General features: G+C 44.3%; 52 protein-coding genes, 2 tRNA genes and 1 rRNA gene (1 of these 55 running past the window's edge). 42 read left to right on the forward strand and 13 right to left on the reverse strand.

The features are described 5' to 3' along the window. Window positions 1-163 precede the first annotated feature (163 nt). The 5 genes from rrf to AACR09_RS00025 all read left to right on the forward strand — a co-directional run bounded on the left by rrf (window position 164) and on the right by AACR09_RS00025 (window position 2,402). Window positions 164-279, forward strand: a 5S ribosomal RNA gene (gene rrf, locus AACR09_RS00005). 67 nt (window positions 280-346) lie between these two features. Continuing rightward, window positions 347-423: transfer RNA gene (locus tag AACR09_RS00010), tRNA-Asp, on the forward strand. 34 nt (window positions 424-457) lie between these two features. Then, window positions 458-534 (forward strand) — tRNA-Trp (locus AACR09_RS00015). A 445-nt stretch (window positions 535-979) separates the two neighbouring features. Further along, window positions 980-1,819: a penicillin-insensitive murein endopeptidase gene (gene mepA / locus AACR09_RS00020; protein ID WP_108162626.1), complete on the forward strand. Its 840-nt coding sequence runs from the start codon at window positions 980-982 to the stop codon at window positions 1,817-1,819. Window positions 1,820-2,093: 274 nt separating this feature from the next. After that, the gene (locus AACR09_RS00025; RefSeq protein ID WP_004735060.1) at window positions 2,094-2,402 is read left to right on the forward strand and encodes a hypothetical protein; all 309 of its coding nucleotides are present in this window, start codon (window positions 2,094-2,096) and stop codon (window positions 2,400-2,402) included. A 42-nt stretch (window positions 2,403-2,444) separates the two neighbouring features. On the opposite strand, the gene AACR09_RS00030 is transcribed toward AACR09_RS00025, so the two are convergent. The 3 genes from AACR09_RS00030 to rdgC all read right to left on the reverse strand — a co-directional run bounded on the left by AACR09_RS00030 (window position 2,445) and on the right by rdgC (window position 5,271). Further along, a complete protein-coding gene (locus AACR09_RS00030) occupies window positions 2,445-2,699 on the reverse strand; it encodes a YfhL family 4Fe-4S dicluster ferredoxin (RefSeq protein ID WP_004735061.1) in 255 nt (84 codons plus the stop codon). A 32-nt stretch (window positions 2,700-2,731) separates the two neighbouring features. Beyond that, on the reverse strand, window positions 2,732-4,150 hold the full coding sequence (gene trhP, locus AACR09_RS00035) for a prephenate-dependent tRNA uridine(34) hydroxylase TrhP (RefSeq protein ID WP_017090971.1): 1,419 nt from the start codon (window positions 4,148-4,150) through the stop codon (window positions 2,732-2,734). Between the two features lie 206 nt (window positions 4,151-4,356). Then, a complete protein-coding gene (rdgC, locus tag AACR09_RS00040; RefSeq protein ID WP_004735063.1) occupies window positions 4,357-5,271 on the reverse strand; it encodes a recombination-associated protein RdgC in 915 nt (304 codons plus the stop codon). 193 nt (window positions 5,272-5,464) lie between these two features. Here rdgC and phoB point away from each other — a divergent pair, with 193 nt between their 5' ends. From phoB to AACR09_RS00055, 3 genes are read left to right on the forward strand one after another with little or no spacing between them, the layout of a single operon-like run. Continuing rightward, window positions 5,465-6,154, forward strand: coding sequence for a phosphate regulon transcriptional regulator PhoB (gene phoB / locus AACR09_RS00045; RefSeq protein WP_004735064.1), 690 nt, complete (start codon window positions 5,465-5,467; stop codon window positions 6,152-6,154). Between the two features lie 33 nt (window positions 6,155-6,187). After that, entirely contained in the window at window positions 6,188-7,486 is a 1,299-nt protein-coding gene (phoR, locus tag AACR09_RS00050) for a phosphate regulon sensor histidine kinase PhoR (protein ID WP_004735065.1), read from the forward strand. Beyond that, complete coding sequence (locus tag AACR09_RS00055; protein ID WP_193835841.1) at window positions 7,483-8,460, forward strand: PstS family phosphate ABC transporter substrate-binding protein; 978 nt, start codon at window positions 7,483-7,485, stop codon at window positions 8,458-8,460. Before phoR ends, AACR09_RS00055 begins: the two co-directional genes overlap by 4 nt. Window positions 8,461-8,549: 89 nt before the next feature. On the opposite strand, the gene ppx is transcribed toward AACR09_RS00055, so the two are convergent. Both ppx and ppk1 read right to left on the reverse strand, forming a co-directional pair. Next, the gene (gene ppx, locus AACR09_RS00060) at window positions 8,550-10,061 is read right to left on the reverse strand and encodes an exopolyphosphatase (protein ID WP_193835842.1); all 1,512 of its coding nucleotides are present in this window, start codon (window positions 10,059-10,061) and stop codon (window positions 8,550-8,552) included. Beyond that, window positions 10,052-12,148 carry a polyphosphate kinase 1 gene (gene ppk1 / locus AACR09_RS00065; protein ID WP_193835843.1) on the reverse strand — a complete coding sequence of 699 codons (2,097 nt, stop codon included), beginning with the start codon at window positions 12,146-12,148 and terminating at the stop codon, window positions 10,052-10,054. The genes ppx and ppk1 overlap by 10 nt, the downstream gene beginning before the upstream one ends. Before the next feature lie 200 nt (window positions 12,149-12,348). Between ppk1 and AACR09_RS00070 the strand changes: the two genes are divergently transcribed. The 4 genes from AACR09_RS00070 (at window position 12,349) to phoU (ending at window position 17,978) form a co-directional block, all read left to right on the forward strand. Beyond that, the gene (locus AACR09_RS00070) at window positions 12,349-14,565 is read left to right on the forward strand and encodes an ABC transporter permease subunit (RefSeq protein ID WP_017087860.1); all 2,217 of its coding nucleotides are present in this window, start codon (window positions 12,349-12,351) and stop codon (window positions 14,563-14,565) included. A gap of 111 nt (window positions 14,566-14,676) precedes the next feature. Continuing rightward, on the forward strand, window positions 14,677-16,386 hold the full coding sequence (gene pstA / locus AACR09_RS00075) for a phosphate ABC transporter permease PstA (protein ID WP_004735070.1): 1,710 nt from the start codon (window positions 14,677-14,679) through the stop codon (window positions 16,384-16,386). After that, the gene (gene pstB, locus AACR09_RS00080; RefSeq protein ID WP_004735071.1) at window positions 16,387-17,205 is read left to right on the forward strand and encodes a phosphate ABC transporter ATP-binding protein PstB; all 819 of its coding nucleotides are present in this window, start codon (window positions 16,387-16,389) and stop codon (window positions 17,203-17,205) included. Between the two features lie 74 nt (window positions 17,206-17,279). Then, window positions 17,280-17,978, forward strand: a complete 699-nt coding sequence (gene phoU / locus AACR09_RS00085) for a phosphate signaling complex protein PhoU (protein WP_004735072.1) — start codon at window positions 17,280-17,282, stop codon at window positions 17,976-17,978. Between the two features lie 9 nt (window positions 17,979-17,987). On the opposite strand, the gene AACR09_RS00090 is transcribed toward phoU, so the two are convergent. From AACR09_RS00090 to AACR09_RS00110, 5 genes are all read right to left on the reverse strand, one after another. Continuing rightward, window positions 17,988-18,479: a hypothetical protein gene (locus AACR09_RS00090; RefSeq protein WP_017090962.1), complete on the reverse strand. Its 492-nt coding sequence runs from the start codon at window positions 18,477-18,479 to the stop codon at window positions 17,988-17,990. Window positions 18,480-18,627: 148 nt separating this feature from the next. Beyond that, window positions 18,628-19,179, reverse strand: a complete 552-nt coding sequence (locus tag AACR09_RS00095) for a porin family protein (RefSeq protein WP_102537829.1) — start codon at window positions 19,177-19,179, stop codon at window positions 18,628-18,630. Between the two features lie 128 nt (window positions 19,180-19,307). Continuing rightward, the gene (locus AACR09_RS00100) at window positions 19,308-20,237 is read right to left on the reverse strand and encodes a LysR family transcriptional regulator (protein ID WP_193835844.1); all 930 of its coding nucleotides are present in this window, start codon (window positions 20,235-20,237) and stop codon (window positions 19,308-19,310) included. Between the two features lie 99 nt (window positions 20,238-20,336). Continuing rightward, entirely contained in the window at window positions 20,337-21,080 is a 744-nt protein-coding gene (locus AACR09_RS00105) for a copper homeostasis protein CutC (RefSeq protein WP_193835893.1), read from the reverse strand. 319 nt (window positions 21,081-21,399) lie between these two features. After that, entirely contained in the window at window positions 21,400-22,008 is a 609-nt protein-coding gene (locus tag AACR09_RS00110) for a peroxiredoxin C (RefSeq protein WP_004735077.1), read from the reverse strand. A 209-nt stretch (window positions 22,009-22,217) separates the two neighbouring features. Here AACR09_RS00110 and AACR09_RS00115 point away from each other — a divergent pair, with 209 nt between their 5' ends. Continuing rightward, window positions 22,218-23,123, forward strand: a complete 906-nt coding sequence (locus AACR09_RS00115; RefSeq protein ID WP_004735078.1) for a hydrogen peroxide-inducible genes activator — start codon at window positions 22,218-22,220, stop codon at window positions 23,121-23,123. A 108-nt stretch (window positions 23,124-23,231) separates the two neighbouring features. Here AACR09_RS00115 and AACR09_RS00120 read toward each other — a convergent pair whose 3' ends face one another. Both AACR09_RS00120 and AACR09_RS00125 read right to left on the reverse strand, forming a co-directional pair. Continuing rightward, window positions 23,232-25,172, reverse strand: coding sequence for a HAMP domain-containing methyl-accepting chemotaxis protein (locus tag AACR09_RS00120; protein ID WP_102534622.1), 1,941 nt, complete (start codon window positions 25,170-25,172; stop codon window positions 23,232-23,234). 275 nt (window positions 25,173-25,447) lie between these two features. Then, complete coding sequence (locus AACR09_RS00125) at window positions 25,448-25,891, reverse strand: CBS domain-containing protein (protein WP_017095409.1); 444 nt, start codon at window positions 25,889-25,891, stop codon at window positions 25,448-25,450. 334 nt (window positions 25,892-26,225) lie between these two features. Between AACR09_RS00125 and queA the strand changes: the two genes are divergently transcribed. The 5 genes from queA to secF all read left to right on the forward strand — a co-directional run bounded on the left by queA (window position 26,226) and on the right by secF (window position 31,888). Further along, entirely contained in the window at window positions 26,226-27,278 is a 1,053-nt protein-coding gene (gene queA / locus AACR09_RS00130) for a tRNA preQ1(34) S-adenosylmethionine ribosyltransferase-isomerase QueA (RefSeq protein ID WP_017092445.1), read from the forward strand. A 194-nt stretch (window positions 27,279-27,472) separates the two neighbouring features. After that, window positions 27,473-28,609 (forward strand): tRNA guanosine(34) transglycosylase Tgt, encoded by a 1,137-nt coding sequence (gene tgt / locus AACR09_RS00135; RefSeq protein WP_004735086.1) that lies wholly within the window; start codon window positions 27,473-27,475, stop codon window positions 28,607-28,609. Window positions 28,610-28,719: 110 nt separating this feature from the next. After that, a complete protein-coding gene (yajC, locus tag AACR09_RS00140; protein ID WP_004735087.1) occupies window positions 28,720-29,049 on the forward strand; it encodes a preprotein translocase subunit YajC in 330 nt (109 codons plus the stop codon). A gap of 20 nt (window positions 29,050-29,069) precedes the next feature. Continuing rightward, window positions 29,070-30,926: a protein translocase subunit SecD gene (gene secD, locus AACR09_RS00145; RefSeq protein ID WP_004735088.1), complete on the forward strand. Its 1,857-nt coding sequence runs from the start codon at window positions 29,070-29,072 to the stop codon at window positions 30,924-30,926. Window positions 30,927-30,940: 14 nt separating this feature from the next. Then, on the forward strand, window positions 30,941-31,888 hold the full coding sequence (gene secF / locus AACR09_RS00150) for a protein translocase subunit SecF (protein WP_004735089.1): 948 nt from the start codon (window positions 30,941-30,943) through the stop codon (window positions 31,886-31,888). Between the two features lie 250 nt (window positions 31,889-32,138). Here secF and suhB read toward each other — a convergent pair whose 3' ends face one another. Further along, window positions 32,139-32,942 carry an inositol-1-monophosphatase gene (gene suhB, locus AACR09_RS00155; RefSeq protein WP_004735090.1) on the reverse strand — a complete coding sequence of 268 codons (804 nt, stop codon included), beginning with the start codon at window positions 32,940-32,942 and terminating at the stop codon, window positions 32,139-32,141. Between the two features lie 180 nt (window positions 32,943-33,122). Between suhB and trmJ the strand changes: the two genes are divergently transcribed. The 24 genes from trmJ to urtC all read left to right on the forward strand — a co-directional run. Next, entirely contained in the window at window positions 33,123-33,869 is a 747-nt protein-coding gene (gene trmJ / locus AACR09_RS00160) for a tRNA (cytosine(32)/uridine(32)-2'-O)-methyltransferase TrmJ (protein WP_193835845.1), read from the forward strand. A 98-nt stretch (window positions 33,870-33,967) separates the two neighbouring features. Next, entirely contained in the window at window positions 33,968-34,489 is a 522-nt protein-coding gene (gene iscR, locus AACR09_RS00165) for a Fe-S cluster assembly transcriptional regulator IscR (protein ID WP_017079865.1), read from the forward strand. Between the two features lie 27 nt (window positions 34,490-34,516). Further along, complete coding sequence (locus tag AACR09_RS00170) at window positions 34,517-35,731, forward strand: IscS subfamily cysteine desulfurase (RefSeq protein WP_004735093.1); 1,215 nt, start codon at window positions 34,517-34,519, stop codon at window positions 35,729-35,731. 33 nt (window positions 35,732-35,764) lie between these two features. Next, entirely contained in the window at window positions 35,765-36,142 is a 378-nt protein-coding gene (gene iscU, locus AACR09_RS00175) for a Fe-S cluster assembly scaffold IscU (RefSeq protein ID WP_004735094.1), read from the forward strand. A 103-nt stretch (window positions 36,143-36,245) separates the two neighbouring features. After that, a complete protein-coding gene (iscA, locus tag AACR09_RS00180) occupies window positions 36,246-36,569 on the forward strand; it encodes an iron-sulfur cluster assembly protein IscA (protein WP_004735095.1) in 324 nt (107 codons plus the stop codon). An 80-nt stretch (window positions 36,570-36,649) separates the two neighbouring features. Then, complete coding sequence (gene hscB, locus AACR09_RS00185; RefSeq protein WP_009848288.1) at window positions 36,650-37,165, forward strand: co-chaperone HscB; 516 nt, start codon at window positions 36,650-36,652, stop codon at window positions 37,163-37,165. 22 nt (window positions 37,166-37,187) lie between these two features. Next, window positions 37,188-39,038: a Fe-S protein assembly chaperone HscA gene (gene hscA / locus AACR09_RS00190; protein WP_193835846.1), complete on the forward strand. Its 1,851-nt coding sequence runs from the start codon at window positions 37,188-37,190 to the stop codon at window positions 39,036-39,038. 20 nt (window positions 39,039-39,058) lie between these two features. Continuing rightward, complete coding sequence (fdx, locus tag AACR09_RS00195; RefSeq protein WP_004735098.1) at window positions 39,059-39,397, forward strand: ISC system 2Fe-2S type ferredoxin; 339 nt, start codon at window positions 39,059-39,061, stop codon at window positions 39,395-39,397. A gap of 92 nt (window positions 39,398-39,489) precedes the next feature. Further along, complete coding sequence (gene iscX, locus AACR09_RS00200) at window positions 39,490-39,690, forward strand: Fe-S cluster assembly protein IscX (RefSeq protein WP_004735099.1); 201 nt, start codon at window positions 39,490-39,492, stop codon at window positions 39,688-39,690. 206 nt (window positions 39,691-39,896) lie between these two features. Beyond that, the gene (gene pepB, locus AACR09_RS00205) at window positions 39,897-41,192 is read left to right on the forward strand and encodes an aminopeptidase PepB (RefSeq protein WP_017079868.1); all 1,296 of its coding nucleotides are present in this window, start codon (window positions 39,897-39,899) and stop codon (window positions 41,190-41,192) included. 106 nt (window positions 41,193-41,298) lie between these two features. Next, window positions 41,299-41,733, forward strand: a complete 435-nt coding sequence (gene ndk, locus AACR09_RS00210; protein WP_004735101.1) for a nucleoside-diphosphate kinase — start codon at window positions 41,299-41,301, stop codon at window positions 41,731-41,733. A gap of 656 nt (window positions 41,734-42,389) precedes the next feature. Continuing rightward, window positions 42,390-43,532, forward strand: a complete 1,143-nt coding sequence (locus AACR09_RS00215) for a bifunctional tRNA (adenosine(37)-C2)-methyltransferase TrmG/ribosomal RNA large subunit methyltransferase RlmN (RefSeq protein ID WP_004735102.1) — start codon at window positions 42,390-42,392, stop codon at window positions 43,530-43,532. A gap of 440 nt (window positions 43,533-43,972) precedes the next feature. After that, entirely contained in the window at window positions 43,973-44,908 is a 936-nt protein-coding gene (rodZ, locus tag AACR09_RS00220; RefSeq protein ID WP_017084407.1) for a cytoskeleton protein RodZ, read from the forward strand. Between the two features lie 7 nt (window positions 44,909-44,915). Next, complete coding sequence (ispG, locus tag AACR09_RS00225; protein WP_004735104.1) at window positions 44,916-46,037, forward strand: flavodoxin-dependent (E)-4-hydroxy-3-methylbut-2-enyl-diphosphate synthase; 1,122 nt, start codon at window positions 44,916-44,918, stop codon at window positions 46,035-46,037. A gap of 70 nt (window positions 46,038-46,107) precedes the next feature. Beyond that, window positions 46,108-47,376, forward strand: a complete 1,269-nt coding sequence (gene hisS / locus AACR09_RS00230) for a histidine--tRNA ligase (RefSeq protein ID WP_054548098.1) — start codon at window positions 46,108-46,110, stop codon at window positions 47,374-47,376. A 79-nt stretch (window positions 47,377-47,455) separates the two neighbouring features. Next, entirely contained in the window at window positions 47,456-48,070 is a 615-nt protein-coding gene (locus AACR09_RS00235; RefSeq protein WP_004735106.1) for a YfgM family protein, read from the forward strand. A gap of 10 nt (window positions 48,071-48,080) precedes the next feature. After that, a complete protein-coding gene (gene bamB / locus AACR09_RS00240) occupies window positions 48,081-49,241 on the forward strand; it encodes an outer membrane protein assembly factor BamB (protein WP_017084409.1) in 1,161 nt (386 codons plus the stop codon). 158 nt (window positions 49,242-49,399) lie between these two features. After that, window positions 49,400-50,881: a ribosome biogenesis GTPase Der gene (gene der / locus AACR09_RS00245; RefSeq protein WP_004735108.1), complete on the forward strand. Its 1,482-nt coding sequence runs from the start codon at window positions 49,400-49,402 to the stop codon at window positions 50,879-50,881. Window positions 50,882-51,014: 133 nt separating this feature from the next. Then, on the forward strand, window positions 51,015-51,935 hold the full coding sequence (locus AACR09_RS00250; protein ID WP_193835847.1) for an alanyl-tRNA editing protein: 921 nt from the start codon (window positions 51,015-51,017) through the stop codon (window positions 51,933-51,935). Between the two features lie 289 nt (window positions 51,936-52,224). Further along, window positions 52,225-53,226 (forward strand): GGDEF domain-containing protein, encoded by a 1,002-nt coding sequence (locus AACR09_RS00255; RefSeq protein ID WP_017090950.1) that lies wholly within the window; start codon window positions 52,225-52,227, stop codon window positions 53,224-53,226. Between the two features lie 36 nt (window positions 53,227-53,262). After that, window positions 53,263-53,490 carry a zinc ribbon domain-containing protein gene (locus tag AACR09_RS00260; RefSeq protein WP_017056199.1) on the forward strand — a complete coding sequence of 76 codons (228 nt, stop codon included), beginning with the start codon at window positions 53,263-53,265 and terminating at the stop codon, window positions 53,488-53,490. 294 nt (window positions 53,491-53,784) lie between these two features. After that, entirely contained in the window at window positions 53,785-55,071 is a 1,287-nt protein-coding gene (gene urtA / locus AACR09_RS00265) for an urea ABC transporter substrate-binding protein (RefSeq protein WP_054542220.1), read from the forward strand. Window positions 55,072-55,231: 160 nt separating this feature from the next. After that, window positions 55,232-56,860 carry an urea ABC transporter permease subunit UrtB gene (urtB, locus tag AACR09_RS00270; protein WP_193835848.1) on the forward strand — a complete coding sequence of 543 codons (1,629 nt, stop codon included), beginning with the start codon at window positions 55,232-55,234 and terminating at the stop codon, window positions 56,858-56,860. Window positions 56,861-56,870: 10 nt separating this feature from the next. Beyond that, window positions 56,871-57,671 carry the 5' portion of an urea ABC transporter permease subunit UrtC gene (urtC, locus tag AACR09_RS00275; protein WP_193835849.1) on the forward strand. The gene runs 372 nt beyond the window's last position, so 801 of the gene's 1,173 nt are visible here — the first part of the coding sequence; it begins with the start codon at window positions 56,871-56,873; the stop codon falls past the right edge of the window.

Here is a 57,671-nt window from a genome sequence, read left to right on the forward strand (position 1 = left end):
GCTGCGAGGCATTGAGCTAACCTGTACTAATTGCCCGTGAGGCTTAACCATACAACACCCAAGGGGTTTTGTGGACTCAGATGTACAGACCTTGAATGCGTTTGAAGAGATACTTTTACAGCTCTATTAAATAGAGAAGCAGCTTTCCGAATTTTAAAATTTGCTTGGCGACCATAGCATTGTGGACCCACCTGATTCCATGCCGAACTCAGAAGTGAAACACAATAGCGCCGATGGTAGTGTGGGGTTTCCCCATGTGAGAGTAGGACATCGCCAGGCTTTAAATTAAATCTTTAGGTTGACCAACCTGGGGATATGGACGCTCACTAAGTGAGTTGACCACTGCGGAGTGGTAGTTCAGTTGGTTAGAATACCGGCCTGTCACGCCGGGGGTCGCGGGTTCGAGTCCCGTCCACTCCGCCACTTATTCAGAGGTTCAGCTCTTTAAAACTGAAATAGGGGTGTAGCTCCAATTGGCAGAGCAGCGGATTCCAAATCCGCGTGTTGGGAGTTCGAATCTCTCCACCCCTGCCATATTTAAGGCTCTAGCAGATATGCTAGAGCCTTTTTGCTTTTTGAATCTAATATACATACGCCATTAGCAGAGCAGCGGATTCCCCGACTTACCAAAACAGCGCGTGTTGGGAGTTCGAATCTCTCCACCCCTGCCATATACGAAGCCTCAGCAGAAATGCTGGGGCTTTTTTGCGTCTGTTGCTTCTTCGAAGTAATGTTGTGAGCTAGATCGCCAGCCCGGTCTAATCTCCGGAGTGCCGGCTCAGTCCACCCCTGCCATATTTAAGGCTCTAGACTGCGCGTCCCGGCAGAAATGCTAGAGCCTTTTTGCTTTCTATTATTTGGATGTTAACCCTCTCTCCAAATGAAAATTCCTCTTTATCTTCAAAATATCATCCTCGATATGCACCTATTTCCTAATGACGACTAGTATGAAAATAGAGATCATTTATTTGGAATTGTTATGAGGTTATTTTGTACATCAGCTCTTATCTTTTGTTCGTTTTACGTATCGGCAACCCCATGGGAAAAAGAAAAGAGCCCGACAAGAAATTCAACCTCATCTATCGGTAGTTACGCTAATGGCTGTCTAGACGGTGCGCAGGCTTTGCCAATTGACGGTCAAGGTTACCAAGTGATTCGTCCTCAGAGAGAGCGCTACTATGGACATACAGAGGCCATTCAGTTTATTGAAAGGCTAGGTGTGACCGCGAGCGAACAGCTCAACACTAATTTATTGGTTGGTGATATTTCTCTACCTCGAGGAGGGCGCTTTTCGTCTGGTCATTCAAGTCACCAGACTGGCTTGGATATTGATATATGGTTAAGGCTCACTGATAAGAGGCTGTCCGAAAATGAACTCGCTGTTCCTAAGCCAATCAGCGTTGTCGATCTTACCAACTACAAATTGCGCAAATCGAATTGGACTGATGATCACTTCCAAGTCATTCGCTATGCCGCGAAAGATGAAAAAGTGGTGCGTATTTTTGTCCATCCAGTGATTAAACAAGCCCTTTGTGAACAAGAAGATCCTGATGACAATGATAGAACCTGGTTAGGCAAAATCAGGCCTTGGTGGGGTCATCATTCCCATTTTCATGTTCGCTTAAAATGCCCTAAAGGCAGTTCTAACTGTATCGCTCAAGCAAATCCGCCTAAAGGTGATGGTTGTGGCGATGAACTTGCAAGTTGGGCTCCGCAGACCATTCCAGTTCCTCCACCTAAAAAAGTGGCTAAAACTAAGAAAAAAAAGAAAGTTAAAGTGATGCCGAGTCAGTGTTTGGCCTTGATATCGAATAGGTAATGTATTTATCGAGGTGTTTTACAGTGGTAATGCCACTGGTTTTCGCGATTCTAAAACTGGAGAAATGTCACACTTTTGTCTAGAGTTTATAAACACGTAATTAAGAACATCGTTTGATATCAAAACAAACGAATAACGACAAGAGCAAAAATAACGATGAATTTGATAATGCTTGGTCAGGGATGGCGTGTTTCTTGGGTGAAAGATGCGGCTTATGTGAAGTATATGAAAATCAGAGTCTGATACCCGTCTATAAAAATTCAAGGATAAGACAATGACTATGATTTGCGCGAGGGAATTCTCTAAATGGTTAAGACATAGGTTCAATAGTGAGAAGACTGGTATTTCAATTTCTAGAGAAGATATAAACCAGCTAACCGGTCGACAGCGGTTAGATCCTAGTTTTGTTAATGATGTTCATTATGAACTGATGCAGTATGGAATGGCGTTTGTCACTGATACCAGTCGGGAGAGTTTTTATTTGGTACCTGTATCCCAAACTAAAAATTGGCGAGAACAACTTGAATACCAATTTGAGAAAGAGATGTTCTGCAACATATATCCCATTGAAAAATCGGGTTAAAAAAAAGGTTCAACTTGATGATTAAGTTGAACCTTTTATCTTTTAGGTCAAGCCTTGAATAATGACAAACTTTTCTAATAATTCGTCGTCAGTTTCAATATGGTTTGGGTCAGTGATTATGCACTTTGTAATAGGGCACACTGACTGACATGTTGGCTTCTCATAGTGACCTTTACACTCAGTACATAAATCAGGATCGATTTCGAAGATACTGTCACCCATCGTGATTGCGCCATTTGGGCATTCTGGGTCACACATATCGCAGTTTATGCACTTGTCAGTTATTAACAGAGCCATTGCTTTCTTCTCAGTAGAGTTTCTAGGTAAAGTTATTTACCTGAAGCGTTACGTGTATCTTGGCCTGCGCTCAAGTTACGCATTAACAAACCAAATTCTAGGTCAAGATCAGCCGGTACTGGAATAAATACAAAGTGACCGTTACCTTTTGCGTCATCTACTGGCTGAGATTTACGGTTCTCCATAACTTCTAATTTGAAAACGATGTTACCTTTTGGTGTCATCATTTCTAAGCTATCGCCAACTAGGAACTTGTTCTTCACTTCGACTTCCGCTAAGTCACCACGGCGGTTGCCAGTGAATTCGCCTACGAATTGTTGAGTATCTGATATTGAGTAACCGTACTCGTAGTTTTGGTATGTGTCGTGAGTGTGACGACGCAAGAAACCTTCAGTGTAGCCACGGTGAGCTAGGCTCTCTAGCGTACCCATAAGGCTCTCATCAAATGGTTTGCCTGCAACAGCATCGTCGATAGCTTTACGGTAAACCTGTGCTGTACGTGCACAGTAGTAGAAAGACTTAGTACGACCTTCGATTTTCAGAGAGTGAACGCCCATCTTCGTTAGGCGTTCAACGTGTTGGATTGCGCGAAGATCTTTTGAGTTCATGATGTAAGTACCATGCTCATCTTCAAACGCTGCCATTTTCTCTTCTGGTTTGTGTGACTCAGAAAGCAACACGACTTCGTCAGTTGGTTTACCAAGGCCTAGCGTGTTATCTGGACGTTCATTTTGAACTTCAACTTCTTGCGCTTCTACTTCTTGAATAGCTACACCAGTTGGATTAGCTTCAACGATTTGACCGTTTTCGTCTTCTTTCGCAGCTTCTGTTTTGTATTCCCAACGGCAAGCGTTAGTGCAAGTACCTTGGTTCGGGTCACGTTTATTCATGTAACCTGAAAGTAGGCAACGACCAGAATAAGCCATGCATAGAGCACCGTGAACAAAGATTTCTAGCTCTGTTTCTGGGCAGTGCTCGCGAATCTCTTCGATCTCTTCAAGTGATAGTTCACGAGACAGAATTACACGTTCAACACCTTGGGTAGACCAGAATTTTACAGTCGCCCAGTTTACAGCGTTTGCTTGAACTGAAAGGTGGATCGGCATTTCAGGGAACGATTCACGTACCATCATGATAAGACCAGGATCTGACATGATAAGAGCGTCAGGGCCCATCTCAACAACTGGCTTAAGGTCGCGAATGAATGTTTTTAATTTAGAGTTGTGTGGCTGAATGTTACATACAACATATAACTTTTTGCCTTGAGCATGAGCTTCATCGATACCGATTTGTAGGTTTTCGTGATTGAACTCGTTGTTACGAACACGAAGGCTGTAACGTGGCTGGCCTGCGTATACTGCATCTGCGCCATAGGCGAATGCGTAACGCATGTTTTTAAGGCTTCCTGCCGGTGATAATAGTTCAGGTACAAATGGTTTCTGTGTAGTCATTGCTTCGTTCTCTAATCTGATCTCAAGTCAGGTTGATACCACCAAGTGATATCAAAGGGGCGCAAATTTTACGCTAAAATGAGTTTGGTTGATAGCCCTAAAGATAACAATGGTATTAAGAAGCGAGTCGATAGGTATTGATAAGCGGGAGTAGGAAAGAAAATAAGCTCAGGTATCGTCGATACCTGAGCATCAAATCGGAACAATTAAGCGTTAGGTTGAGTTAACCCGCCTAATGATTCAAATAAGTTTGGAAGGAAAACACTGAACTCACCACAAAGTAGAGAGAAATCTGCATCAAAACGCGCAGCTTGATCTTCGCGAGGAATGTCGTCGTTTTCGTCTTTTAGTTCATCACTGAATTTCAGGCGCTTGATGCTGCCATCTTCTGCAAGAATGAACTCAATGCGATCTTGCCAGTTGATCAGAAGCTTAGTCACAACTTTGTTGGCTTCGATGTGGTTTTTAATCTCATCAGCTTCTAGTTCTTGTTTCTTAACTCGAACAATACCGCCGTCTTCTTGGATTGATTTAAGCTCGGCTTCATCGAGCATGGTGATACCTTGAGGCGTATCACCTGATTTCACCCACTCTGTCAGAGTCGTTTCAATCGCTTGCTCTGGAATAGCGGGTACTACTGGCAGGCTACCCATAGTTTTACGTAGTAATGCCAATACATCTTCAGCTTTTTTGTAGCTGCTAGCATCAACCACAATAAAGCCTTCTTTCGGCATGATCAGTGCGTAAGTGAAGTTACTGCGGCTGAAAGCACGAGGAAGAAGATCGATGATGATGTCTTCTTTTAGGCTGTCTTTCTCTTTCTTTTTTAGAGGAGTACCAGACTCTGCCTCAAGCGTTTCTACTTTTGCATTCAATGAATCTTTGATAACAGAAGCTGGAAGCATTTTCTCTTCTTTCTTAGCACAGATGAGAATGCGGTTTTCTGATACATGCGTCATCATATCGCCGTGTCTACCCATCGCATTTACCCAACCAAACTTCTGTTTGTCTTGGCTACCACAAGGGGTAAAACGGAACTCTTCAAGTTGTTTCTCTAGCTGATCTGCGTTGAAGTCTATATCACGATTAAAGCGATAGACGAGGCAATTCTTAAACCACATAAATATTTCTCATACCTTTATCTGAAGACGCTCATCATAGGAGATTTCGATCCATTTGTCTTATACCTGCAATAAAAATTAAAAGTGAAATGTTTGAGACAGTTATATGAAAATTTGTTTTCAAAGGTCACAAAAGTGTCATAATTAAACCAGATAATGCAATGCGTTGATTAAATACTAAGGCTATTCAATTATGTCGAGAAGGATTCTGGTCGTTGAAGATGAAGCACCTATTCGTGAGATGCTGTGTTTTGTACTTGAACAAAAAGGCTACCAAGCAGTAGAGGCTGAAGATTACGATACAGCGGTAAACAAGCTATGTGAACCTTTCCCAGATCTAGTATTACTAGATTGGATGCTACCTGGTGGTAGTGGGATAAACTTTATCAAGCACATGAAGCGTGAAGAGTTAACTCGCAACATCCCAGTGGTGATGCTGACGGCTCGTGGCGAAGAAGAAGATAAGGTGCGTGGTTTAGAAGTGGGCGCTGATGATTACATCACCAAGCCATTTTCACCAAAAGAGCTCGTTGCTCGCCTGAAAGCGGTTATCCGCCGTGTAACGCCTACTGCACTAGAAGATGTGATTGATGTACAAGGTCTTAAGCTAGACCCAGTATCTCATCGTGTTACCGCAAGCGAAGGTCCAGTTGATATGGGACCAACAGAGTTCAAAATGCTGCATTTCTTTATGACTCACCAAGAGCGAGTGTACAGTCGAGAGCAACTACTGAACAACGTTTGGGGTACCAACGTTTACGTTGAAGATCGCACTGTTGATGTACATATTCGACGCCTGCGTAAAGCACTTGAATCTGCAGGTCACGATAAGCTAATCCAAACGGTTCGCGGCGCGGGCTACCGTTTTTCTACAAAGGCTTAATGTGGCTTCGCTACCCAGTTTACGGAGTCCTGAATGGTTGAAAAGTTAACCTGGAAAAAGCTGGCTTGGGAGCTGGCTTTTTTTTACGCACCTTGGGTTTTAGTCGGTTGGATATTCGGCTACTTACCTTGGTTACTGCTGGCTGCTACGGTATTGCAGCTCGGCTGGCATCTACATTATCAAATGCGTTTATCCGCTTGGTTATGGGATGAAAAGCGTTTAACACCACCGTCAGGTTCTGGAAACTGGGAATCTCTGTTTAACGGTATTTATCGTATGCAGCAGAGGCAGCGTCGCAAACGCAAAGAACTGACTAACCTGATCCGCCGTTTCAGGAATGGTGCTGAATCCTTACCCGATGCCGTTGTGGTGTTTCGTGGTGAAGGAAACATCGTTTGGTGTAACAAGCTTGCTCAATATTTACTGGGCTTTCGCTGGCCAGACGATTCTGGGCAACCTATCTCCAACTTGATCCGCACGCCGGACTTCATCAAGTACCTTAATAAACAAGATTTCTCAGAGCCGTTAGAGATGCCGTCGCCACTTAATGTGGAGCGTATGCTCGAGCTTCGTATCGTGCCGTATACCGAGGGCGAACACCTCATGGTAGTACGTGATGTTACTCAGCTAAAACAGCTAGAAGGCATGCGTCGTAACTTTTTCGCTAACGTTTCTCACGAGCTACGCACTCCAATGACCGTACTTCAGGGCTATCTTGAAATGACGGAAGATCCAGACATGGTCGTTGGGCCTATGTGGCCTAAGGCTCATGGTGTGATGACCGAGCAGTTGAATCGCATGAACAGCCTAGTGAATCAGCTTTTAACACTTTCAAAAATCGAAGCTGCACCGATGCATGAGCTCGATGAAGTGGTGAATGTTCCGGCTATGCTTGAGGTTCTTGAAAAAGAAGCCGCAAGCCTAAGTGGTGATCGAGAACATAAGCTTGAATTTGATATCGACAAGAGTCTACGAGTTCTAGCTGATGAAGATCAGCTGAGAAGTGCGATATCGAATCTGGTTTATAATGCAGTTAAATACACACCACCGGGCGCAACGGTTAAGGTGCGTTGGTACCAAACCAGTCAAGGCGCGTGTTTGGACGTGTCAGACACCGGAGACGGTATTGAACCACAGCATTTACATCGACTTACAGAGCGTTTCTACCGTGTTGATAAAGCGCGTTCACGCGATACTGGTGGTAGTGGTCTTGGGTTAGCGATTGTGAAGCATGCTCTTAGTCATCATGACTCACATTTAGAAATTCAAAGCGAAGTTGGCGTTGGTAGCCGATTCCATTTCACGCTACCTAATCGATTGACCGTGTCATGAGTTTTTTGACTCGCAGGATGCGTTTACCCGTCAGCTTATTGTTAACATTTGCTTTGGTTAACCCAGTTCATGCCGAGCAGGGTGTCGACTCACTTCCTGATTACGCTAAAGTTCCGGGTATTTCAGGGAGCCTATTGTCTGTTGGTTCGGATACCTTGGCGGGTATGACGACATTATGGATGGAAGAGTTCAAGTCTTACTACCCGAATGTGAACGCTCAAGTTCAAGCTTCTGGTTCTTCTACTGCCCCTCCTGCGTTAACGGAAGGCACTGCTCACCTTGGACCAATGAGTCGTCCAATGCGCCTACGAGAGGTCGAAGCGTTTGAAAGAGAGCATGGCTATAAGCCGACAGCCCTGAGAGTTGCTATCGATGCGATTGGACTTTTTGTGCATCGTGATAACCCTATTGAAGGGCTCAACTTTCACCAGATTGACAGTATATTCTCAGAGACATTGCGCTGCGGCGCGACTAAGCCACTAAATAATTGGCAAGATTTGGGCATTGACCAGCCGTGGGCAAAACATCGATTCCAACTGTTTGGTCGTAATTCCGTTTCGGGAACCTACGGCTATTTCAAACAAAATGCACTGTGCGGCGGTGATTTTAAGAACCGAGTTAATGAGCAGCCAGGTTCTGCATCGGTTGTACAGTCGGTTGCTTCATCAATCAGCGGGATAGGGTACTCAGGTATTGGTTATCGAGTGGCCGGTGTTAAGTTAATTCCTATCGCAGAGTATGGTTCTGATTATGTAGAGCCGACTCGAACGAATACCTTGAGCGGTGATTACCCTCTATCTCGCTTTCTTTATGTGTACGTGAATAAGCACCCAGATAAACCACTTTCTCCTGTTGAAAGAGAGTTCCTCACTTTTGTGTTCTCAAAGCAAGGGCAAGAACTGGTAGAGAAAGATGGCTATTTAGCGATACCGTCAGAGTTCGCTGAGCAAGAATTGGCAAAAATCGGACTCTGATTTAGGTACTATGAACGTAGAAACTTAACGTAGAAACCTAACGTATGAACAGCTTGCTAGCCGCAGGCTGTTTTTATTTTGTCGGCGCATCATTCAAGCTTCAACGACCAACCAGCATCTTGCCAGCGTCGTTGTTCTTCTTTGAGTTCATAATCAATCAGTTGATTTTCAGCTAACCAGTCGATGGTATCTTCTTCTAAATACCAACTCTCATCTTGCTCAATGGTTAATTTTACATTCGGTATTGGCGATTGGCTTCGCTGTCGATTGAGCAGGATTGCTATCCTCAGTATTCGAATTAACAACGCTATCTGCGCTGTATTGAATAGCGTGAGGTCCGGTAAGTCACTAAGCTTAATCGCTTTTCTTTGATAGCGAACTAATGCTGAGATCAAACGTTGCTGCTCAGTATTGAAACCGGGCATAGTCGTATGTTTAAGCAGATAAGCTGAATGACGGTGATAGCCTTGGAATGCGATGCTTTGTCCCACTTCATGAAGCAATGCAGCCCATCCAATCAGATCATAAAGTTCATTATTTACCGCAGTACTCACCTGAGGTTGCGCTTGTTTCAGTAATGAAAGGGCGAGTGCTTTGACTTTCTGGCCATGAACTACGTCAACATGGTATCGAGAGACAAGTGTTTCGGCGGTTCTTGTTCGAACATCAATATCTTTAAACCGATCTTCCATGTCATAAAGCACCCCTTCTCTTAAGGCACTATCGGAGAAATGCAATTCATTGATGTTTAGCATATCCATAGCTGCTGAAAGAATCGTGACGCCAGCGGCAAACACCGGCTTTCTTTCATCGCTTAAACCTGAAAGGTCTAATCCCTTAGAAGATGGAAATTCACATAAGTGGTTCTTCAAATAGGATAGGCGTTGCGGCGTAATGAGACCATCGGTGAACCCTAAGCCAATGAGTACCTCTTTTATTGATTTGGCGGTACCTGATGAGCCAAAGGCAACTTCCCAAGAGATTTGTTTGTATTCTTCAATTAATGGCATCAACTGGCGAGTAGCAGAGACATAAGCATCGGAGAAGTGCTGTGATGTCAGCCCTCCATCGGCAAAGAAACGCTGAGTAAAACTGACGCATCCCATCGGTAAGCTACGCATTATTTGGGGTGTAAAGCCTTGTCCTGCGACGATTTCGGTACTCCCGCCACCTATATCAATAACTAATTTAGATTCGGAAGCGGCTTGAGTGTGCTCTACGCCGTTATAGATAATTCGAGCTTCTTCTTGACCTGAGATGATCTCTATTGGAAAAGGAAACAATGGTTTAGCTTGCTCTAAGAAGTCTTTGGTATTTTTAGCCTTTCTTAGGGTATGAGTCGCGACGACTCTGACATCATCAAGTTCAAAATCCGCTAGTCGTTCTGCGAATACCTTGAGGCACTCTAAACCTCGCTCGATAGCGCTTTCGGATAAGAAGTTATGCTCATCCAACCCATCGCCTAATCTCACTTTCTGTTTATGTCTGCTGACTAATTGCAGGTGTTGATCGAATACTCGGGCAACCACCATATGAAAGCTGTTCGAACCTAAATCGATAGCGGCAATACATCGAGAATGTTTGTTATCAATTAGCGGCATGATTTCTTCTCTTGTTTGTACTTCTTGCGAGCAAGTTTCTCCATACGTTTAATATAGTGGTAAGTGGAGAGTTGTGATGTCGGGTAATCGAGTTGGGTTGCTGGCGCTTCTATGTAAGGGTTGCTCATCGATTGGTCTAGCACTCGAGCTTTTTTGCTGTCATCGAAATGAAACTCGGTGATATCGATAATGGTTTGCTTGATATTTGGATCTAAAATTGGAGTGGCGACTTCGATCCGATGATCGAAGTTTCGCGTCATCCAGTCAGCTGAGGATATATAGACTTTCGGCTTTCCAGCGTTACCAAAGATCATCACTCTTGGGTGTTCGAGAAAACGATCGACCACACTGACAATCTCAATATGGTCACTGATGTTGGGTATGCCAGGGACAAGAGAGCACATGCCACGAATGACCATTCTCACTTTTACATTGACTTGGCTGGCCTGATAGAGCTTCTCAATGATCTCTCGGTCGACCAAATTGTTGAGTTTTAGAGTGATGCTTGCAGGCTTGTTCTCCATCGCGTTTTGTATTTCATTATCTATCAACTGATACAGACGTTTTCTTGTATTCTTCGGTGACACAATCAGTTGTTTGAACTGTGATTTTTGATAAGGGTTTTCAATATATTTAAAGACTTGTCTCACCTCTTGGGTCAAATCTTCATTCGCAGTGAGCAGAGAAAAATCGGTATACACGCGCGCTGTTACTTCATGAAAGTTACCGGTGCCAATATGGGCGTAATGCGCCGTATGCTTGCCTTCTTTCCGTTTAATGAGCAGCAGTTTGGAGTGGACTTTCAAACTTGGGATGCCATGGATGACTTTTATACCGGCTTCTTGAAGTTTCTTTGTCCACTGAATATTGGCTTGTTCATCAAAGCGAGCTTGCAGCTCGACAACCACTATGACCTTTTTTCCATTGTGTGCCGCATCGATGATTGAGCTAAGGAGTTTGGAGCCTTCTGCAACACGGTAAACGTTTATTTTGATGGAGGTTACTTTCGGGTCAAAGGAAGCCTGCCTCACGAGCTCAGTGATGTGATTAAAGGTGTGATAAGGGTAATGCAACAAGATGTCACGAGCTTTGATCGCTTCAAAATAGTTTGGATGGTGGCTCAAATGGGCGCACTTAATCGCGGGTAATGGGCGATTAACTAAATCACGTCGGTTAAGGCTTGGGAACTCAGAGAAATGTTTGAAGTTGTGGTAGCGACCTCCGGCGATAACACTGTCGTAGTCAGACAGTTTTAGTCTGACTTGTAAGAAACTGAGCATTTCAGCTGGCATTTCTGACTCATAGATAAGACGTATCGGTAGTGCCGTTAAGCGCTGTTCTAAACCTAAAGACATCGATTCTAATAGGCTGCTTTCATTGTTCTCTTGAAGGTCATAATCGGCGTCACGAGTCATTTTTATAGCAAAGCAACGCACTGAGTCATACTCAAAGAACCCTTTAAGTAAGTCATCTAAACAAAATCGAACTATATTATCTAATAAGATCAAAGTAGTACGCTGAGAACCCGAGGTGTCTGGTAATTTAACAAATCGAGGGAGTGCTTCTGATGGGATTTCGAGTAATACGTATTGAGAAGATGCCTCACGCTCGATGTCGATGGCTAAGTAACTTTGCTCGTCTTTCATAATATTGAGCAACTGGCGATCTTCGTTCAAGAGAAACGGAGTTAAATGTGGCAGCACTTTTTTCTTAAAGTACTTTTTGATCCACTCACTTTGCTCTTCGCTGATTTGCTGTTCGTTGACCAAAAAAATACGATTGCGCGCCAGTGCCAACAATAGGTCGTTATACAACTCATGGAATCGAGCATCGAGCTTACTTGCTTTGCTCTGCATTTGAGTGAGTAAGTTTTTCTGCGAGTTGGCAGGTAATTGAGGATCTTGAAGTAAGATCTTTCGTTTCACGTCAGCAAATCGGACCTTGTAAAACTCATCGAGGTTTTTTGAGTAAATACCTAAAAAACGAACTCTTTCGATTAAGGGCACTGACTTGTCGGCTGCTTCTTGGAGCACTCTTTCGTTGAAGGATAACCAGCTAAGTTCTTTTGTGACATAGTCTTTTTCCATCGAGATGATAATCCTTGAGTGCTGGCTATAGAGCTGATTACTTTAATTTAGAATGACAAAATTCACAAAATCTATGATCTTACTTTAAGAAATATGGTCAACAAACTTGTTATTAGTTTCAGTTGTTTAACGTAACTTGTAATATAATTGTCATCTAACGTACATATTATGTCAGTAGCTAAAAAAAGGTAGATAAACAGATGGCTTCAGCCCAATTTTCATTGAAAGAGCGTGACAAAAAAAGATGGTTGAAAGATCGTCTCGTCCGTTTTTCAGTGACATGTGGTGCCGTCAGTGTTCTAGCTGCTCTGGTATTGATCTTTGTTTACTTGGCGATGGTCATTTTACCGGTGTTTTCTGATACTGGTTTAGAGACAGACCAAGCCGTAAAGACCGTTGCTGTAGAAAAGCCTATCGCCTTATCTGTTGATGAATACGGTCAGCATGCATTTACTATTGAAAAATCTGGCTTGGTGCAGTTTTGGGATTTAGAGTCTCAAAATACACACTCTTACTTTGAGCGAAATGTTTTAGCCAATCCTGTTGCCTTCTCTCGAAATACCCCATCAGAAAACTGGTTTGCCTTTGCCGATAGTGCAAGCAACCTTACTTTTTTCTATCCTGAGTATAGTGCGCCTGTGCTGCAAAAGGGCAGTGAAGCCGATCCTAAAATTGAGCAAATCGATCTCCCTGAACCATTTTTAAATGATGAATCGTCAAATGGGACGACAATCGAAAAATTCGCGTTCTCGAAGAATGGACGTGGTATCACGGTTGCCGCTCAGCTAAGTGACCAACGAGTCTTAGTGAAGTGGTACCAAAGTGATGTTACGGGTCAGTATGTTTTTCAGAAGAGCCAATGGTTATCGGATAAGTTGGGCTTGCAGCAACAGTTGTTAGTCACACCTGATGGCCAAACCTTATATCTCCGAGCCCAATCGGATTTAGTGGTTTTGAAGTTATCCGATAGCGGCTTCAATGTTCGTGAAGTGATTGATCTTAGCTTGAATGATGCGAAGCACTCGGTGAAAAGTATCGATTTACTGTCTGGAGCTTATTCACTGTTGGTTACGCATGAGGACGGACAGGTTTCTCAGTGGTTCGATGTACTCAAAGATGAAAAGCGTAGCCTGACCCATATTCGAGACTTCCAACTTGCTGAACAAGTGCAATTTATTTTGCCCGATACTTATAGAAAGGGTTTTTATAGCTTCTATAAGAACGGCACATTACAAAGCCACTATACGACCAGTGAAAAGCTGTCGCTGTTCGAGCGCGCATTTGATAAATCACCACAATTAGCGGCTATGTCTGCCAATGAACTGCATCTGGCGACGCTGATTGATGGCACCATCAGTGTGGCTAAGGTCGATAATGAATACCCGCAAATATCATTCTCATCGCTTTGGCAAAAAGTCTGGTACGAAAGCTACCCTGAGCCACAATATGTTTGGCAATCAACCTCGGCGAATGATGACTTTGAAGAGAAATTCAGTTTAGTACCCATTACGTTCGGTACCATTAAGGCCGCTCTGTTTGCGATGATGTTTGCCGTGCCGGTTGCTGTGCTCGGAGCCATTTACACCGCATACTTCATGTCTCCACGAATGCGAAGAGTGGTTAAGCCTTCGATAGAGCTGATGGAAGCGCTTCCAACCGTCATCATCGGATTCTTGGCTGGCCTTTGGTTTGCTCCAATTGTCGAAACGCATTTAACGGCCGTCTTCTCATTAATGGTGTTATTACCGTTGAGTACATTGTTGACGGGGTTTGTTTGGTTCTGCTTGCCGAAGATGGTGACGAGTCGTTTCTCTAACGGTTGGCATGCCCTAATATTGATCCCGGTATTGGTGATTACTGTGGTGGCCGTCTTTGCTGGTGGAAACAGCATTGAAGCCTTGCTGTTTGGTGGTGATATTCGTACTTTCTTGGCTAGTTATGGCATCGACTTTGACCAACGCAATGCGCTGGTCGTTGGTTTTGCTATGGGTTTTGCTGTCATTCCAACGATTTTTACTATCGCCGAAGACGCTATTTTCTCTGTGCCTAAACATTTATCCGATGGCTCATTAGCGTTGGGTGCGACGGCGTGGCAGACCCTTATTTATGTGGTGTTATTGACGGCTAGCCCAGGTATCTTTTCAGCGGTCATGATGGGGCTAGGGCGAGCGGTTGGCGAAACCATGATTGTCTTGATGGCTACAGGTAATACACCGATTCTCGATTGGAATATTTTGGAAGGGATGAGGACGCTATCCGCAACGATTGCTGTCGAACTACCAGAATCAGAGGTGGGTGGTTCTCACTTCCGCTTGTTGTTCTTAGCGGCACTCTTGCTGTTTATTTTCACGTTCGCGGTGAACTCAGTCGCAGAGTGGGTTAGACAAAGATTGAGAGATAAATATCGTGCGCTGTAGTTTTAAAGGTTCACCTCAATGTGTCTCAATGGCTTTTCGTTGCGTGACTAGCGTATCTCGCGAACTTGGCTGTTTCTTGGTTTCAGCACGTCAAGAGCAAGGTCGATCATGATGAACAAATTGAAGTCATTATTATCTTGGGTTAAATCGGGATCTCCGTGGATCTGGCTTACGGGCGGGGCGGTGAGCATCAGTATGCTTTCTGTTCTTGGCCTTATGTTGTTGATTGGCTGGAAGGGCTTAACCTATTTTTGGCCTGCTCCTTTATATCAATGGCAAGTCGACTCCAAAGACCTATCGTTAGTGGTCGATCTTGACGAAACGGTATCAAAGCAAGATGTATTGATTGGCCAGTTGTATGAACGTAAATACATCCCGATAGAGCAAGTTCCTCAAGTACACGACCTCTTGTCGCCTCAAAATTTGTCGACGGGGCTAATTCAGCGCTTAAGTATCAAAGTCGCCAACAGAGAACTGTATCCTGCGGATTTTGTTTCCATTCTGGATGTCAATTTACGTGAACCAACAACGCCGCTTGATTGGATTGTGATTGAACGAAGTCGAGGTGGTTATTTCTTTGGTAAACCGGTGGGTTTTAAAACCGCTTCTGGCACCTTTGATTCGAACATAGACCAAAAGCTCGAACAAGGCTTGGCGTTCGCTGATACGTTACGTAAAGAAACGTCGCGTGTTGTGAACCAAGAAATCCGTAATATCAGCTGGCAATTGGAAAATCTACGCTTAGAAAAACGTAAGCTTGAACTCAATGAGTCAGTGAGCGATGAATACCTTAAAACCTATACTCAAACTAAACTGGAATTAAATCGCCAGTTAGCGGAAGCCGAAGTAAAGCTTGAGCATCTTAGAACACAGCTCAATGTCGAAAGCTTGTTGGTGGAAGATATGACAGGAGAGCAGGTTGAAATTTCGCTCAGTCATATCTTGGATTATTGGTACCCAAATAATATGTCTTATCTTGAAAAGGTTGGGCATTGGGGCAAACAAGTTTGGAAGTTCTTATCAGAGAACCCACGAGACTCAAACTCTGAAGGTGGGGTGTTTCCTGCCATTTTCGGCACTGTGCTGCTGGTTATTCTCATGTCGATTGTCGTGATGCCACTTGGCGTAGTTGCAGCGATATATCTTCATGAATATGCAAGAAACAACGCACTAACACGTTTGATTCGTATTGCCGTGATTAACTTAGCGGGTGTACCGTCGATTGTGTATGGCGTATTTGGCTTAGGATTCTTTGTGTATACCATCGGTGGCTCAATCGATTCCTTATTTTATGCAGAGCGATTACCCGCTCCGACATTTGGTACACCGGGCCTATTATGGTCTGCTCTGACCTTAGCGGTATTAACATTACCCGTTGTTATTGTAACCACGGAAGAGGGCTTAACGCGTATTCCTAGCTCCGTGAGGCACGGTTCATTAGCGCTTGGGGCTACTCAATTTGAGACGCTTTGGCGCATTGTTTTACCGATGGCAAGCCCTGCGATTATCACCGGTTTGATATTGGCAATCGCGAGAGCTGCGGGGGAAGTGGCTCCATTAATGCTGGTGGGTGTTGTGAAGCTAGCATCAAGCTTGCCTGTAGATGGTCAGTTCCCATATCTACACTTAGAGAGAAAGTTCATGCATTTAGGCTTCCATATCTACGATGTTGGTTTTCAAACATCGAATATCGAAGCGGCGCGCCCTTTAGTGTATGCGACTTCATTTTTATTGGTTACGGTTATCGTTGGACTGAATTTAACCGCTATCAATATCCGTAATAACTTGCGTGAAAAATACCGAACCTTAGGACAAGATTAGATGTTCTCGATTAATGAAACCTTGGGTTACCAAGCACCACTTGATGTACACAACCTGAAGGATGAGCAAATTGCTATCTCGATTGAAGGGCTGAACCTTTATTATAAAGAGAGCCAAGCACTCGATGATATTTCAATGCAGATCCCTAAGGGGCAGGTGACCGCGTTTATCGGTCCATCAGGGTGTGGTAAGTCGACTCTGCTGCGCTGCATTAATCGCATGAACGATCTTGTTGAAGGCTGTAAGGTTTCCGGGAAAGTGAAGCTTCATGGCAAGAATGTGTATCACCCTAAGGTGGATGTCGCGACTTTACGACGCCGTGTTGGTATGGTATTCCAGCGACCGAACCCTTTTCCTAAATCTATCTATGAGAATGTGGTTTATGGTTTGAGGCTACAAGGCGTGAGCAACAGCCGAGATCTGGATGATGCGGTTGAGCGCTCTCTGCGTGCAGCTGCGTTATGGGATGAAGTGAAAGACCGTTTGCATGAGAACGCCTTTGGTTTATCGGGTGGTCAACAGCAGCGTTTGGTTATCGCTCGTGCGGTTGCTATCGAACCTGAAGTGCTTTTATTAGATGAGCCGACCTCGGCACTCGATCCGATTTCTACTTTGACGATTGAAGAGTTGATCAATGAACTGAAGACCCAATACACCGTGGTTATTGTTACTCATAACATGCAACAAGCGGCGCGTGTGAGTGACCATACTGCTTTTATCCATATGGGGAAGTTGATCGAGTACTCAGATACCGATTCGATATTTACTTCGCCATTGAAAAATCAAACGGAAGACTACATTACTGGTAGATATGGCTAACCTCTACAGAGGCGTCATCTAGAGCTAAGTCACTCTACAAAAACGGCTTTATTCATTTCTTTTAAGGAGCTGACATGCATTTTGGTCGCCACATCTCAGGACAGTTTAATGTCGAATTAGAATCTATCCGTACACACGTATTAACCATGGGTGGATTGGTAGAGCAGCAGTTGTCCTTTGCGATGCAAGCTCTGCATAAAGATGACGCGGAACTGGCCAAGAAAGTGATTCGTGATGACCACAAAGTGAATGCGATGGAAGTTTCAATCGATGAAGCATGTACTCGTATTATTGCGAAGCGTCAGCCGACCGCAAAAGATCTGCGTTTGATTATGGCGATTATCAAAACCATTACCGACTTAGAACGTATTGGCGATGTTGCCTCTAAAATTGCTCAAGGCGCGATCGAGATCCCTTCGACCAAAGAGCAAAAATTTCATGTCTCATTAGAGCCTCTTTGTCGGCAGGCAATCACCATGCTTCACCAAGTATTAGATGCGTTTGCTCGTATGGATGTCGATGCTGCGGCAGAAGTACACAAACTTGATGATAAGTTGGATGCGGAATACGAGGCAGTCATTCGTCAGTTAATGACGTATATGATGGAAGATCCTAAGAACATCCCAAATATTTTACAGGTGATGTGGTCAGCTCGTGCGATTGAGCGAGTGGGAGACCGTTGCCAAAATATCTGCGAATACATTATTTACTTTGTGAAGGGTAAAGATGTACGTCACCTAGGCGATCAAAGCCTTGATGACGCACTGAAGTAGGTCGAGCCTTTAAAAGCTAATAATGGCACCAAGATTGAAATTGACCGTCGTGTCGTAAGGCACAAAGGTTTTATTGTGATCAAAGATATTCATATCAACACCTGCACGTAGTCCAAGCATTGGTGTCGCTTGGTACACGTAGGCACCGCCTAGGCTTAAACCATGTGTTGTCTTCTCTTCAACTTCGCCTGAGCGCGTTTTTGTGCCGTCATAGCTTGCCACACCGATTTCAGCCTGAAAGCCGTGGTTTTGGTTTCTTCCAAACATGTTCTGGATACCAACGCGATACGCATCAACCGTTTCATCATATCGATCGCTTTCATACCAAATATGAGAGTAGCTTAGGTAAACGGCACCTAAACTGGCCACATCAGTAATACCCGCCTGTACTCCAAAGCCATGATAAGAACCAATCTTTAGTTCTGGGGATAAATGAATAGCACTTGCTGAAACGGAAGTGGAGAGGACAGAAAGTAAAAGCAGGGAAGTTTTTATCTTCATAAAAATACCTAAAGCAATTAGCCGTCCGTGGCTGCAATGAATTTTGATTTGAGAATTGTTCAAAAGTGAGTCAACTTTGATGAGGTGTTAAAACCCAGCAATTGACTGATTGTAAAAAGCCAGCTTAGACGCTGGCTTTTTCAATCTATTAGAAGCGGTAACCGACAGTCCATGAGAATGTGTCGTAATCTACGTCATCGTAGCTCGCGAATTCAAAGCGCATGTCGGTGTATAGGTGTGGCCCGAATTCAGCTCGACCACCTAGGCCAACAACGAAGCTGGTATCGTTGTATGATTCAGTCCACTTCTTGTCTAGGATGCTAATTGAATTATCTTCACTTTGACGAGCTAGGCCCAGAACACCATAAGGTTTCAAAGAGAAGCCATCTAATTCAAATTTGTAACCGATATCAGCATCAACTTGGAATTTGTAACCATCGATCTCGGCTTTTATACCTTCAACGTTTTCGTCGTCACTGTTCGTTGCGTAAGAAACGTTGATACCTACGATACGGTTAAATTCATAACCATATTCAAGTTTGATACCGTTACCCCAATCAACTGTGTCATCGGTTAGCCAGTCGTCTACCTGAGTTTGGTTGTAACCAATACCCACACGGTGTTGGCCGTCAAAGTTGTTTGCAAGAACTGGAACAGAAAGTAGTGAAGCTGAAATTAGGGTAGTAAGTGCAATTTTCATATTAGTCTCTATTTAGGGTTAACTTAACTGCACGATCCTTCGTAGTTCAGTATCCGTTTTGATAGGGCTAATATTAAATAGTGTTTTATTTTTAGGCTAAGTAGATATTGGTATCTCTATAATAAGCATTACTTATTAACCTGAGTTGATAGTGCTTTTTGTATTAACTCAAATAGCCAATTGGCAATAGGGGAGTTTCTGTTTTTAATATGTAAATGGCAGTAAACAGGAGTTTTGGGAGGCTCGCCATCTATCACAACATCGATTCCGCGTAGGGTTGGGTAATTATCAACGAGGAAAAGATTCGAGTGTGGCATGTACATATCTGTGTGTTGAATGACATCAATGACCGCCATAATTAGCTCACTACGGAAACCAACATTATGTTCAACGGAGAGATCAGTTAGGATATCCGATGCCAAACTATGGTTGTCGTTCCAACCGGGTGTGACTAGTGAAGCGATATCGTAGCCTGCCACATCGTAAGGTGTAACGATTTCTTGCTTTAAAGGGTGGTCTTTTCTTACAAAAATACGCCCTGTTAGTTCAATTAACTTTTTCGTATAAACTTCTTTACTCGTTTTACTGCCAAGGTAACTGATCCCCATCAACACCTCACCTTTCTGAATGTCAGAAACAGAAGCATTGGTCCAAGAGACTAATTCTAGATTCGCATTCGGTGCTTGCTCTCTTATCATTTTAAATAAAGAACCAGATAAACAAGATAGCACGATAGGTGATAGCGCTATTTTGAGTGTGTAATCGATCTCTTTTGGATCAAAAGTATTTGATGTATTGATCGCGACAGATAGACCGTCCATGAACGGCTTTATTTCATTGGTGAGTTGTTCTGAGAAAGCGGTAGGCTGCAAACCTCCATGAACTTTAACGAAAAGGTCATCGTTGAAGTGGTGTCTTAGCTTTTGCAGGGCTTGGCTAACCGCTGGCTGAGAAACGAATAAACGCTCCGCAGCCTTTCTGGTGTTTTGTTCTTGATAAACAATCAGAAATGTTCGTAACAGGTTTAAATCAAGAGAGCTGAATAAGTCTTTAGCCATATCTATCCATGAAAATTTTCTGCGCTATTAAATCTAATATACGTCAGTCAGTTAGATTAGTCAGCGAGGTTCTCTGGATTTGTGTTAGCGACTATTGCCCTAAGCGATGAGAGCGGCTCTCACACTGGATATCTTGCTAGCATCAGTTACTGGTATCTGATAATCATCAATATCATCACTGCCCATTTGAGCGCTTGAGTTGCTTTCCATTAGACTCGGTCTTGTCGATTTACCTGAAAGGTGAAGTGCAGGTACTTGGGTGGTACTTTGAATCATCTTAGCATTCGTTGCATTGACGCCAGCGCCAGCCATGATATCGATTCTGCCATCGGCTTGTTTGACCATATCTGCGAGCACATTGATGCCTTGCTCAGCATTAACAGCAAGCCCTGATGTTAGGATTCTTTCACATCCAAGTGTGATGACCTGTTCTAATGCTGTTTGGTAATCAGAGCTTTGATCAATAGCTCTATGAAACGTCATTCCAAGCTTCAATGAGTGCGCTTTGTCAGCCAGTTGCTGCATTTTTGGCATATCAATACTTCCGTTCGGCGCTAATACACCAAGTACGACTCCATCCAACCCAGCACTTGCACAAGCTTCAATATCTTCAAGCATACAGAGCATATCGTCATTATCGAAAATGAAGTCGCCTTGTCTCGGTCGTATCATAGCGTAGACAGGAGCGGATGAAATTTTTGCCGCTTGCTTCATCATTCCGAAGCTTGGAGTTAACCCGCCAAGTGCCAATGAAGAGCAAAGCTCAATTCGATTCGCGCCACCAGATAGTGCGTTATGTAGAGATTCTAAGTTATCGATACAGACTTCAATTTCGGTGTTCATCATGTTTATCCGTTCAAAAAGATACTGATGAAATCATAGCAATCTAGATACGGATATGAATAGGTGGTCGCAGAGGAAAATAGGGGTAAAGTTTGTTTTTGTAATTACCTCTATTAAATGTTGCAGAGGGAGCTTTGGGGAAATGAAAGGCCGTCGAATAGATATGAAAAAAGCCCGAAGCGTTAACTTCGGGCTTTTAATAGGACTTTACTTCTTAACTGATTGGCGGTGCGCTTTGCGCTATTAGCTTATGCTTTATTTCTCTTTATAGAGAGTCTTCCAACCATTAACCTGAGTTGAGTTCAGGCTTAAGAGGTAATTACTTGCTTAGGTCGTCAGCGTGCTCAGATAGGAACGCAGCAACACCTGTTGGTGATGCGTCCATACCTGCTTTGCCTTCTTCCCATTGTGCAGGACAAACTTCACCGTTCTTCTCATGGAAGTTTAGTGCGTCTACCATGCGTAGCATTTCGTCGATGTTACGACCTAGTGGAAGATCGTTAACTACTTGGTGACGTACAAGGCCGTCAGCGTCGATTAGGAAAGAACCACGGAAAGCAACGCCTGCTTCTGGGTGCTCAACATCGTATGCTTTGCAGATCTCGTGCTTAACGTCAGCAATTAGAGGGTACTTAACTTGACCGATACCGCCATCAGCGATAGCAGTGTTACGCCATGCGTTGTGAGAGAATTGAGAATCGATTGAAACACCGATTACTTCAACGCCTTTAGCTTGGAAATCTTCTAGACGGTTGTCGAAAGCGATTAGCTCTGAAGGACAAACGAAAGTGAAGTCTAGTGGGTAGAAGAAAACTACAGCTTTCTTACCTTTAGTGAATTCTGCGAAGTTGAAGTTATCAACGATCTCACCGTTACCTAGAACAGCTGCTGCAGTAAAGTCAGGGGCTTGACGACCTACTAGTACCATTTGGAATCTCCTAAAAAATTAGTTGGCCCAACACATCTTTGTTTGGGCTCCGTTTCTACGGGACAAACTATAGTACAATCGGTACTATAGAAAAAAGCGAATTAAATAGATTAAGTTAATCGAAAAAAGCGATGAGCCTAATCTTTGCCCAGTCCTTAGGTCTACTGACCTTTACGTAACTTATCCTACTCATATTACAAAGTAATTTCATGAATAAATGGCCAAGTCTAAAGCAGCTTCATTATCTTGTTACCCTTCACGAAACCCGTCACTTTAGCGACGCTGCGGATCGCTGTTTCGTCAGTCAATCTACGCTAAGTAAAGGCATTCAAAACCTCGAAGAGCTGATTGGTTGTCCTCTTTATGAGAAGAAAGATAAAAAGAGCCCATTGGTTTTCACTCAAGCGGGTGAGCTGGTGGTTAAGCACGGTCGAGAGCTATTGGCGAAAGGGCAAGATCTTGTCGAACTTGGAAACTTGTGTAACGGGGACGCGATGCAAGGGCAGCTAAGAGTCGGGTGTATCCCTACCATAGCGCCATTCCTTCTGTGTGATTTGGTTCAAGAAGCCAATCATCGTTTTCCTCAGTTGAACTTACTGTTACGTGAAGACACGACGACTAACTTATTGGCTGCATTACGTCATGGTGAGTTAGATGTATTGATTCTGGCTCTGCCTGTTGATATCGACAACATGGAGAGTAAAGTTGTTGGGCAAGACCCGTTCAGAATGGTGATCAGTCGTAATCAAGCCGATGGCATTCGTGTTCCGATTAAATACGATGACTTGCCAGATGAGTCTGTATTTTTGCTGGAGAACGAGCACTGCTTAACCGAGCACGCGGTATCAGCTTGTAAGTTAACCGACAAAGAGAAGATAAATCCGTTCACCGCCACAAGCCTCCACACATTGGTGCAAATGGTCGCGAACGGTTTAGGTACTACCTTTATTCCGCAGATGGCCATCGATCACGGCTTGCTGGAAAACCAAAACCTAGTGGTGATCGATCCTCCAGGCCAACAGGCATACCGAGATATTGGTCTGGTCTGGCGACCAAGTTCGTCTCGTCTAGAGACATTCCATCAGTTAGCGGATGTGGTTTCTGAACTGCTGTAAAATTTAGAACATTAAACAAAAAGAGCGGCCATTTTAGCCGCTCTTTTTGTTTGTTCATTTGAGAAGAAAAACGCCACAAACTGTGGCGTTGGGAAGCTATCTATAGTGTTAGATTTTGAAAAAGCTCAGTAAGTCTTTTTGCTTAACGGCTAATGAAGAGAGTTCTTCACTTGCCTGTTTGCTCTGTTCAATGCCTGATACATTCTGGTGAACGATATCAAAGGTCAAAGAAACATTTTGTGAAATATCCTGTGTGACTCCTGATTGCTCTTCAGATGCTGTCGCTACTTGTGTATTCATATCTGAAATCAGGCTCACGGATTCAGTTATTGATGCAAATGCAGTTCTAAGCTGTTCGCTGTAATGACGCGACTCTACAGCTAGCGATAGGTTAGATTGCATGAATTGATTGGCATCTTTCGCTTGCGCTTGAAGTCGAGAGATTATCTCTTGAATATCGACAGTTGATTGTTGTGTTTTAGCCGCCAGAGAACGAACTTCATCAGCAACGACAGCAAAACCACGCCCTTGCTCACCAGCTCGTGCGGCCTCAATGGCTGCGTTGAGTGCTAGCAAGTTCGTTTGCTCAGAGATGGAGTTGATCACTTCAATAACAGTACCGATCTCTACCGAGTACTCTTGCAGTTGATTGACGATGTTGGATGTTTCTTCGATTGAGTCTTCAACCTTGCGAGAGATATCATCGGATGCATCGAGTGAAACTCCTCCCTCTTTGACATTGGAAGTTGCACCAGTTGCCGCGTTCTCAGCACTAGCAGCATTATGGCTGACTTCATTCGCCGTACTAGAAAGCTCATTGATGGCTGTTGCTATTTGTTCCATTTGACTCAGTTCTTGTTGAGCGTTCCCCTCGGTTTGGCTCATTACGGCTGTTAACTCAACTGAAGCTGCTGATACATTGTCTGAAATTTGGTGGAATCCATCGATGATGCGACGTAGTTCTTGGCGCATTTCTAAAATGTTGGCGTATATACCCGTCTCTTTACCTGTTACTGGAATCTGTTTTGAAAGATCGCCAGAAGCAACTTCTTCGACAATCGATTGAATCTCGCTAGGTTCACCCCCTACGACTTTCCATACGCTTCGGTAAATTGAGATTGCAATACCAAGAGCGATAGCGATAACAATGACTGAAAGTGCGCCTAAGATAAATTGAGCACTTGAAAATCGTTCAACCATGCTTGGTCCTACAGAGTCTTGTTTTGACTTTGTGGATAGTTTGATTTCCTCAATGGTTTTCGCCGCATTGCTACCTGCAATATCAAGGGTTCCAGAAACGATGTTGTTTCGTTCCTTTATCGTGTTAACAACTTCTGAAAAAGTGACTCGGTAGGTTTTAAAGGCATTATTAAAATCAGCTAAGTATCGAATTTGCTCGTTCGACATTAGTTGAGATTCTATTGTTTCTACAAGCAACGCTGCGGATGCAAATTCTTTTTCTGCTCGCTGAGCATCTTCTGTGTTGTTACTGGTCAGAAATTTAGAAGCATACAATCTTGATAGCAATACGTGTTGTTGAAGTTGTCCTGAACTGACTGCAACCTCTAAATCCTCTTCAGCAGAAGCTTGAGTCATTAAGTTAGTCACTGCTTGTCGCATTTTTAAACCTGATGGGTCTAAGCTCTCTTTTACTAAGTTATTTCTAGTATTGACCAGTTGAACAACCTGGCTAAATCCTTGGCTATACTGTTTAAGCTGCTTCTCTATCGCTAAGAACTCATTTTTATGGAGGTCGTCAAGATGAGCCTCTAACACTTCGTCGATCAATTGAATTGATGTAGTGATGCGCTTGTCCAGTTCTGAAGCATGCGATGCAACAGGGTTCTTTATATATTTTAATGCAGATAAACGAGCTTCCAATATGTTGGCTTGGATTCGCCCTGTGGATACGCTTGTTAATGCTAGGGAACGATAGGTATTAAACCCATCACTCGATTGATAAAAGCGCAATGAAGCAACGATTGAAATAACCAAAATTAGCGCAAGAATTACGCCAAAACCCAAGGACAGCAATTTCTTTAAACTCATAAGTATCATTCCCAGAAAGGCAGTTTGTTTTTATTGTTAACAAATTTTCACACTATCCAAACGATAGATATATCAATAAATCTAATTAGAGCCTTACATTCTCATATATAAGAACAATAAGTGAGGTCGGTTTATTGAGAGGCCTGAACTTTGGAACTGGTCTCTAAGAAGAAATGAGGGCTGTAGTGAGTTTCACAGTGAATATGTGATAGTTGGACATGTAAAGAGCCTTGAGTTGAAAGGCTCTAGGGGGATAGTGGATAACACAACGCTGGTTAACTTTCGACTTCTTCTGGCTCGACTTCTTCTTGTAGCTCTAATAAGTTAATCGCTATCGTGACAAAATCGCTGTCTGTAATAATGCCTATTAGTTCGTGGTTTTCTACGACAGGTAAACAGCCCACTTTGTGTTTCTGCATATAGATAGCTGACTCTTTTAAACCCGCACGCGGCTCTACCGACATAACACTTTTGTGCATGATGTCGTTGAGGGGAGTGGCAAGAGTAAAAGATTGAGCTTGTGGGATGTTTTGTAGGCTGGATTCTTGAGCGGCTAGAACGTCTCGCTGTGTGACGACGCCAAGTAGTTGCCTGTCGGAATCAACGACCGGAATATGGCGGATATCAAGCGCTTCCATCATGTGCTTAGCATCGGCCAGTGAGTGTGAGCGCAATAGGGTATGAGGGTTGCGAGTCATCATATCTTCAACCTTGATCATACGAACCTCCTTCTTTTTTATTTGTTGCTATTACTATAGTTTTTTATCCAAAAAATAACTGAGATCTGACGCATTCTTGGGTGAGTTTTATGCAACTAATTCTTTATTTTGAGGTGGTGAATCAGTAGCATTATTTTACGCCTCTTTACAATAATCCAGTGCTGTAAACCTTGCTATTGCGGCTCGTGTGCCTATACTAGCCCACTGCGAAATTTTTAGTCGTGTTTGTGATGTGTTTCTGGTAACGATTGACTTACCGTAACGATTGATCTGCAACCATGATTTATTATTCGTCAACAGCACAAATCTCATCAACTAAGACAAGACTACAAACATGCAAGTTTCAGATTTTCACTTTGACCTACCAGATGAACTCATTGCTCGCTACCCTCAAGAGGAGCGCACAGCAAGCCGCCTGCTTAAATTAGATGGCAACAGCGGTAACCTAGCTGATGGTTCGTTTAAAGACGTTTTAGACTTGGTTGAGCCAGGCGATCTTGTTGTTTTTAATAACACTCGCGTGATTCCTGCTCGTGTATTCGGTCGCAAGGCCTCAGGCGGTAAGCTTGAAGTGCTAGTGGAGCGTATGCTCGATGAGAAAAGCATTCTTGCGCATGTTCGTTGTTCTAAATCACCGAAGCCGGGCACTAAGTTGTTCCTTGGTGAGAATGATGAGTATGAAGCTGAAATGGTAGCGCGTCATGATGCGTTGTTTGAAATCCATTTCACTTCCGATCAAAGCGTTCTAGAAATTCTTAACAGTGTTGGTCACATGCCACTGCCTCCTTACATCGATCGTCCTGATGAAGATGCAGATAAAGAGCGCTACCAGACTGTCTATAATGAAAAGCCGGGTGCGGTTGCAGCGCCAACAGCAGGCCTTCACTTTGATGACAAGCTAATGGCTGGCATGAAAGAAAAAGGTGTCGAGTTTGCTTACGTGACGCTTCACGTTGGTGCTGGCACGTTCCAGCCGGTAAAAGTAGATAATATTAACGATCACCACATGCACGCAGAGTACGTTGAAGTACCGCAAGAAGTGGTTGATGCGGTTGCAGCAGCAAAAGCTCGCGGCGGACGCATTATCGCTGTCGGTACAACCTCTGTGCGTTCACTAGAAAGTGCGGCTCAAGATGCATTGAAAAATGGCACTGAGTTAGTTCCTTTCTTTGGTGACACAGAAATCTTCATCTTCCCTGGTTATGAATACCAGTTGGTGGATTGCTTGATTACCAATTTCCACTTACCAGAATCAACATTGATCATGTTGGTGAGTGCATTTGCTGGTTATGACAATGTGATGGGCGCATACGATCACGCAGTGAAGAGCGAATACCGTTTCTTCAGCTACGGTGATGCGATGTTCATCAATAAGAAAACGAGCTAATTTTAGCTGGTTATAAACGATATAAGCAGAATTTACGGGTGCTAGCAGTAAGCTAGGAGTCGGGCAGGGTGTCTGTCTAATCTCTCGCAAGGAATACGCGACCGCTCCTCATAGAACTCGCTAGATTGAACTTATGTTTAGCTTAAGGTTCTGAATTATCAGTCAGATTGTTTCTCTGGCATATTGGAGGCTTCGTGAAATTAAAATACGAACTTAAAAAAACAAACAGCGGCGCACGTCGTGGTCAACTTCAGTTTGAACGTGGTAGCGTTGAAACACCAGCATTCATGCCTGTAGGTACTTACGGTACGGTTAAAGGCATGACACCTGAAGAAGTGAAAGACACAGGTGCTGAAATCTTGCTAGGTAATACGTTCCACCTATGGTTACGCCCTGGTCAAGAAATCATGAAACTGCACGGTGACTTGCACGATTTCATGAACTGGAAAGGACCTATCCTGACTGATTCAGGCGGTTTCCAAGTATTCAGCCTAGGTGCGACGCGTAAAATCACTGAAGAGGGTGTTCACTTCCGTAACCCTGTAAACGGTGACAAGATCTTCATGGATGCTGAAAAGTCGATGGAAATCCAAAAGGATCTAGGCTCAGACATCGTAATGATCTTTGACGAATGTACGCCTTACCCTGCGACGCATAAAGAAGCTAAAGACTCAATGGAGATGTCTCTTCGTTGGGCTCAGCGTTCACGCAATCACTTTGATAAGCAAGAAAACCCGAACTCACTATTCGGTATCGTTCAAGGTGGCGTATACGAAGATCTTCGTGACGTATCCGTTAAAGGCTTAACAGAAATTGGTTTTGACGGTTACGCTGTTGGCGGCCTAGCAGTAGGCGAACCAAAAGAAGACATGCACCGTATTCTTGAGCACACATGCCCTCAGCTGCCTGAAGATAAGCCACGTTACCTAATGGGCGTAGGCAAACCTGAAGACTTAGTTGAAGGTGTTCGTCGCGGTATCGACATGTTTGACTGTGTAATGCCAACGCGAAATGCACGTAATGGCCACCTGTTTGTCACTGAAGGTGTGATCAAGATCCGTAATGCGAAGCATAAAACCGATACAACACCACTAGATTCAGATTGTGACTGTTACACTTGTAAGAACTACAGCAAGTCGTACTTGCATCATTTGGATCGTTGTAACGAAATCCTAGGTGCTCGACTGAACACGATTCATAACCTGCGTTTCTACCAACGAATTATGTCAGACATTCGTCAATCTATTGATGAAGACCGTTTTGAAGAGTTCGTTGCTGAGTTCTACGCAAGAATGGGGCGTGAAGTGCCACCGTTAGGTAAAGAATCTTAGTATTTCTTTTTTGCGAGCCCCATCTCTCTTCCGAGAGTTGGGGCTTGAAAATAAAGGGATACAACCCAATTAGACAAACAATTACCAAAATATAATAGAGGATGTTTTTAATGTTTATTTCTCAAGCTCACGCAGCAGTAGAAGGTGCACCAGCAGGCGGCGGTTTCGAAATGCTTATCATGCTAGGTATGTTCGCTGTGATCTTCTACTTCATGATCTACCGCCCACAAGCTAAGCGCGTAAAAGAGCATAAGAGCCTTATGTCTTCTATGGGCAAAGGCGATGAAGTTCTAACAAGCGGCGGTCTAATCGGTAAGATTACTAAGATTGCAGAAGACAGCGACTACGTTGCTATCGAACTGAACGCAAACAACGAAGTTGTTATCAAGAAAGACTTCGTTACAGCAGTGCTACCAAAAGGTACTCTGAAATCACTATAAACAGCTAGAGGATCCTCGCTGTGCTAAACCGTTATCCGTTATGGAAGTATTTGATGGTGGTGTTTGCCATCGCTATCGCCGCGTTGTACGCACTTCCGAATATATACGGTGAAGATCCGGCAGTTCAAGTTACAGGGGCGCGTGGCGCCTCTGTAGATCTGTCTACGCTGGATGCTGTCACCAATGCTCTGGAAGCAGAGAACCTTTCTACTAAATCCGTTGCTCTAGAAAACGGTTCCATTCTTGTTCGCTTTAACGATACAGATACGCAAATTAGTGCCCGTGATATCATCACAGAAGCACTAGGTGATGATGTTATCGTTGCTTTAAACCTTGCGGCTTCAACTCCTGATTGGCTTGAATCTATTGGTGCTGCACCAATGAAACTGGGTCTTGATCTACGTGGTGGTGTTCACTTCTTAATGGAAGTGGATATGGATGCTGCGATGCAAAAGCTCGTTGGCCAACAAGAAGAAGCCTTCCGTAGTGAACTTCGTGAAGAAAAAATTCGTTACCGTGCTATTCGCCCATCGGGTAAAGATGCAGTAGAAGTGATTCTACGTAACGAAGAGCAGCTTGCTGAAGCGAAATCGCTACTGCAATCTAAGCACCAAGATATGACGTTCGTAGATTCAGAATCTAATGGTCGTTTCTCTTTGGTTGCTCGTTTTACAGATGCTCGTCTTCAAGAAATCCGTAACTACGCAGTAGAGCAAAACATTACCATTCTACGTAACCGTGTTAACGAACTTGGTGTTGCTGAACCTTTGGTTCAACGTCAAGGTGCTAGCCGTATCGTAGTGGAATTGCCTGGTGTTCAAGACACGGCGCGCGCTAAAGAAATTCTTGGTGCAACGGCGACACTTGAGTTCCGTGAAGTTGATAGTAGTGCTGACTTAGCCGCTGCCGCTTCTGGTCGTGCCCCTGCGGGTAGCGAAATCAAGCAAGACCGTGATGGTCGCCCTGTGGTACTTAAGAAGCGCGTTATTCTAGGCGGTTCAAGTATTACTGATGCAAGCTCAAGTGTTGATGAATATGGTCGCCCACAAGTTAACATCTCGCTAGATAGCGAAGGTGGTAGCAAGATGTCTACATTCTCTCGTCAGAATATCGGTAAGCTTATGGCTACGGTATTTGCAGAGTATAAAGACAGTGGTCGTAAAACACCTGAAGGTCGAGTGATCTTAAGTAAGCACGAAGAAGTGATTAACCAAGCGACGATTCAATCTGCGCTAGGTCGTAACTTCCGTATTACGGGTATCGACTCAACGGCTGAAGCTCATAACTTGGCACTTTTACTGCGTGCTGGTGCATTGATTGCACCTATCTCGATTGTAGAAGAACGTACGATTGGTCCATCTATGGGTCAACAAAACATCGATATGGGCATCATGGCGATGGTTTGGGGTATGGCTGCAGTAATGTTGTTTACTCTGCTTTACTACCGTACTTTCGGTTTGATTGCGAACGTTGCTCTGATGGCTAACTTGGTGTTGATTATCGGTGTGATGTCGATGATCCCGGGGGCTACTATGACTCTGCCAGGTATTGCCGGTATCGTATTGACGGTTGGTATGGCGGTCGATGCCAACGTACTTATCTTTGAGCGTATACGTGAAGAACTTCGAGATGGACGCAGTCCACAACAAGCGATTCACCAAGGTTATGCGAACGCATTTAGCACCATCGCCGATGCCAATATCACCACACTACTAACAGCAATCATTCTATTTGCTGTAGGTACAGGTGCAATTAAAGGCTTCGCGGTAACGCTGTCTATCGGTATCTTAACTTCAATGTTTACAGCTATTGTCGGAACACGTTGTATCGTGAACCTGATGTATGGCGGCAAACGCGTTAAGAAACTGTCGATCTAAGGCTAGGAATTAATATGTTTCAGATTCTAAAAGCAGAAAAAATGATCGACTTTATGCGTTGGTCAAAGGTTGCCTTTTTATTCTCAATCTTGATGATTGGTACTGCCATCTTTACCTTAACAACGAAATCGTTGAATTGGGGTCTAGATTTTACCGGTGGTACTCTGATTGAAGTGGGTTTTGAGCAACCAGCAAACCTACCTGATATCCGTAGTGCACTAGAAGCGGAAGGTTTCGGTGATGCAACGGTACAGAACTTTGGTTCTGCACGTGAGGTCATGGTTCGTTTACGTCCACGTGACGGTGTTGCTGGCGAAACACTTGGTAACCAGATCCTGTCTGCAATTAAAGATGGTACTGGTGAGCAAGTTGAGATGCGTCGTATCGAGTTCGTTGGCCCTAATGTGGGTGACGAGCTAACAGAAGCGGGTGGCCTTGCTATCCTTGTTTCTCTGATCTGTATCTTGATCTATGTGTCAGTGCGATTCGAATGGCGTTTGGCAGCAGGTGCGGTATTAGCACTGGCGCACGACGTTATTATCACACTGGGTGTGTTCTCTCTAATGCAAATTGAGGTGGATCTTACCATCGTAGCAGCCTTGCTAACGGTAGTCGGTTATTCCCTCAACGATACCATAGTCGTGTTTGACCGTATTCGTGAGAACTTCCGTAAGATGCGTAAGGGTGAAGCACCCGAAGTACTGAACAGCTCAATCACACAAACATTGAGCCGTACATTGATTACTTCTGGTACAACGTTATTCGTAGTTATCGCGCTGTTCGCTCAGGGCGGTGCTATGATTCACGGCTTCGCAACTGCACTTCTATTGGGTATTACCGTTGGTACTTATTCTTCTATCTACGTTGCATCTGCACTCGCTATGAAGTTGGGTATTACGCGTGAACACCTAATGCCACCACAAGTGGATAAAGAAGGTGAAGAGTTTGACGAAATGCCTTAGGCCTTGGCTTAACAATTTTCGCTGAACCAAAAAAACCGCTAGGCAACTAGCGGTTTTTTTACATCTGTATTCTGTCGATAAGCTTGTCGCAACTTGTTGGCGAAGTGCGTTGTGCTCGTCGCAAACTAACCGCCATCTTGCTCGTATCTCGTATCTCGTATCTCGTATCGCAGATACAAAAAAGCCCCGCAATAGCGAGGCTTTGAAAATCTTCTGCTCTTAATTAAAGAGCATTAACGTAAGGTCTGAATTACTTCAGCATACCTTCGTTAGAGTTCTCACGAACGTGCTTAAGAATAGACTTAACACCACGTGCGCTTGAAGCAACAACATTACCAGACGTCATGTAATCAGTACCGCCAGCAAAGTCAGTCATGATAGCGCCAGCTTCACGAGCGATTAGATCGCCAGCTGCTAGATCCCATGGCTTAAGGCCTAGTTCTAGGTAACCGTCGACACGGCCAGCCGCTAGATAACATAGGTCAAGTGCTGGAGAGCCAGTACGACGGAAGTCCGCACAATCAACGAATAGACCAGAGATGATCTTCATGAAAGATTCAGAGTGCTGTTTTTGCTTGAATGGGAAACCAGTCGCTAGAACAGTACCTTGAAGGTCTTTAAGTTGAGTAACACGCATACGAGCGTTGTTAAGTTGAGCGCCAGAGCCACGTTGAGCTGTGAATAGCTCGTTTAGCATTGGGTCATAAACACAAGCAACTTCTGTACGACCGTTCATACGAACAGCAATAGATACAGAGAAGTGAGGGAAACCTTTTACAAAGTTGTTGGTGCCATCTAGTGGGTCAACGATCCATTGTACGTCAGAATCTTTACCTTCAGTCAGGCCTGACTCTTCAGAAATAATGCTGTGCTCTGGGTAAGATGATTTGATTGTCTCAATAATCATGTACTCAGCTTCTTGAGCAATGTTAGTAACGTAATCGTTGTTACCTTTTAGAGACGATTCGATCTTATCAGTTGTTTCTAGAGATTTAGCAATATGGTTGCCAGCTTTACGCGCAGCGCGTATCGCAATGTTTAGCATTGGATGCATAGGTTTTTCCCACAAGATGTTAAAGAACAATTTAAAGCGGCGGCGAGTATACCAAATTTTTTGCAAAAGGGAAGTGGTTGTTTTTTGAACTCTTGAATTCACATTACGAGAAGGGTCTGACCATTTTACTTAGCTATGTGTTAATATCTCGCGATTATTTTTAAAGTGGTGTCATATAGCATGTTAGACAATGTAAAAGTCGTTCTGGTTGGTACGTCTCATTCGGGAAATATCGGATCAGCAGCTCGCGCAATGAAAGTGATGGGTTTGAGTCAATTAGTTCTTGTAGACCCTCAATGTGAAGTTGACGAGCAGACCTTAGCACTGGCTGCGGGTGCTGGTGACATCGCAGAAAACGCGACCATTGTGTCTACATTGGATGAAGCAGTAAAAGACTGTGGTTTGGTGGTTGGTTCAAGTGCTCGTTCAAGAACGCTTGAATGGCCAATGCTAGAGCCTCGTGAGTGCGGACAAAAGTTTGCCGTTGAAGGTCAAAAGCACCCAGTCGCATTAGTCTTCGGCCGTGAGCGCACTGGCTTGACTAACGATGAGCTTCAGAAGTGCCACTTCCATGTATGTATCCCAGCCAACCCTGAGTACAGTTCATTGAACCTAGCGATGGCCGTTCAAACGCTAAGCTATGAAGTTCGCGTGGCACACCTTGATATGGTTGCGAGCCAATATCAGCCACAGCAACAAGATGAGTACCCACGTCACGAAGAACTAGAAATGTTCTATGAACACCTTGAAAAAGTGATCATTGATACCCAATTTATCTCTAAGGATAAACCGGGTCAGGTGATGAACAAGCTACGTCGTCTGTTCAGCCGAGCTCGTCCTGAACTGCAAGAGATCAATACTCTACGTGGTATTTTGACTTCAATTGAGAAGAGCAAAAACGACAAATCAAACCCACTCTGCTTGTAGGGATGAATACCTGACTAAAATAGTCAACTAAATACTTGACCAATTTAGTCGGGTATGGGAAAATTCCAACCACATAAACAATGTGGATACGGTGTGATATGAAACTTACATCTAAAGGAAGATATGCGGTAACAGCTATGCTAGATGTAGCACTGCATTCGCAAAAGAGCCCAGTTCCTCTGGCTGACATTTCAGAGCGACAAGGCATCTCGTTATCTTACTTAGAACAACTATTTTCTAAGTTACGTAAAGCTGGCTTAGTTGCTAGTGTTCGTGGTCCTGGCGGTGGTTACCGTTTAGGTGCTGAAGCGAGCGACATCGCTGTCGGAACTGTGATTGCAGCAGTAGACGAATCAGTGGACGCAACTAAGTGTCACGGTCGAGCAGACTGCCAAGGTGGTAGTCGTTGTTTAACTCACACTTTATGGCGTGATTTAAGCTCCCGAATCAGCAGCTTCTTAAACGACATTACGCTCGGTGAGCTAATGAAAGATAACGAAGTTTTACAGATTTCTGATCGTCAAGATATCGATCTTGCGGTTAATAATGGTTTTGCACATAAAAATACGAGCACTACAACGATTAGTGCAGCACCTCACGGTGTTAATGCCCGCTCTTAGCGGTCAGTTTTTACATTGGAGTAGAAAATGAAACTGCCTATTTACTTTGACTATTCAGCTACATGCCCAGTCGATCCACGTGTTGCTGAAAAAATGGTTCAGTGCATGACGATGGACGGTAACTTCGGTAACCCTGCATCTCGTTCACACCGTTACGGCTGGCAGGCAGAAGAATCAGTAGATAATGCTCGTGAGCAAATTGCCGATCTACTAAATGCAGACCCACGTGAAATTGTTTTCACGTCAGGTGCTACAGAGTCAGACAACCTTGCTATCAAAGGTGCAGCGCACTTTTACGAGAAGAAAGGTAAGCACGTAATCACGTGTAAAACAGAACACAAAGCGGTTCTTGACCCATGTCGCCAACTAGAGCGTGAAGGTTTTGAGGTAACTTACCTTGAGCCAGAAGCAAACGGCATCATTGATCTAGACAAGCTACAGTCTGCAATGCGTGAAGATACTGTTTTAGTTTCTATCATGCACGTTAACAACGAGATTGGTGTAATCCAAGATATCGGTGCAATCGGCGAGTTATGTCGTGCACGCAAGATCATCTTCCACGTTGATGCGGCGCAGTCTGCGGGTAAAATCCCACTAGACGTAAAAGAGATGAAAGTTGATCTTATCTCTATGTCTGCACACAAAGCATACGGCCCTAAAGGCATCGGCGCTTTGTACGTTCGTCGTAAGCCACGTATTCGCCTTGAAGCGCAAATGCACGGTGGCGGTCATGAACGTGGTTTCCGTTCTGGTACGCTTGCTACTCACCAAATCGTGGGTATGGGCGAAGCGTTTGCTATCGCTAAACAAGACATGCAGAAAGATTACGATCACGCACTAGCACTTCGTGAGCGCCTATTGAAAGGTGTTCAAGATCTAGAAGCAGTAACCGTAAACGGCGACTTAGACCAACGTGTACCACACAACCTAAACGTGAGCTTTGCTTTCGTTGAAGGTGAATCTCTGCTTATGTCTCTTAAAGACCTAGCAGTATCATCAGGTTCTGCATGTACATCAGCAAGCCTAGAGCCTTCATACGTTTTACGTGCTCTTGGCCTGAACGATGAACTGGCACACAGCTCAGTACGTTTCTCATTCGGCCGTTTTACAACGGAAGAAGAAATCGACTACGCGATTGCACAAATTCGTGTAGCGGTAAATAAATTACGCGACATGTCTCCTCTATGGGATATGTATAAAGAAGGGATTGATTTGAACACTGTTGAGTGGGCTCATCACTAATCTCACGGAAATAGAGGATTCGAGGTAACTATCATGGCATATAGCGAAAAAGTAATTGATCACTACGAAAACCCACGTAACGTAGGTTCGTTTGATAAAGAAGACCCAAGTGTAGGTAGCGGCATGGTTGGCGCTCCAGCTTGTGGTGACGTAATGAAACTGCAAATCAAAGTATCTGCAGAAGGTATTATTGAAGACGCAAAATTCAAGACTTACGGTTGCGGTAGCGCAATCGCTTCTAGCTCACTAGTAACTGAGTGGGTTAAAGGTAAAAGTATTGATGAAGCCGCTGCAATCAAAAACTCTGAAATCGCAGAAGAGCTTGAGTTGCCACCAGTGAAAGTTCACTGTTCAATTCTTGCTGAAGATGCAATTAAAGCAGCGGTTGCGGATTACAAAAAGAAGCACTAATCGCTTCAATACCGTAATTACGTCGAAAAAATAAGTAATATTTGGGAGCACCCTTTGTGCTCCCACCTGAGTTCTCAATTTATATAAAACACAAGGTTGTAGTATGGCCATCACCATGACAGATACGGCAGCAAGCCGAGTTCAAGCTTTCCTAGATAACCGTGGTAAAGGTCTCGGATTACGCTTAGCAGTAAAAACTACTGGCTGTTCGGGTATGGCGTATGTACTGGAATTCGTTGATGAGCTTAACGAAGAAGACGAAGTGTTTGAGCATTCAGGTGTTAAGGTCATCATTGATCCAAAGAGCCTAGTATACCTAGATGGTACTGAGCTTGATTATGTAAAAGAAGGCCTAAACGAAGGTTTTGAATTCAACAACCCGAACGCGAAAGGCGAATGTGGTTGTGGTGAGAGCTTCAATGTTTAAACGCTTGAATCGTTAAGCGTTGTAAGCGAAGAATAAAATTAGGCTCTGAACAAAGAGCCTAAACTTAGGACCACCTTTACATGAATCATTTCGAATTATTTGGGCTACCACTTCAGTTTCAACTGGATGGTAGCCTTCTTTCTTCTCAATTTAGAGATCTGCAACGCCAATTCCATCCTGATAAATTTGCGATAGCTTCTGAGCGAGATCGCTTATTAGCCGTGCAAAAAGCGGCACAAATCAATGATGCGTACCAGGTATTGAAGAATCCAATCAGCCGAGCAGAATACCTGCTGGTTCAACACGGTGAAGACATTCGTGGCGAACAACAGACCATGCAAGATCCGATGTTCCTGATGGAGCAGATGGAATTGCGTGAAGAGCTGGAAGACATCGCAGACAGTTCTGATCCCGAAGATGCGCTATTTGCATTTGAAGGCAAGGTTAGCAAAATGTATAAACAACAATTAAGCGCTATCCAACAAGAACTCGAAAGCGAAGCTTGGCTTGAAGCTGCAGACCGAGTAAGAAAGCTTAAGTTTATTGCAAAATTAAAGAATGAAATCGAATTAGTTGAAGATCGTTTGATCGGCTAGTTTGTATAACAAGGACACCTCCATGGCACTACTTCAGATTGCAGAACCAGGGCAAAGCGCCGCTCCTCACCAGCATAAGCTTGCTGTGGGTATTGATTTAGGTACAACAAACTCGTTGGTTGCTGCAGTACGCAGTGGCGAGGCGAGTACACTCGTTGATCAACAAGGTCGAAGCATTTTACCTTCAGTTGTTCACTACCAATCGGAATCTTATACGACTGGTAATGAAGCGCGTGCAAATGCACAAACTGATCCTAAAAATACCATTATCTCAGTTAAGCGATTAATCGGTCGTTCACTGTCAGATATTCAACAGCGATACCCGTCTCTGCCATATCAGTTTGAAGAAAGTGATAATGGTTTGCCTGTGATTCGCACAGGGCAAGGCAACAAGAACCCAATTCAAGTATCAGCAGACATTCTGCGAGCGCTAGGTCAACGTGCTGAGTCAACACTAGGTGGCGAGCTATCTGGTGCAGTGATTACCGTTCCTGCGTACTTTGATGATGCACAGCGTGCCGGTACGAAAGACGCTGCGCAACTTGCTGGTCTTCACGTGTTACGTCTTCTTAATGAACCTACTGCCGCAGCGATTGCTTACGGTCTGGATTCCGGTAAAGAAGGGGTAATCGCCGTTTATGACTTGGGTGGTGGTACGTTTGATATCTCTATCCTACGCCTATCTAAAGGTGTCTTTGAAGTTTTAGCAACCGGTGGTGACTCTGCGCTAGGTGGCGATGACTTTGACCATTTGATTGCAGAGCATTTCCAAGCGCAAATGGGCTTATCAGAGCTAACGGCAGAACAGAACCGTATTCTTCTAGACGCAGCAACAGAAGCGAAGATTGGCTTATCTGAAGCTGAAAGTGTTGATGTTGACGTACTAGGTTGGTCTGGTTCATTAACTCGTGAAGAGTTCGAAGAGCTCATCAAGCCATTAGTTAAGAAAACGCTACTTTCGTGCCGTCGCGCACTGAAAGATGCTGAAGTTGACGCGGACGAAGTTCTGGAAGTGGTTATGGTTGGTGGTTCAACTCGTACCTTACTTGTCCGTGAAATGGTGGGTGGCTTCTTTGGTCGTACGCCATTAACCAGCATTAACCCTGATGAAGTGGTTGCGATTGGTGCGTCGATTCAAGCGGATATCTTAGTTGGCAACAAGCCTGACTCTGAGATGCTACTTCTAGATGTTATCCCACTTTCCTTAGGTATCGAAACTATGGGTGGCTTGGTCGAAAAGATCATCCCTCGTAACACCACGATCCCTGTTGCTCGCGCACAAGAATTTACCACGTTCAAAGACGGTCAAACTGCAATGACAGTGCACACCGTGCAAGGCGAGCGTGAAATGGTCGACGACTGTCGTTCACTAGCTCGATTTGCTCTGAAAGGCATTCCGCCAATGACAGCAGGTGCTGCGCATATTCGTGTCACTTACCAAGTGGATGCTGATGGCCTGCTATCGGTTACCGCGATGGAGAAGAGTACTGGCGTTCAAGCTGAAATCCAAGTTAAGCCTTCTTACGGTCTAAGTGACAACGAAGTAGCTAGCATGCTGAAAGATTCGATGACGTTTGCAAAAGAAGACATGCAAGCGCGCGCTCTGGCTGAGCAACGCGTAGAAGCGGATCGTGTTATCGAAGGCCTTATTGCTGCGATGCAAGCTGATGGTGACGAGCTGCTTGATGAACAAGGAAAACAACAACTTGTTCAAGCGATTGAAGCACTGATCGAAGTGCGTAATGGCGATAATTCCGATGCCATTGAACTAGAAATTAAGAATACCGACAAAGCGAGCCAAGACTTTGCTTCTCGTCGTATGGATAAATCAATTCGAGCTGCACTGTCAGGTCAGTCAGTCGATAATATTTAATAGTTAGAGAATAGATAAACATGCCAAAGATTATTGTTTTACCTCACGAAGATCTATGTCCAGAAGGCGCTGTTTTAGAAGCAAAAACTGGTGAGACGGTTCTTGATGTTGCACTGAAGGCCGGTATTGGTATTGAACACGCATGTGAAAAGTCGTGTGCATGTACTACATGTCACGTTGTGATTCGTGAAGGTTTCGACTCATTAGAAGAAAGTGATGACCTAGAAGACGACATGCTTGATAAAGCATGGGGTCTGGAAATGGAATCTCGTCTTGGTTGCCAAGCTAAAGTGGCGGATACTGACCTTGTTGTTGAGATTCCAAAGTACACATTGAACCTAGCTTCTGAAGAGCACTAAGAACTCAGCTCGGCTAAAACTGTTAGTAGAACTGGCATAGTATATAAATCATGAAGATGACAAATCGTCGCTGATAAATATAAGGAAGTGTTATGAGCTTGAAATGGATTGATTCGCGAGATATTGCGATTGAACTATGTGATTTATACCCAGATACCGATCCTAAAACGGTGCGTTTTACGGACTTGCATCAATGGGTGTTAGATCTCGAAGATTTTGATGATGAGCCGAATCACTCGAATGAGAAAATTCTAGAGGCCATTATTTTGTGCTGGATGGATGAGATGGACTAGCCCTCTTGTTCTATAATTTGGCCGTTGGTTGGAATTTATCCAATATAAAACACAGCCAAGTTAACAATTCTTACTAAAAAAAGCGGACCTTATGGTCCGTTTTTTTATCAAAATGACATTTTTCTCCTACATAATGCTAACATCAGTCCGCTAATAAAAAATAATCAGAATCACACACTCAAGGTGGTTCATGACAAGGAGAAATCATGTCTACACAGATGTCAGTATTTTTAAGTCAAGAAGCTGCCCAGCCTCAGTGGGGAGCAAGAGCTATTTTATCGTTTTCTGAAGCGGGAGCGACAATTCACATTGGTGAAGGCCACGATTTAGGGGCGGTTCAACGTGCTGGTCGTACGCTTGACGGACAAGGTATCGCATTGGTTTCACTTAGCGGTGAAGGGTGGGATTTAGAAAGCGTTTGGGCTTTCTACCAAGGCTACCGTGGACCAAAGAAAAAGAATGCATTGGAATGGGATGCACTTTCAGAAACCGACCAAGCTGAGCTAGAAGCTCGCATTCGCTCTACTGATTGGACTCGTGACATTATCAACAAAACCGCAGAAGAAGTGGCACCTCGTCAACTAGCGACGATGGCTGCGGAGTACATCAAGTCAGTGGCTCCTGCGGGCACAGTTAAAGCGAAAATCGTTAAAGACAAAGACCTACTAACCGAAGGTTGGGAAGGCATCTACGCGGTAGGCCGCGGCTCTGAGCGTACTTCTGCAATGCTTCAACTGGACTTCAACCCTACCGGCGACGAAGACGCACCTGTATTTGCTTGTCTGGTTGGTAAAGGTATCACTTTCGACTCAGGCGGTTACAGCATCAAGCCAGGTCAATTCATGACAGCAATGAAGGCTGACATGGGTGGCGCAGCAACTATTACTGGTGGTCTAGGTCTAGCGATTGAACGCGGTCTGAACAAGCGTATCAAGCTTATCCTATGTTGTGCAGAGAACATGATCTCGGGTCGTGCATTGAAGCTTGGCGACATCATTACTTACAAAAATGGTAAGACGGTTGAGATCATGAATACCGATGCGGAAGGTCGCTTGGTTCTTGCTGATGGTTTGATGTACGCAAGTGCACAAAACCCTGAGCTGATCATCGACTGTGCAACGCTAACCGGCGCGGCTAAAAATGCATTAGGTAATGACTACCACGCGCTATTGAGCTTCGATGATGAGTTGTCTCACCAAGCACTAACGGCTGCAAATCAAGAGAAAGAAGGCCTATGGCCATTGCCTCTTGCTGATTTCCACCGTGGCATGTTGCCTTCAAATTTTGCTGATCTATCAAACATCAGCTCTGGTGATTACACTCCGGGTGCAAGTACAGCTGCTGCGTTCCTTTCTTACTTTGTCGATGACTACAAAAAAGGTTGGATTCACATGGACTGCGCGGGTACTTACCGTAAATCATCAAGTGATAAGTGGGCTGCAGGCGCGACCGGTATGGGTGTTCGTACACTGGCTCGTCTTCTTATCGACCAAGCAAAATAATAATAAGAGTGAGCGGTATTTCGATACCGCTTATTCATCAACTCAGATCGAATGATCTCAGTAATTTCAGTATTTAATAACAAAAAAATGAAGTGAAGGAATCCCTATGGCTCTAGAAAGAACGTTCTCAATTGTTAAGCCGGATGCAGTTAAGCGTAACCTTGTTGGTGAAATCTACCACCGCATTGAAAAAGCAGGCCTACAGATTATTGCCGCTAAAATGGTTTCTCTTACTGAAGCGCAAGCAAGTGGCTTCTACGCAGAACATGAAGGTAAAGAGTTCTTTGGACCACTTAAAGAGTTCATGACTTCTGGTCCTATCATGGTTCAAGTACTTGAAGGCGAAAACGCGATTGCTCGTTACCGTGAACTAATGGGTAAAACTAACCCAGAAGAAGCGGCATGCGGCACTATCCGTGCTGACTACGCAATCAGCATGCGTTACAACTCAGTACACGGCAGCGACAGCCCTGAGTCTGCAGCTCGCGAAATCGAATTCTTCTTCCCAGAATCTGAAATTTGCCCGCGTCCAGCTGAATAAGCAGACAACAGCAAGTATCAATAAAGGCTTCACTTCGGTGAAGCCTTTTTCGTATGTGGACTTTGCATTCTCGATAATCTATTTAGTCGTCATTCCCGACAGCGACGTAGGAGTGTAATCGGGAATCTAAGTTTGTTATTGGAGATTCCAGATATCTCGTTCCTCGATTCTGGAATGACGAGCAAGTCGTGTTAGTTGGAAGTCGGGGGAAGGTAACGGGTAGCGTTAGCTGGAGATCGGAGAAAGGCTCGAATATTAGGTGGTTAAAGCCCGTCATTCCCGAAAGCGACAGGGTGTGAAATCGGGAATCTGAATTTACTATTGGAGATTCCAGATACCTCGTTCCTCAGTTCTGGAATGACGGGCTTTGAGGAGTTCATGACCTGATAGCGATGAATGGCGGGGCCACAATCTTGTGGTAAGTATTGGTGAGCTTGTGGAGATTATTTACGTCATTCCCGAAAGCGACGGAGGAGCGTAATCGGGAATCTTTTCTTTAATTTAGGTATTCTCAGACCGAACAAAACAATTGTTCAAGTTTTAATCGCTTAACTTTGAATGTCTTAATAAACACAGGGTTTTACAGCGCTTGTTGAAGTTGCGTAAAGCCTGTACAATTCGCGCCCTTAATTATTGTTCCGTCATTGAGAGGCATCATGACCACAGCTAAAGTCAATCTACTCGATTTTGATCGTAAAGGTCTTCGTAAATTTTTCACAGAAGAACTGAATGAGAAAGCGTTTCGAGCAGAGCAAGTGATGAAGTGGATTTATCACTTCGGTGTCGATGACTTCGAACAAATGAACAACATCAACAAAAAATTACGCGAGAAACTGCTGCATCGCTGTGAGATTGTTGCACCTATCGTTTCTGAAGCTCAGCACTCTGCAGATGGCACCATTAAATGGGCGATGAGCGTTGGTGACCAAGACGTTGAGACGGTATACATCCCTGATGGTGACCGTGCGACGCTATGTGTATCTTCACAGGTTGGTTGTGCACTAGAATGTAAATTCTGTTCTACGGCTCAACAAGGCTTCAACCGTAATCTGAAAGTTTCAGAGATCGTTGGTCAAATCTGGCGCGCTGCACGTGAAATCGGTTTAGAGAAAGATACGGGTCGTCGTCCAATTACTAACGTCGTAATGATGGGTATGGGTGAGCCTCTGCTTAACATGAAGAACCTAATTCCATCATTAGAGCTGATGCTTGATGATCTAGGATTCTCACTGTCTAAGCGTCGTGTGACAGTATCAACATCTGGTGTTGTTTCTGGTCTTGATCAGATGACAGACAACATCGATGTAGCTCTGGCGATTTCTCTACACGCACCAAACGATGCACTACGTAGCCAAATCATGCCAATCAACGACCGTTGGGATATCCAAGATTTCCTAGCATCGGTTCGTCGTTACATTGCTTCTTCAAATGCTAACCGCGGTAAAGTAACGGTTGAGTACGTTCTATTGGATCATGTGAATGATGATATGGACCATGCTCGTGAACTTGCTGAGCTAATGAAAGAGACGCCTTGTAAGATCAACTTGATTCCATTCAACCCTTATCCGGGTTCGCCTTACAAGAAGCCAAGCAACTCTCGAATTGATCGCTTCCAAAAAACGCTGATGGAATACAACTACACAGTAACGGTTCGTAAAACACGTGGTGATGATATTGATGCCGCATGTGGTCAGCTGGTTGGTGATGTCATTGATAGAACCAAGCGTACTAAAATGCTGAAAGCCGCCTCTGAAGCTAACTTAATCGCAGGTGATGTGATTCAAGTAAAAGCGGTTTAAATACCATTTAGAACTAAACAAGCCAGAAGGAATCCTTCTGGCTTGTTGCTTTTCTGGAAGGTGAATTTCCAATAATTGGATTTTTTCCCCACGCTTTCTTACATTTTTCGTTAAATTTTGGACAAAACCATGAGCTGACGGTAAATTTTGTCGAAAGTGTTTTTGCCTTGTAATGGCATTAGCTTATGATTAAATAATCTTAAATTAATTTAAGTGCTCGCTTGTTACCCGATAATCGTCAATGTGTCTATTTAGGTTGTCTACTTGATAAACTAGCTTCCTGAGAAAGTCGCTCACCAACAGTGTGTGGTTTTCTACTTTAAGGGTTGATGAACCGGGTGACAGGAAAAATTCCACATAGTAGGTTGTAAGATTGAGCTTAAACGAAAATAAAAAATGCTCTCATCAACCTGCAATAATACTTTAGAAGTTCACTCTCTATGAACACAGAACAAGAAACACAAACGCAAGAAACTGTCGCTCCAGCAATTGAAGCGGGAACGCTGCTCAAAAATAAACGAGAATCTCTTGGTTTAACACAAAAGCAGATCTCTGATCGCTTGAAGCTACGCGTTACGCTTATCCAGCAAATTGAAGAAAACCAATTCGAGTCAGATCAGGTTGCCACCTTTATGCGTGGTTACATTCGTTCATACGCGAAATACGTCAATCTTGATGAAAAAGTCGTGTTGAACGCGCTTCATCATTCTGGTGATGCCCAACATCAAGAACAAGAAATGTTGAGCTTCTCTCGTAAGACTAAAACCGAGAAGCACAACAGCCGTATTATGCTCCTTACTTGGAGCATCTTTGCTGTGATTGTGGGTATCTCCTCACTTTGGTGGTGGCAGAACCAACAGCAAGACACCTTATCTCAATCTTTAGCCAATACTGAAAGCTCGGAAGAGCTAGTGGTAGAAGAGTCGCTTGATCCTGAACTGACTTCACTCGAAGTGATTGAAGCAGAACAAAACACAGAGACATCTCCTGTTACTGAAAACTCTGATGAGCTTACTGAAGTGAGTTCAGCTGAAGATTCAGTAACTCTTGACCCTGTTGAAGTCATTGAAGAAGCACCAGAAGCAGCAGACGTTGCTTCGGTTACTGCGGAACCAGAGACTGTAGCGCCTGAAGCTGTGGTTAACGAGCTAGTGATGCAGTTCTCTGCTGATTGCTGGATCCAAGTGAAAGATGCTTCGGGCAAAACGTTATCTACCGGCATTAAAAAAGCAGGCCAGACATTAAATCTTTCTGGAACTGCACCATATAAAGTGATTCTGGGTGCGCCTGAAGGCGTATCGATGACATTTGCAAGTGAACCTGTCGACCTTTCTGGGTATACTTCAGGCAAAGTAGCTAGAATAACCTTACCTTAGAGTTAATATGCAACACGAATCTCCTATTATTCGTCGCAAATCAACCCGTATTTATGTGGGTGATGTGCCGATCGGTGATGGTGCACCAATTGCTGTGCAATCCATGACCAACACAAGAACAACAGATGTCGCCGCGACCGTCGCTCAAATTAGAGCTTTGGAAAAAGTGGGGGCAGATATCGTTCGCGTATCTGTACCGACTATGGAGGCCGCTGAAGCTTTTAAGCTAATCAAGCAGCAGGTCTCTGTTCCTTTGGTTGCTGACATTCACTTCGACTACCGTATCGCTCTTAAAGTGGCAGAGTATGGGGTTGACTGTCTGCGTATCAACCCAGGTAACATCGGTAACGAAAGCCGCATTCGCTCTGTTGTGGATTGTGCTCGTGATATGAATATCCCGATTCGTATTGGTGTTAACGGTGGTTCTCTTGAAAAAGAGATCCAAGAGAAATACACAGAGCCTACAGCGGAAGCGCTGGTTGAATCTGCAATGCGTCACGTCGATATCCTAGACCGTCTGAACTTTGATCAATTTAAAGTCAGCGTGAAGGCTTCTGATGTATTCCTAGCCGTCGGTTCTTACCGTTTGCTTGCTAAGCAGATTGACCAACCACTTCACTTAGGTATTACTGAAGCGGGTGGAGCACGTGCTGGTTCTGTGAAATCGGCTGTAGGTTTAGGCATGTTATTGTCTGAAGGTATCGGCGATACGCTGCGTATCTCGCTAGCAGCAGATCCAATCGAAGAGATCAAAGTTGGCTTTGATATTCTCAAATCTTTGCGCATTCGCTCGCGTGGTATCAACTTCATTGCGTGCCCAAGCTGTTCTCGTCAAGAGTTCGATGTTATCAACACCGTTAACGCCCTTGAAGAACGCTTAGAAGACATAGTGACTCCAATGGATGTCTCTATCATCGGTTGTGTCGTTAACGGCCCTGGTGAAGCTGAAGTGTCTCACTTAGGCCTTGCGGGCAGTGCTCGTAAGAGTGCCTTCTACGAAGACGGTAAGCGTCAGAAAGAGCGTTTTGACAACGATGACCTTGTCGACAAGCTTGAAGCGAAGATCCGAGCAAAAGCATCGGTGCTTGATAAAGCAAATCGCATTGATGTAGAAAACTTAGAAGATTAATACAACGCGATGGGGTGTGTTTGTCTATTCGCACTAACACCTGGTCGTGAGAAATTACGGAATAAATACTGTGGCTAAAAATATCCAAGCAATTCGAGGCATGAACGACTGCCTACCAACTCAATCACCACTGTGGCAGAAAGTAGAAAGCGCAGTTAAAAGTGTGGTGAGTGCATACGGTTACAACGAAGTACGTATGCCTATCGTTGAAGAAACGAACCTATTTAGCCGTGCGGTTGGTGAAGAGACAGACGTTGTTTCTAAAGAGATGTACACCTTTGATGACCGTAATGGCGATAGCCTAACGCTGCGTCCAGAAGGCACAGCAGGTTGTGTACGTTCATGTATTCAAAACAGCCTTATCAACCGTGATGAGCAGCGCCTATGGTACATGGGTCCAATGTTCCGTCACGAGCGTCCTCAAAAAGGTCGTTACCGTCAATTCCACCAATGTGGTGTTGAAGTGTTTGGCCTAGACGGTCCAGACGTTGACGCAGAACTTATCATGATGACAGCACGTCTATGGCGTGAACTAGGCATCGATAAGCACGTTCGCCTCGAGTTGAACTCAATCGGTTCTCAAGAAGATCGCGTAAGCTATCGTACAGCGTTAGTGGCTTTCCTTGAGCAACACATTGATGTGCTAGATGAAGACTGCAAACGTCGCATGCACACTAACCCTCTACGTGTACTTGATACTAAGAACCCGGATGTTCAAGCTATCTTAGGTGACGCACCTCGACTATCTGAATATTTAGGTGAAGAATCGAAGCAACATTTTGCTGGTTTGTGTGAACTTCTTGACGCTGTTGGTATCGAATACCAAGTTAATGAGCGTCTAGTACGTGGCCTAGATTACTACAACCGCACAGTATTTGAGTGGATCACTGATAGCCTTGGTGCTCAAGGTACAGTTTGTGGCGGCGGTCGTTACGATGGTCTTGTTGAGCAACTAGGCGGCAAAGCAACCAATGCTGTTGGCTTCGCAATGGGTCTAGAGCGTCTAGTTCTTATGATGGAAACGCTAGAGCTAACAGAAGTTCGCCGTAGCGTTGACGTATACGTGGTTGCTGCTGGCGAAGGTACTATGATCGCAGGCATGCAGTTAGCGAATCAATTACGCGATACCGTTGAAGGCGTACGCGTAATGAACCACTTCGGTGGTGGTAACTTCAAGAAGCAATTCAAGCGTGCTGACAAAGTAGGTGCTGTTGTGGCGCTGGTACTTGGTGAGAACGAAGTTGCTGACAATACAGTTGTGCTAAAAGATCTGGTTGGCGGCGAGCAAGAAACCGTGTCTCAAACGGACGTTGCAGAGAAAGTTGCTGCGCTAATCTAATTAGCCATTGAGCAAACGCTCATCATGAATATCAACGTCAGCACTATGCTGGCGTTTAAAGAATTAAAGAGGACAGGAAGTGGAACTTTACGATAGCGAAGAGCAACAAGTTGAAGCCATTAAAGATTGGTGGAAAGAGAACGGTAAAGCCGTAATCTTTGGTGCAGTTATTGGTTTAGGCGGTCTATTTGGCTGGCGCTATTACCAAGATTCAGTCGTTGAAGCGCGTGAAGTCGCTTCAGAAGGCTACACCTCTGTAATTTCAGCTCTTGATGCTAAGGGCGTTGATGCTCAATCTGATATTCAAGCTTTTATCGACGCTAACAAAGACGCTGAATACTCTGTACTTGCTGCTATGCAATTAGCAAAAGCGCAAGTTCAAGCGGGTGACCTTGCAGCTGCACTTGAACAGCTTGAGTGGGCAAAATCGGCAACTAAGGATGCGGCACTTACGCCTCTACTGACTTACCGTGCTGCACGTATCAAAGCTGAGCAAGGTGAATTTGACGCAGCATTGACTGATCTTGAAGCGATGACTGACGAATCTTGGACAGGCCGTGTTGCTGAACTGCGAGGTGATATCTCACTTCGTAAAGGCGATACAGATGCGGCTTACAGTGCTTACTCTGAAGCACAACAAGCAGCTGATGCGAGCCAAACGCTTCAAATCAAACTTGACGACCTAGCTAAATAAGGCGCTTTGAATGAAGAAGATGTTTCCAAAAGCGGCGTTGTGTGCGATTGCTCTTGGCCTATTGGCTGGCTGTGCGGGTGAAGAAGACACCGTAATCATGGCGCCAGTACCAACAGTAAATAGCGAGTTCACTCCTAGTCAGGAATGGTCTACGTCGGTTGGTGATGGTGTTGGCCACTACTTTTCAAAACTAACGCCAGAATTGGCTTACGACAAAGTGTTTGTTGCGAGCCGTGAAGGTATGGTTAAAGCGCTTGACCCTGAAACAGGTAAAGAGCTGTGGAAAGTCGATCTTGAGAAAGAAGTACTGGCTCGTTTATCGGGTGGCTTAACGGCGGCTTACGGCAAAGTATTTGTTGGTTCTGAAAATGGCGAAGTGATCGCGATGGATGAATCAACTGGTGAAGAGCTGTGGCGTGTATCAGTGAATGGTGAGGTGCTTGCATCCCCAGCAACTGAAAGCAACATGGTTATTGTTCATACCAGTCGCGGTATGCTGATCGCGTTAGATCAAGAAAGCGGCGAACAAAAATGGACGATTAGCACTGAAGTTCCAAGCCTAACACTTCGTGGCGATAGCTCGCCTGTTGCGGTTTCTGGTGGTGTATTCTGGGGGACTGCAAATGGTCGTTTAGCAGCCGCTATTGTTGACCGTGGTCAGCTTATTTGGCAACAGCCAGTAGGCACACCAAAAGGTGCAACGGAAATCGATCGCTTGGTTGATGTTGATGCATCACCGATTGTTCTTGGCGGAACCCTGTATACCGTAGGTATCAATGGTCAACTAATCGCTATCGATCTCCGTTCTGGTAAGCCAATTTGGAAGCGTAACTACTCGTCAGCGATTGACTTAGCGAGTGATGGTAGCCGTTTGTTCGTTGTTACCGACAAAGACCATGTGGTTGCGGTTGATGCGCGTAGTGGTACTGAACTTTGGAGCACTCCATTGTTAGAAAACCGCTTACTGACAGCACCTGCTATTATTAATGGTTATGTAGTTGTGGGTGACACAGAAGGTTATCTGCACTGGTTAGATCGTTCATCGGGTGAGTTTGTTGCTCAACAGCTCGTCGATGATAGCGGCTTTGCGGTTGCGCCAATTGAAATGCCTGAAGGCTACTTAGTGACGACTCGCAATGGCGATGTAAAGAAACTAACGATTAGCCAATAAAAGCGTGATACAATTCACAGTCGGCTCCTGGTTGGTAACAGCTAGGAGCCGTTTTGTTGTTATAAATTAATAAACCGTGTGGTTATAGGTAAGAGTTTAAACTTGCGATCAAGTGCTTACCTATAACTACATTTAGAGAAGAAATTGTAGAGGTTGTTATGGTACCTGTTGTTGCTCTAGTAGGGCGTCCGAACGTAGGTAAATCTACGTTATTTAACCGATTGACTCGAACTCGTGATGCATTGGTTGCGGATTTCCCTGGCTTAACGCGTGACCGTAAATACGGTCATGCTCATTTTAGCGAGCATGACTTTATTGTTATTGACACTGGTGGTATCGACGGTACCGAAGAAGGTGTTGAAACTAAAATGGCTGAACAGTCGCTAGCGGCGATTGATGAAGCTGATGTCGTTCTATTTATGGTAGATGGCCGTGCGGGTCTAACACCTTCAGACGTGGCTATTGCTAAGCACCTTCGTCAACTAGAAAAGCCTTCAATGCTAGTAGTAAACAAGGTTGATGGTATCGACCCTGATGCTGCAAGTGCTGATTTCTGGCAACTAGGCGTAGAAGACATGTACCAAATCGCTGCAGCACACGGTCGTGGCGTGACAGCGTTGATTGATCTTGCTCTTAACCCGTTCGCAGAAGCGTTAAAAGCAGAGAATGGCGAAGTAAGCGATTTAACTGAGTTTGAAGACGAAGAAGAAGAGCAAGTTGATTTCACTGAAGAAGAAGCTGAAGAAGAATTCAAGCGCCTTCAAGATCAACCAATTAAGCTAGCGATCATTGGCCGTCCTAACGTTGGTAAATCAACACTAACTAACCGTATTCTTGGTGAAGAACGTGTTGTTGTTTACGATATGCCAGGCACAACTCGTGACTCTATCTACATTCCAATGCAGCGTGATGAGCGTGAATACGTTCTGATTGATACTGCAGGTGTTCGTCGTCGTAAAAATATCAACGAAACAGTAGAGAAGTTCTCAGTGGTTAAAACACTGAAAGCAATTGAAGATGCTAACGTTGTATTGCTGCTTATTGATGCTCGAGACAACATCTCTGATCAAGATTTAAGCTTGTTAGGCTTTGCGTTGAATGCTGGTCGTTCAATTGTTATTGCAGTAAACAAGTGGGATGGTCTAGACAGCGATGTTAAAGATCGCGTTAAGAAAGAACTAGACCGTCGTTTAGGTTTCGTTGATTTCGCACGTATTCACTTTATCTCTGCACTTCACGGTACAGGTGTTGGTCACTTGTTTGAATCTGTTCAAGAAGCTTACAAGTCAGCAACGACTCGTGTTGGTACTTCTGTGCTAACTCGTATCATGAAGATGGCGACTGATGATCACCAACCGCCTATGGTTCGTGGCCGTCGTGTTAAATTGAAATACGCGCACGCTGGTGGCTACAACCCACCGATTATCGTTATCCACGGTAACCAAGTACGTAACTTGCCAGATTCATACAAACGATTCTTGATGAACTACTACCGTCGTTCACTAGAGATTATGGGTACACCTATTCGCATTCAATTCCAGAACAGCGAGAACCCATTTGAAGCTAAGACAACCAAGCTGACAATTTCTCAAGAACGTAAACGTAAGCGTATGATGAGCATGGTTAAAGGTCGTAAGTAAACCTTTCCAATAGATTTGATACCCGAGCCTGTCTCGGGTATTTTTTTAAGCAAAATTCACGTTAAGCCATAACCTCATATCTCCATATCGTGATGGGTTAACGAATTAGACTCAATTTCAAAAGAAGAACGATATGACCACTAGCGATCCAATGACACCAGCGACATCCATGAAACCAATAATAGTTATCACACCAACCATTATTCAATTTTGTCATCAGGCTTGGCAGATCAATGCAAAGGCGTTGTACGTTGAAAACGATGACAGCAAAACCTACCTGATCACCGACATGACGCCTTTCCACCCAGTAAGTCATATTTGGCCAGACCACCCAGCAGACCAAGGTTTTGTGAATGTTGGTGACGTGCAATATCCAGTTGAAGACTGTCTTGTTGGTGCAATAGAACAATCTACTGGCAAGCTTCATATCGCAGAAGATATCCCTGTTAAGCGTGATACGGAAGGGTGGGCGTTTGTGGTTGTCCACCAGCTCCCCGCATCTGCTTCTATGATTAAGGTTAGCGACGAAGTCCTGTTGTCGGTTGATAAAGAGTATCAAGCTAGTTTGAGCCGTGGTCACAGCGCTGGCCACATCGCTTTCCTAGCCTTGAATAAAGTATTGGCTGAGAGCTACTGGCGTAAAGATGCAGATAGAAAAGATCCGCTTGGCAGTTACGACTTCAATAGCTACGCGCAAGTGACTAGCTTTGTGACTCCAGAGTTGTGTACCGATAAGTATCGTTTGGGAAAAACCCTGAAGAAGCGCGGTTTGAACGTTGCAGACATGCTAACCAATCTTGATGGTATCGAAGCCGACATCAATCAGATGATTAAAGGTTGGCTCGCAGACTCAACGCCAGTAGCAATGAGACTGGAAGGTGAGGCATTAACAGACTCTCGCTATTGGGAATGGCAGTTGGATAGCGACATTTTAGTGTCTATTCCGTGTGGTGGTACTCACATCGAGAATACGTCAGAGCTTAAGTCTTTATCGGTTAAGTTAACCCAGTTAGATGACCAGCATATTGAAATGCTGACGCATGTAATACGATGATTTAGACTACAGATTGAAATGGCTTGTGCTGTTTATTTTATTTTTACATGTAACTTTTAATATAAATGACTATTTAAAATTGAAATGCAGCACATGTAACTTATGCTTTCGGTGTGTGGTGATATAAATATTCTTTTTGGGGTAGATCGCTGATCAAAATAGATAAAGCGAAAGATCAACCTATGATCTTCGATTGTGTGTACGGCTTATTTAGTGTGTTATTATTAACCAATAGTAAGCTTGCATAAGAACAAGCTGTACCCTATTACACAATTGAAAGCTTTAGTGAATGGAACAACAATTTTTATTAGAAGGCCACCGAGCCGTCAATAGTTTGCTGCGCAAGCTTGCTCTTGGGATGGATCGCAAAGATTTAAACCATAAGATCATTCAGCTTACCGAGCAGATTTTTGGGCAGCGTATGGCTTCAATTTTACTGCTCAACTCAGAGTCTAAAACTTTACACCTTGAATATGCCCCAAACCTGCCTGATTTTTACAATCAGCAGATAGAAGGGGTTGGGATTGGTGCAGGAATAGGTTCTTGTGGCGAGGCGGCTGCGCTTAAGAAAGCAGTGATGGTCTCCAACATAAATGCACATCCAAACTGGGCACCTTTTTTAGCCCTCACCAATCAAGCGAATCTGCATGCCTGTTGGTCGGTACCTATCATCTCATCGCACGGTCATGTACTGGGTACCTTTGCCATTTATAGCCAGTACATATCTGAGCCGCATGAATTTGAGCTCGAGATTTTAGAACTACTGGCTTCCCTGTATTCGGTAGCACTAGAAAAGTTCGAGTTGGAGAATCAGCTTAACTTTTTCGCCAATCGTGATTCTCTTACCCATTGCTTGAATCGTCGCGCATTGTTTAATGAAGCTGAGAAAGTGTTGGCTAAGCGATGCTTTTCAGAAAAGGTGATGGCGTGTTTGTTTGTTGATGTCGATAAGTTCAAATCGATAAATGATACCTATGGCCATAGTTTTGGTGATGATGTGCTGTTGGCGGTTGCCGAAGTTCTTGATGAGGCAACCACAGCATGTGCCAAGATAGGGCGTTATGGTGGCGATGAGTTTGTGGTGTTCTCTTGCTTTGATGATCAAGAAAGCGTTGTTAGTTTCTACCACAGCTTAGAGAAAGCACTGCAACAAGCGCTTTATATCAATGATGTGCAGTTCTCAGTGAGTGTTGGATTGTCTTGTGAGAAAGATCCTCAAGGATTAGACCAGTTGATCGCACAAGCTGATAAGAACATGTACCAAATCAAGCAAGCGAAGTCTCAGCGGTAGTAGATTGTAAAAATAGTAGTGAATTAGGAAATGCTAATGAGTGAAAATATCTGCCCTAAGTGTCAGTCTGAGCTAGCTTGGGATGGCAAGTATCACTGTGAAAGTTGTCAGGCTCACTTTACTAAAGTTGGGTTTTGCCCTGAGTGCAGCAGCCAACTTGAGAAGCTTCAAGCCTGTGGTGCGGCGAGCTATTTTTGCAACGGTGATTGCAACGAGTTGAAATCAAAGTCGAGAGTAAAATTCGAATTCCAACCAGCGGAATAGCCTTAAACAGCATGGTTTGAACGACCATCGGTGATGTTATACCAGAGACCCAATACCAAAGTGTTGGGTCTTTTTTGTATCTGATGAACAGGAATGTGTCATCTTGGTTCATTCTCATCGTCACTGCACCAGTATGAAACATAGTGACATGATTGCTATGCACTTTATTGGTGTGGCTGGCTATTAAGTTTAATTAATACAAAAGCTTATAAATTTATTGATTGCTTTTTAAGTTTGGCACTCTTCTTGTAACTCTGTAATTGAATAACAAAAATACAATTATGGAGTAATATCATGAACAAGGTGTTCAATTTATCGCTAGCTGCACTGTGTACAACACTTTCATTTTCTTCTGCAACAGTGTTTGCTGCTGATGAGACCATCAAGGTCGGTGTTCTACACTCACTCTCTGGCACTATGGCGATCAGTGAGACAACGCTAAAAGATACCGTGCTAATGCTTATCGAAGAGCAGAACAAAAAGGGCGGTTTGCTTGGCAAGAAGCTAGAACCTGTCGTGGTTGACCCTGCGTCAAACTGGCCGCTATTTGCAGAAAAAGCACGTGAGCTTATCGAAAAAGAGAAAGTGGATGTGGTGTTCGGTGGTTGGACATCGGTATCACGTAAATCCATGCTGCCTGTTTTTGAAGAACTCAACAGCATCCTTTTCTACCCAGTACAGTATGAAGGCGAAGAGTCTTCTAAAAACGTTTTCTACACCGGTGCCGCGCCAAACCAACAAGCGATACCTGCAGTGGATTACTTGATGGAAGAGCTTGAAGTTGAGCGTTGGGTACTTGCAGGTACCGATTACGTTTATCCACGTACTACCAATAAGATCCTTGAAGCCTACCTAAAAGATAAAGGTGTCGCAGAAGAAGACATCATGATCAACTACACGCCATTTGGTCACTCTGATTGGCAATCTATCGTTTCAGACATCAAGAAGTTCGGTGAAGCGGGCAAGAAAACCGCTGTGGTTTCTACTGTGAATGGCGATGCGAACGTACCTTTTTATAAAGAGCTTGGTGCTCAAGGCATTTCATCTGAAGACATCCCAGTTATTGCATTCTCTGTTGGTGAAGAAGAACTGTCAGGCATGGACACAGAACCGCTGGTAGGTCATCTAGCGGCGTGGAACTACTTCATGAGTGTTGATACTGAAGCCAATGAAGAGTTCGTTGAAACGTGGCAGTCGTTCATCAAGAGTGAAAATCGTGTCACCAATGACCCAATGGAAGCGCACTATGTTGGCTTCAACATGTGGGCTCAAGCGGTTACTAATGCGGGCACAACCGATCCTGAATCTGTGCAAGATGCCTTGATTGGCGTGTCTGTACCTAACCTTTCTGGCGGCTACTCTACCATGCTGCCAAATCACCACATCACCAAACCAGTACTGATCGGTGAAATCCAAGACGATGGTCAATTCGACATTGTTTGGGAAACCACTGGACTAGTGGCGGGTGATGCTTGGTCGAGTTACTTACCTGAATCGGCAAAACTGTTCTCTAGCTGGTCGAAGCCATTCTCATGTGGTGCGTTTAACGTCGAAACGAAGAAGTGTTCTGGCGGTAACTAGAGCGTCAATTCAGGAATATTGAGCCTTCCGGTTTGGGAAGAACGCGTCTGTTTAACGGGCGAAGCGAACGGAAGGCTCATCGTTTCAGGTAACAACCACTATCCACACATCCTCCAAGTAAAAATAACAATATCTAACTTGGTTGGTTAAGGAAGCAGGGATGAAAAACGTATTAAACGTATTTAAGGCGCTGTTGCTCATGGCAGTCAGTGCTCAGTTGGCTTTTGCGGGAATAACGGATGAAGCTAGCTTTACCAAGGCGCTAGTTGGTAAAAAAACATCGGATAAAGAATTAGCTATCGATTGGGTGATTGAGACGCAAACGGAAGGTGTGTCGAAACCTATTTTAGATGGCTGGTTAAACGGAAACCTTTATTACTTCAATGAGAAACAGAGCGAGCAGTACAAACAGCTCTACCTCATTCAAAGCATCAAAACAGCGACGTCAGCTCAGTCAGTATGGACTGATTCAACGCTGAATATCGAGAAAACGAGACAGTTTAAAAAGGTTCGTGTGAATAACAAACTTCGCGGGATCTTGCGCGGGGAAATTGCTTCTATCGGACTCAACAGCAGTAATCCTGATGTGCGTTATAAAGCTGTTTTGGATCTACTAGGGACCAAAGACGCTGACATCATTGAACGCATAGCTGAACTCAGAGCCAATGAATCAGATGGCAAAGTAGCCGAGCTAATGGATTTGTCGTTAGCGATTTTCACTTCTCTTAATAACAGTGCCACCACTGAAGATCGTGTGGCTTCAATTGAACGAGTTGGCGACTTCAAACACTCGGTCGTTCTGAAAACACTGAACCAACTACTGAACAGTGAGCAAGATCCAAGCATTACCGCTGCAGCAGAACGTGCGATGGATAGCTATCAACAAAGCCAAGCACTCTATTCGGGTGTAGAAACCGTATTCTTCGGTTTGAGTTTAGGTTCGGTATTGGTGCTAGCGGGTATCGGCTTAGCGATCACTTTTGGTGTGATGGGTGTTATCAACATGGCTCATGGCGAGTTGATCATGATTGGCGCTTATACCACCTATGTCATGCAATTGTTGATGCCCAATCATATTGGTTTGGCTCTGATCCTCTCTATCCCTGCTGCGTTTATTGTTTCTGGTTTGGTGGGCATTGTGATCGAGCGAAGTGTGATTCGTCATCTTTATGGTCGCCCATTGGAAACCTTACTTGCGACCTTTGGTATCAGCTTGATCTTGCAGCAAGCCGTTCGCTCGATTTTCTCTCCATTGAACCGCTCAGTAAGCACGCCTGAATGGATGTCTGGCGCACTTCAATTGAACCCAATGTTGTCCCTGACTTACAACCGACTTTATATCATCCTGTTCTGTGGTTTGGTGTTTATGGGCTTATTAATGGTTCTGAAAAAGACACCACTAGGCTTACAGGTTCGTGCGGTTTCTCAAAACCGTGGCATGGCTCGTGCGATGGGTATTCGTTCTGAGCGAGTTGATGCGATGACCTTCGGTTTAGGCTCTGGCGTTGCGGGTGTCGCGGGTGTGGCACTTTCTCAACTGACTAACGTCGGTCCAAATATGGGGCAGGCATACATCATCGACTCATTCATGGTGGTGGTGTTCGGCGGTGTTGGCAACCTATGGGGCACGCTAGTCGCTGGCTTAAGCCTTGGTCTGTTCAACAAGATTTTAGAACCATGGGCTGGTGCGGTTCTCGCCAAGATTCTGGTACTGGTTTTCATCATTCTGTTTATTCAAAAACGCCCACGCGGACTCTTCCCGCAACGTGGTCGTGCGGCTGAAGGTTAAGGACAACATCATGCAGTCAAAATCATTTGTACTTTCGGCAATGCGTGGTGACAAAGGTGGCCAACTGACCATCCTTGCCATTCTTGCGGCCGTCATTCTTATTCCACTGGCTAACACCATGTTACCAAGTGGGCACCCGCTTCATGTCGAGACTTTCACTATCTCACTAATGGGCAAATACCTGAGCTACGCAATGTTGGCGTTGGCGCTCGATCTTGTGTGGGGCTATCTCGGAATATTGAGTCTAGGCCACGGTGCTTTCTTTGCACTTGGTGGTTATGCCATGGGTATGTACTTAATGCGTCAGATTGGTGACCGCGGAGTTTATGGTGACCCAATCCTGCCGGACTTTATGGTGTTCCTTGATTGGTCTGCGTTGCCGTGGTTTTGGCAGGGCTTTGAGCAGTTCTGGTTCGCCTGCTTGATGGTGGTGTTGGTGCCGGGCGCGTTGGCTTACTTGTTTGGTTATCTGGCTTTTCGCTCTCGCGTGTCAGGGGTTTACCTTTCTATCATGACTCAGGCGTTAACTTACGCATTGATGCTGGCATTTTTCCGCAACGAGATGGGCTTTGGTGGTAACAACGGGCTGACGGATTTCAAAGACATCATCGGCCTGAGCTTACAGAGTGATGCGGTCAAGATAGGTCTGTTTGTCGCGACTGGTATTGCGCTTATTCTCAGCTACATCGCGTGTCGCATGGTGGTGACCAGTCGATTAGGTCGTGTGGCATTAGCGATTCGTGATACAGAGTCACGTACTCGCTTTATGGGTTACGACGTCGATGGCATCAAGCTGTGGGTCTTCGTTCTT

It is taken from the genome of Vibrio sp. OPT20 (assembly GCF_963889365.1).
Taxonomy (GTDB): Bacteria; Pseudomonadota; Gammaproteobacteria; order Enterobacterales; family Vibrionaceae; genus Vibrio; species Vibrio splendidus.

Coding starts and splice junctions, on each gene's coding strand:
- fdx (WP_004735098.1), top strand. CDS start 39,059: ATGCCAAAGATTATTGTTTTACCTCACGAAGATCTATGTCCAGAAGGC.
- trmJ (WP_193835845.1), top strand. CDS start 33,123: ATGTTAGACAATGTAAAAGTCGTTCTGGTTGGTACGTCTCATTCGGGA.
- AACR09_RS00110 (WP_004735077.1), bottom strand. CDS start 22,008: ATGGTACTAGTAGGTCGTCAAGCCCCTGACTTTACTGCAGCAGCTGTT.
- AACR09_RS00100 (WP_193835844.1), bottom strand. CDS start 20,237: ATGGCTAAAGACTTATTCAGCTCTCTTGATTTAAACCTGTTACGAACA.
- AACR09_RS00260 (WP_017056199.1), top strand. CDS start 53,263: ATGAGTGAAAATATCTGCCCTAAGTGTCAGTCTGAGCTAGCTTGGGAT.
- urtA (WP_054542220.1), top strand. CDS start 53,785: ATGAACAAGGTGTTCAATTTATCGCTAGCTGCACTGTGTACAACACTT.
- rdgC (WP_004735063.1), bottom strand. CDS start 5,271: ATGTGGTTTAAGAATTGCCTCGTCTATCGCTTTAATCGTGATATAGAC.
- AACR09_RS00125 (WP_017095409.1), bottom strand. CDS start 25,891: ATGATCAAGGTTGAAGATATGATGACTCGCAACCCTCATACCCTATTG.
- ppx (WP_193835842.1), bottom strand. CDS start 10,061: ATGCCGCTAATTGATAACAAACATTCTCGATGTATTGCCGCTATCGAT.
- iscU (WP_004735094.1), top strand. CDS start 35,765: ATGGCATATAGCGAAAAAGTAATTGATCACTACGAAAACCCACGTAAC.
- ndk (WP_004735101.1), top strand. CDS start 41,299: ATGGCTCTAGAAAGAACGTTCTCAATTGTTAAGCCGGATGCAGTTAAG.
- yajC (WP_004735087.1), top strand. CDS start 28,720: ATGTTTATTTCTCAAGCTCACGCAGCAGTAGAAGGTGCACCAGCAGGC.
- phoB (WP_004735064.1), top strand. CDS start 5,465: ATGTCGAGAAGGATTCTGGTCGTTGAAGATGAAGCACCTATTCGTGAG.
- AACR09_RS00025 (WP_004735060.1), top strand. CDS start 2,094: ATGACTATGATTTGCGCGAGGGAATTCTCTAAATGGTTAAGACATAGG.
- ispG (WP_004735104.1), top strand. CDS start 44,916: ATGCAACACGAATCTCCTATTATTCGTCGCAAATCAACCCGTATTTAT.
- pstA (WP_004735070.1), top strand. CDS start 14,677: ATGAACAAATTGAAGTCATTATTATCTTGGGTTAAATCGGGATCTCCG.
- der (WP_004735108.1), top strand. CDS start 49,400: ATGGTACCTGTTGTTGCTCTAGTAGGGCGTCCGAACGTAGGTAAATCT.
- AACR09_RS00030 (WP_004735061.1), bottom strand. CDS start 2,699: ATGGCTCTGTTAATAACTGACAAGTGCATAAACTGCGATATGTGTGAC.
- iscR (WP_017079865.1), top strand. CDS start 33,968: ATGAAACTTACATCTAAAGGAAGATATGCGGTAACAGCTATGCTAGAT.
- phoR (WP_004735065.1), top strand. CDS start 6,188: ATGGTTGAAAAGTTAACCTGGAAAAAGCTGGCTTGGGAGCTGGCTTTT.
- mepA (WP_108162626.1), top strand. CDS start 980: ATGAGGTTATTTTGTACATCAGCTCTTATCTTTTGTTCGTTTTACGTA.
- rodZ (WP_017084407.1), top strand. CDS start 43,973: ATGAACACAGAACAAGAAACACAAACGCAAGAAACTGTCGCTCCAGCA.
- iscX (WP_004735099.1), top strand. CDS start 39,490: ATGAGCTTGAAATGGATTGATTCGCGAGATATTGCGATTGAACTATGT.
- AACR09_RS00250 (WP_193835847.1), top strand. CDS start 51,015: ATGACCACTAGCGATCCAATGACACCAGCGACATCCATGAAACCAATA.
- iscA (WP_004735095.1), top strand. CDS start 36,246: ATGGCCATCACCATGACAGATACGGCAGCAAGCCGAGTTCAAGCTTTC.
- AACR09_RS00255 (WP_017090950.1), top strand. CDS start 52,225: ATGGAACAACAATTTTTATTAGAAGGCCACCGAGCCGTCAATAGTTTG.
- AACR09_RS00095 (WP_102537829.1), bottom strand. CDS start 19,179: ATGAAAATTGCACTTACTACCCTAATTTCAGCTTCACTACTTTCTGTT.
- suhB (WP_004735090.1), bottom strand. CDS start 32,942: ATGCATCCAATGCTAAACATTGCGATACGCGCTGCGCGTAAAGCTGGC.
- AACR09_RS00070 (WP_017087860.1), top strand. CDS start 12,349: ATGGCTTCAGCCCAATTTTCATTGAAAGAGCGTGACAAAAAAAGATGG.
- ppk1 (WP_193835843.1), bottom strand. CDS start 12,148: ATGGAAAAAGACTATGTCACAAAAGAACTTAGCTGGTTATCCTTCAAC.
- hscA (WP_193835846.1), top strand. CDS start 37,188: ATGGCACTACTTCAGATTGCAGAACCAGGGCAAAGCGCCGCTCCTCAC.
- urtB (WP_193835848.1), top strand. CDS start 55,232: ATGAAAAACGTATTAAACGTATTTAAGGCGCTGTTGCTCATGGCAGTC.
- AACR09_RS00215 (WP_004735102.1), top strand. CDS start 42,390: ATGACCACAGCTAAAGTCAATCTACTCGATTTTGATCGTAAAGGTCTT.
- AACR09_RS00170 (WP_004735093.1), top strand. CDS start 34,517: ATGAAACTGCCTATTTACTTTGACTATTCAGCTACATGCCCAGTCGAT.
- bamB (WP_017084409.1), top strand. CDS start 48,081: ATGAAGAAGATGTTTCCAAAAGCGGCGTTGTGTGCGATTGCTCTTGGC.
- pepB (WP_017079868.1), top strand. CDS start 39,897: ATGTCTACACAGATGTCAGTATTTTTAAGTCAAGAAGCTGCCCAGCCT.
- AACR09_RS00105 (WP_193835893.1), bottom strand. CDS start 21,080: ATGAACACCGAAATTGAAGTCTGTATCGATAACTTAGAATCTCTACAT.
- AACR09_RS00090 (WP_017090962.1), bottom strand. CDS start 18,479: ATGAAGATAAAAACTTCCCTGCTTTTACTTTCTGTCCTCTCCACTTCC.
- queA (WP_017092445.1), top strand. CDS start 26,226: ATGCAAGTTTCAGATTTTCACTTTGACCTACCAGATGAACTCATTGCT.
- AACR09_RS00055 (WP_193835841.1), top strand. CDS start 7,483: ATGAGTTTTTTGACTCGCAGGATGCGTTTACCCGTCAGCTTATTGTTA.
- pstB (WP_004735071.1), top strand. CDS start 16,387: ATGTTCTCGATTAATGAAACCTTGGGTTACCAAGCACCACTTGATGTA.
- trhP (WP_017090971.1), bottom strand. CDS start 4,150: ATGACTACACAGAAACCATTTGTACCTGAACTATTATCACCGGCAGGA.
- secF (WP_004735089.1), top strand. CDS start 30,941: ATGTTTCAGATTCTAAAAGCAGAAAAAATGATCGACTTTATGCGTTGG.
- AACR09_RS00115 (WP_004735078.1), top strand. CDS start 22,218: ATGAATAAATGGCCAAGTCTAAAGCAGCTTCATTATCTTGTTACCCTT.
- hscB (WP_009848288.1), top strand. CDS start 36,650: ATGAATCATTTCGAATTATTTGGGCTACCACTTCAGTTTCAACTGGAT.
- phoU (WP_004735072.1), top strand. CDS start 17,280: ATGCATTTTGGTCGCCACATCTCAGGACAGTTTAATGTCGAATTAGAA.
- AACR09_RS00120 (WP_102534622.1), bottom strand. CDS start 25,172: ATGAGTTTAAAGAAATTGCTGTCCTTGGGTTTTGGCGTAATTCTTGCG.